Raw genomic sequence first — 57,113 nt, forward strand, 5'->3', positions numbered from 1 at the left:
TGCACTCCGGAGGCAACCATGGAACCTACCGACGTTAGTGAATCAATCCTCATGCAGCACGTGATCTACGGCGAGTTTGGTGAGCGGGAGGTGCTTCAGGTGGCGCAGGCTCCGGTGCCTGAGCCCCGGGAAGGTGAAGTGGTCATCCGAGTGCATGGCGCCGGTTTGAACCCGATTGACTGGAAGACCCGGAAGGGGCTGGGGTTCGCCGCCCGACAGATCGAAAACCGGCTGCCCTGGACGCCGGGGTACGACGTTGCCGGTGAGGTCGTCGCTGTTGCTGAGGGCGTGACCACCCTGGCCCCGGGCGACCGGGTGATGGGTATGGTGGGTTTTCCGGCCGGCGGTGGTGCTTATGCGGAGTACACACTGGCTCGTGCTGACGAGTTGGCCATCGTCCCTGATGAGCTTGATCTGGTGACTGCCGGCGCGGTGCCCCTGGCGGCATTAACGGCCTGGCAGGCTCTGTTTGAGGTGGCCAGGCTGGAATCCGGTCAGAAGATACTGATTCACGCCGGGGCTGGCGGTGTCGGCCATTTTGCGGTTCAGTTTGCGCTGGAGCGTGGCGCCCATGTGGTGGCGACAGCCTCACCGGCCAATCGGGATTTTCTGGCAGAGCTCGGCGTGCACGAAGTGATTGATTACCACACTACCGACGTGGCTGAGGAGTGCTATGGCCTGGATGTGGTGCTGGACTTGGTGGGAGGGGAAGCCGGCAAACGCTCCCTGCATACCCTGTCAGAAACCGGCGTGCTGGTGACCATTCCCACCGTGACCGCCGATGACATTGTCAGCGCCGCCGAGGCCATGGGGCTTTGGGCCCATGGTATGACCGTGAGGCCGGATGTGTTTCACCTGGACGAGATCGCCGAGCTGATTGAGGACGGCGATGTGCGGGTTCACATTGAACAGGCTTTCCCGCTGGATCAGGTGCAGGCCGCCCACGCATTGCTGGAGGGCGGCCACGTCCGTGGCAAGCTTGTGCTCGACTGCCGCTGACGGAGGCGAATAGCGTCAGGCTGGAGCGGCACCGCTTGCCGTTTTGTCGCCCTTCTCACCGGCAGGTTCTTCCCGGTCCCGACGTTCCTTCTGGGGTTGTGGGGGAACCAGGCTGATCAGTACCCAGTCGTCACCGGGCTCGAGGGTTTCCATGTCCTTGACCGGGTGAATATGGTCCCGACTGTCGCGTACGAACAACACCAGGGCCTGGTTCTGATACTGGTTCAGAAACTGCTGGTAGCTGAACTCTTCGCTTAGCTGCGTGGTTTTCACGGTGTAGCCCTGGCTGACCAGGCTCGCCAGCTTGGCATAGCTGACACCATCGAACAGACCCCGGGTTCGCTGCACCTTGCCTGCGGTCTGAAGCCGCGCCCGCTGATCCTGGTCGCCTTCCACCAGACCAAATACCGAATCATCTCCGAACCAGTCCAGAAAGTGGTAGGTGGCCAGACTGTTCATCTGCTTGTATGGCGACAGTATCAGGAGGTTGCCGATTCCGGTCAGGTCCATATGTGTGGCGGCATGTTCCGACACCGGATTGCCGAAATACACCGGCAGGTTTTCCATGCGCGCCTGACGCACGTTCTCCCAGTTGGTGTCGGTCAGCATGGTGGGAATGTCATGCTTTTTCAGGGCCTGGGCCACCAGCCGGGCCACCGGGTTGGCGCCCAGAATCAGGAAGCCGTGCGCGGGCGGTTCCTGAACCCCCAGCAGTTTTGCCACGGGTCGGGCAGTGAGGCTTTGCAGGGTAACGGTGGTGATGATGAGCATAAACACCAGTGGTACCAGTACGCCGGCACTCTCATAGCCGATTCGCTCAAGCTGGAATGCGAACAGCGCTGAGACCGCCGCAGCGACAATGCCACGTGGAGCAATCCAGCTCAGGTACAGCTTTTCGCGCCAGTTCAGTGTGGTGCCAATGGCCGAGAGGAAAATGCTCGCGGGGCGTGCAATCAGCATGAGGATGGCCAGCACAGCAACCAGGCCCCAGCCCAGTTCGGCGATGGCAGCAAACTCTACACGGGCGGCCAGAATGATAAACAGGGCCGAAATGAGCAAGACACTGAGGGATTCCTTGAATTCCAGAATGCTGTCGACCGGAACCTGCTTCATGTTGGCCATCCAGATGCCCATCACGGTCACGGTGAGCAGCCCCGATTCGTGGGCCAGTTCATTGGAAATGGCAAAGACACCGAGCATGAAGGTGAGTGTGCCGGCGTTATGCAGGTACTGGGGAATCCAGTGCTTTCTGAGGACCAAGCCGTTCAGGTAGCCGGCGGCGGCACCGATGGCAAAGCCAACCAGCAGAGTCTTGCCGAAAATGTAGAGGGAGTGGCTGAAAACATTGCCCTGGCCCCAGGAAACGATGCCCTCGAACACCAGAACGGCCAGCAGCGCGCCTACCGGGTCAATGATGATGCCTTCCCAGGTGAGGATGTTCGCCAGCTTGGAGGTGGGGCGCACCGCCCGGAGCAGGGGCGCAATCACGGTAGGCCCGGTGACGACGGAGATAGCACCGAACAACAGGGCGACTTCCCAGGATACCTGGAGAATCCAGCGGGCGGCCAGGGTGCCGATAATGCAGGTGACGATGGTGCCCACAGGAATAAGATTGCGCACCATCTTGCCGTGGCCTTTGATTTCCTCGTAGCGCAGGGTAAGGCTGCCCTCGAACAGGATGATGGCCACTGCCAGGGAGATAACAGGAAACAGCAGGTCGTCAAAAATGGCTTCCGGTTGCAGGAAGCCGGTCACCGGGCCGGCAAGGATGCCACCGGCGAGCAGGAACAGGATCGCTGGCATGCGTACCCGCCATGCCAGCCACTGGCAAACCAGGGAAGAAACGCCGATGCCGGCCAGAATTAACGTGGTGCTTACGGCCATAAAAGGGCCCCGATGAGTGAGTTAGGCGTTGGCCTTGCGGGCAATACGGTTCAGCAGCCGGGACGCTGCGAAAAAGCCGAAACTCGCGGTCACCGGGCTGGCAGCACCAAACCCTGTGGCGCAGTCGAGCCGCACCGGGCCATCGCTTGTCGGTTTTTGTTGACATACCTCGCCATCCGGGGCGGGGTAGGTCAGTTGTTCCAGTGAGTATACAGCTTCTACACCGAAGCGCCGTTTCGGGTTTCGGGAAAAACCGTATTCCCGGCGCAACATATTACGGACCTTGGCCAATAATGGATCCTGTGTGGTTTTTGCCAGGTCGGCCACCTGGATCTGGGTCGGGTCCATCTGGCCTCCCGCGCCACCGGCACAGACGATCGGAATCTTGCGCCGCTGGCAGTGGGCAATCAGCGCCGCTTTTGCCTTCACGCTGTCGATGGCATCCACCACGCCGGTCATATCTTCGGTGATCAGCTCGCCGACATTCTTCACCGTGAGAAAGCCAAAGTGCACCCGAATATCCGCCTGGGGATTGATGGCGCGCAACCGCTCCGCCATGGCATCGGTTTTGGTTCGACCATACTGGCCCTGCAGAGCGTGTAGCTGCCGGTTGGTGTTGGAGACACAGATGTCGTCCATATCAATCAGGGTGATGGTGCCGATACCACTACGCGCCAGAGCTTCTGCCGCCCAGGAACCGACGCCACCGAGACCAACAATGGCGATGTGAGCATGGCGGAAAGCATGCAGGGCCTTGCGGCCGTACAGACGCTCTATGCCGCCGAAGCGAAACACGTACTCAGAATCGGTCTGTTGGTTATCTGGCATAAGAGTTTTGGAAACCGTCTCAAAAAATTAGCAGCGCAGATAATAACCGACTAGGTAATGGCGCGCTAAGAGCAGGCCGAAAAAAACGGCGGGCTCCCGTCAGGAAACCCGCCGCCGTGACGCGCCGCATTGGTGATTGGGCGCGTATTTGTCTCAAGCCGGACTGGTTATGGGGTTACATCAATCAGTACCGCCAGACCCAGCTCATCGCGATCACCACCCGCTTCTACGTAGCCGGTGGTGAATACACCCAGGCTGCCGTCTTCGTTGAAGTAGCCTTCAAAAACGGTTTCTTCACCAGCCTGATCGCTGGGAATTGTCACGGTCGTGCTACCATTAGGGGCGACCGAAATGGTAAAGGCCTGCTCACTGATAGCACCCGTCACTGAAACCAGATCAGAGCCCAGTCCTGTTGGCTTTTCTAGTTCAGATACTGTGCCGGATATGGTGCCTGCACTGTCGCTGGTCATGTTCATATAGGTATTGAAACGGGTGGCCGATAGCACCATGTTATTGGTGCCGCCACCGTCCAGATGCATCGCCATGAACATCAAGCGGTATTTTTTGCCCAAAAGGTCTAGCTGTGTGGAGGGCAGTTTGACCAGCAGCGTTTTATCAAAGCCCGCCTCACTTTGCCCGCAGCCAAGGCTGCCCGCGTTGCAGCCATCGGTCTCGGTGAAGTCAATGAAGCTGCCGCTCTCATTGGCCTGTCCAACAACGCCATCGCCGAAGTCAATACTGCCATCTGCGGCAATGGGGATGGGGGTTGACGTCGTGTCCGCTGAGAAGGGATTGGTTGTGTAAGCGGCAGCGCCGTTGCTGTTAACCATCAGTTCGTGGGAAGTGCCTGCTGCTCCAGTGGCCTCGAACGTGCCAGTGAATTCGACCAGATTGGTTTCTGTCATCAGCTCAAGGTAACCATCTTCCAGCAAAGCGCTTAAATAGACCCGGCCGTAATCACCCTGTACGTCGGCAGGGGTGAGACTGGTGGGCTGGCGAATGAAGATTTCCAGCGTGCGTGCCACCTCATCACCGGAGCGGGCATTCGGGTCGAGAGCATCGTCCTGGCCGTCGTTGTCGGTGTCGGTCAGTTCATAGCGAACCCCGGCCTCGTGGTTCAGGCCGATAAACATACCTTGTCCGGAGACCTGCTGAAAAATGTAGCTCTGACCGGGCCAGCGCCAGCCAAAACCGGAATCGGTGTCGAGATCCTCTTCAAACTCTCCTTCAACGGAGAGCACTCCTGCGGTGGTGTAGCTGCCTTCGAAGCTTTCTGAAAGCTGCTCGCTGTCTACTTCGTAGTAGACCATGGCCTGATCCAGCGCTGTACCGTGAAGGTTGGCGTAGGCGGAATCGCTGGTGGTGAAGTTTACATTTACCGTTCCGGTGTCACCGGCTGTGAAGGTGAAACGGTCAATCCAGGTGTCATGGGCATAGGTGCCGTAGCCATTGCCATCGGTATCGTGAAGGGCGAAGGCGAAGGCGGTGTTGATGTAGCTACCGGCAATCGAAGCCGTCGCTGCGCCTTGTGCGCTGATCGCCACGACATCGTTTTCAATGAAGGTCCCAACCTCGTTCTCAAGCGATGTAAACATGGCATCGAGATTTTGGCCGCTTACCTTGGTCAGGTCGTATTCTTCGACCTTGCCGCTGAGTTTGACCACATCGGTAACGACCAACTGGTCAAGATTGGCGCCGGTCTCAATAAATTTTCGCAGCACGAATTCAGACACCGGGCTGATGTCGACGTCTTTTTCAACAACCTGAGCCCGTAACTGCTGGTTGTTCTGCCCGGTGATACGAACGACAAGGTTGCCTGCCAGGTTTACGCCCTCGGGCAGGGTAAGGGTGTAATCACCCGAAATAGAGGTGCTGGTGGTGGCAAGTATATTGCCGATCTGATTGCCGTCGTCGTCCACACGAATGAGCTCGACGTTTGCTCCCTGAACTGGTTGAAGGCCCGTTATGGCCGCTGCGGCCGGGGAGACCAGGAAGTTCACTGCAACTTCCATGAGACCGGGCTCCTGCCAATGTGCCACGGTTCCGGCGGGGGCGGTCGCTGTGCCGGAAATGGTCTCTCCGGAGGCTGTGTTGCTATCGCTGCTGCTGCCACCACTGCTTCCCCCGCACCCTGCGATGCCCACAACAGAAGAAACGGCGGTCGCCAGTGCGAGTTTCTTGAAACAATTCATATAAAGCTCCTTGATTCAGTTAAATCACCGGATTCGGCGGGTGAATCCGGCTCGGCCCTGAGGCTCCCTGTGAGAGGGTTATTCAGATATAGCAAGGAGGATCTGGCAGCGCCCCACCCATTTGGGGAGTGGGCGAGAATCTTTTGTAGGCAATGTGTAACGGTCTGCGGGTGGAATATTTCAGCAGTTTGCACTAATTTACGTCGTAAACAGCGATACAAGAGCTCTCTGCCGTGACCTCCCCGCACCGTGAAGGTTTTTTTCAGCACGACTATCACGAATTGATTGGACTCATCTACGACGCCGTGACGGCAGAGCAGGGATTCTTTCCGTTTCTAAGGCGATTCATCGACATTTTTCATGGGCACAGCGCTTCGTTTGCCATATACAACACGGCAGAAAATGCCTTGCTGGGCGCCTGGACCGTTAATATCCCTGAGCAAGCGCTGGAGTTTTATTCGGAGCACGTCTCCCACCGGGATGTTCTGGTCGAGCGGGCGATGTCGTTCTATCAACAGGGAAAATGCCAGTTTGTCGCCAGCAACCTTGACCTCGGGCCAGATGTTCAGCGGTTACGCGATGAGACCCGGGCAGAGGAATGGCTGGAGAGTTACGGGGCCAGCGAGGCGGCTGGTGCAGTGGCCTACATGGAGGGGCATTACCTGAACTTCTTCGGAATACAACGGTCCGCAGATCAGCCTGCATTCAGTTATGAAGAACTTCGGGTATTTGATGGTTTTCTGCCTCACCTTCATCGTGCGGTAGATCTCTACACCCGGCTGATGCAGAAGCGCTGTGAGCCAGCGGTTGAACGCCTGGTGCTGGAACGTGTTAATCGAGGCATCATCATTTGTGACGCATCCTTCCGTGTCGTCTTCCAGAATGCCAAGGCGGACGAGATCCTGGGCAGGAATGTCGGCTTGTGGATTAATGACGAGGGTATGCTGGCAGCAAACGGTAGCGAAAGTGCACGCCGTTTTGCCATTCTCCTGTCATTGGCCGTTGAGGCCTCTATCGCACGCCAGGATCTGGATGACCAGGTGCTCAGCCTGGCTCACGGCCGCCAAAGGATTACACTGGTAGTTTCTCCCTTGCTATCCGGCGCTGGTTCCGGGAGCTCTGCCCAGGGGGCGCTGGTTACCTTACATGATTTAAGCTGGAGCCCTGAAATCAAGGAGGACCTGCTGCAGAATCTATTCGAGTTGACCGATGCCGAGGTTGCCGTGGCCAGTGATCTTCTTCACGGCCAGAGTCTGTCAGATATTGCCCATACGTCTGGACGATCCAGAGAGACCGTTAAATACCACCTCAACAGCATCTTCCGGAAAACCCGGACCCGTCGCCAGGGTGAACTCGTGTCGCTGCTGTCGCGGGCCTGCCTGTCGCCATAAAAAAAGCCGCGCATAGCGCGGCTTCAAGAAGGTACCAGCCTCGCAAGGAGGCGGGTTGGACTAGTTCAGAGACACTAATCAACGTGACCATTATCAATTTCTGATCTGTCTTGATGAAGGTCACAAATTGCCATTTGTCGGTCATTTCCGGCCAGGATTTTTGGTCTGACCGGAAGCTCTGCCGCTTAGGCCATCCACTGCTCATCTTCCAGGGCCATCAGGCTGTCTTTGCCGGACTGGATATCCCGTAGCAGCCAGTCCGCCTCAGGCATCAGTTTCTCGAAATAGAAACGGGCGGATACCTGCTTGCTTTCCAGTAGTGGCTTGTTACCTGCGCCTGCTTCGAGCTGCTGGCCAGCCACGGCAGCCATGCGGGACCACAGATAGCCGATGACGGTCAGGGCTGTCAGACGCAGATATGGTGTTGCCGCAGCGCCAGCCTGCTCCGGATCTTTCGGGGCATTCTGGGCCAGCCACAGAGTGGCCTGCTCAAGACCCTTGACGGCGCCTTTCAGTTCTTCCCGGTAGGGCGCATCAGGATTGTCTTTCAGGTAACCCGTCAGCTCGGCAAACAGGGCGCGTACCAGTTGCCCGCCCTTCAGCGACAGTTTGCGGCCCACCAGATCCATCGCCTGGATGCCGTTGGTGCCCTCGTAGATACGGGCGATACGGCCGTCGCGTACCAGTTGTTCCAGCGGCCAGTCCTGGGTGAAGCCGGAGCCACCCAGTACCTGCTGGCCCCAGTTGGCGTTGTTGTAGCCCTCATCGGTCAGGAAGGCTTTGACCACCGGCGTCAGCAGTTGCACCAGATCATCGGCGTTTTCACGCACCTTTTCGTCCGGGTGTGCCACCGAGAGATCCAGTTGGTGGCCGGTAAACAGTGCCAGTGCACGCATGCCCTCGTTCAGCACTTTCTGGCGCATCAGCATGCGGCGTACATCCGGGTGCACAATGATCGGGTCGGCCGGGCCGTCGGGGTTTTTCGGGCCACTCAGGGAGCGGCTTTGCAGACGCTCTTTGGCGAAGGCCAGGCTCTCCTGGTAGGCCATTTCCGCGAGGCCCAGGCCCTGCATGCCCACCATCAGACGGGCTTCGTTCATCATGGTGAACATGGCGCTCATGCCCTTGTTGGGCTCGCCCACCAGCCAGCCCTTGGCGCCTTCAAAGTTCATGACGCAGGTGGCGGAACCCTTGATGCCCATCTTGTGCTCCAGGCCACCACAGAAGGCCGGATTGCGCTCACCGGAGTCTGGCAGGAACTTGGGTACCACAAACAGGGAAATCCCTTTGGTGGTGTCTGGCGCGCCCGGCAACTTGGCCAGCACCAGATGGACAATGTTGTCCACCAGATCGTGCTCACCGCCGGTGATCCAGATTTTGGTGCCCTCAATCGCGTAGCTGCCATCATCATTCGGCGTGGCTTTGGTGCGAATCAGGCCCAGATCGGTGCCACAATGGGGCTCGGTCAGGCACATGGTGCCGGTCCATTCGCCGGAAATCAGTTTTTCCAGATACGTCTGCTTAAGCTCTTCCGAGCCGTGGGCAAAGAGGGCGCTGATGGCACCATGCGTCAGGCCGGGGTACATGCCCAGCGACAGGTTAGTGGAGCACACCATCTCGTCCACCACGAATTTCAGCGTGTGAGGCAGGCCCTGGCCGCCAAACTCCAGTGGCGCGTCCAGCGCGGTCCAGCCACCTTCGACAAACTTCTGGTAGGCCTCTTTGAAGCCGTCTGGAGTCTTGACCAGTTTGGTTTCGGGGTCGTAGCTGCAGCCCTGACGGTCGCCAACCTGGTTGGTGGGCTGAATGACCTCTGCCGCCAGCTTGCCGGCCTCATCAATGACCGCGGAGATCAGGTCCGGTGTGGCATCGGCATACTTTTCCAGCTCGTGCAGCTTGTCTGCACCCAACACATCAAACAACAGAAAGCGAAGATCGTTCGCTGGTGCCTGGTATTGCATGGATACTCTCCTGTTTTGATTTGACGGTCTAAACGACCGCCGGATATCGTCGTTCTGATCTGGAAGCCTTTCTTCATACGGGCGTTTGAATTATTTGGTTTGCTTCAGGATGGCCCGAACGCATTGATTTTTCGTATCAACGACATGGGCTTGATTGATAATCGGGAGATCGGTGAATGACGACCGTTATTGCGGGGGTGTCCGGTGCCATCGGTGCGGCATTGGCCCGACGTTATCTGAGCAGCTATCCGGACCGGAGCCTGATTGGGCTGTGCCGGAAGCCGGAGACGGCGCCGGACGATTTGAAGAATCACTCTGGCGTGAGATTGATGGCCTGGGATGCAGAGGACGAGCAGCGGCTTGATGTCGCCGAGTTCAAGGCTGTGCTGGAAGCTTCTGGTCCGGTTCAAACCGTTATTTATGCCGCAGGCCTGCTGCACGATGGCCAGATCTTTCCGGAGAAACGGTTGGAGGATATCGATGGCCGAAGCATGATGCGGAGCTACCAGGTGAACTGCCTCGGGTTTGTCTCGCTGATGCAGAGGCTGGCTCCGGTGCTGAGGGGAAAGCACTTCAAGCGTATTGCCGCGGTGTCTGCGAAAGTGGGGTCTATTTCGGACAACCAGTTAGGGGGCTGGTACGCCTATCGCGCCTCCAAGGCGGCGATGAATATGGTGGTGAAGAACCTTTCTATTGAATTGTCGAGGCGTTACGCGCCACTGGCATGCGTTTCCCTGCACCCGGGCACCACCTTGTCGTCGCTGAGCCAACCATTTCAGCAGTCGCTGGAGCAGTTAACGGTGCACGAGCCAGAGCAGACGGCAAGCAATCTGTTTTCGGTTCTGGAAAGCCTCGATGCCAGGGATAATGGGCGTTTTATCAGTTGGGATGGCAGTGATCTGCCATGGTAGCGAAGTCATGCTGCGGCGGCGCCGCAGCACACTGTTAACGCAGGAACGGATTGAGCAGACGGGTGAAGGCCCCGGTCAGCTTCAGGGGGGCGCTCAGCACTGACAGAGTAATGCAGTCTTCGCAACCGACGGCCACCGGACGATGTTCGTCCTGTTCGTTCAGAACCACAAAGTCCCACTGATTGAATACGCCCTTCTGGTCGGCAAAAGCCCCTTGCAGCACAATCGTGGTTTCATCGCCACGGTGGGTATGGGCCGGCGCCTTGCCGCCCGCTACCAGTTTTTGCAGGACGACCCGCTCGTTCTGGCCGGGAAACTTGTCGGTAATGTCGAGCACACTCACGTCCGCAAGCTGACGTTTCCAGGGCAGCGCATTGATGTCATCCCCGAGCAGTTTCTGCAGAGGGCTCACCTTTGGCTGGGGAACCACCGGGGATGATACTTGCGGGGAGCTATCGATACGCGCCATCAGTTGCTCAAAGCTCGAATCAGCCACCGTCACCTTTGGCTGGTGATCCATCATGACAGCGCCCAGGCTGTTCAGAGTATCGACCCGGCTGCGGCAGTGGGGGCACTGCTCCAGATGCAGGCGGATGCACAGTGCATGGGGCTCGCTCAGGTTGCCCGCACTGTACTCCATCAGACTCAGGCTGTCGGGATGGTGCCGTGTCATACGTTTTGATCCTGCAAAATCACTTTCAGTTTGTTCAGTGCCAGGCGAACCCGGCTTTTCACGGTGCCGAGAGGAATGTTGAGCTCATCTGCCACCATCTGGTGGGATTTGTGCTCCATATATACCTTCGCGATTACGGTAATCTGCTCTTCCGGGAGCTGGCTCAGCGACTCCCGGATGCGCCGCTCGGACATCAGGCGGTGCAGGGAGGTAACTGGTTCGTCTTCGTTATCACCCGGAATCTGCCAGAGATCCTCGGTTTCCACCGCCATCTCAGCACTGGTCCGCTGCATTTTACGCAGCATATCAATGCGCTGATTCCGGGCAATGGTGAAAATCCAGGTGGAAGCGGCCGCTTTGCGCCAGTCGTAAAGACAGGAACGGCGCCAGATAGAGACGAAGACTTCCTGCACCAGCTCTTCCGCGTGGCTGGCCAGCCCGTTCGAGATTGCGTAGTACTTGATCTGCGGGGCAAAGTGCTCGAACAAAGCATGATAAGCCGCCCGATCCTGATGTTTGCCGACTTTTTCCAACAAAACACCCCAAGGGTCTTTGCGCCCTTCGGTTTTCGTTGGTTGCTGCTCCAGTGTTGTCACCGGGCGCTCCTTGACAGTTATCGTATTTGAGCTGGCTATGGTCATCATTCTATGCACTCGTCACAGATTTGTCAGTGAGAGTGTTTACGCAATGGATTCCCGGGCGGATTCATGGATTCCGAAAAAATTGTCGGGATGGCCAGAAGGCCGGAAGAACTGCGTCACCGGGGTAATTGCCGGTTGCCCCGGCAGGGGCTAGTCTGATCGTTAAAACAACGATCAAAAATTCCAGACCATGAACGCAACGCTCTCCAGTGGCTCTTTGCCCGTTATGCGGGTGCATTACGCTGAAATTCTCTGCCAGTTGGTAGAGGAGCGTGGGGTGCGTCGTTCGGATCTCGTGTCAGTGGCCGGTATTCGAAACAGCCAGCTCAGTCATCCCGACAATTTCATTACGCTCGACCAGTTCACGGCGTTATGCCAGCAGGCACTGACCCGCTGTGGTGATGAATGCCTGGGGCTGGAATACGGCAAACGTCTGAAGTTCACCGCGCACGGAGCCCTGTCCCAGGCTGCCATCAGTTGCGACACCCTGGAGCAGGCGCTGGCGGTGTTGATCAAATATTTCCGGATCCGGTTCGCCTATATGTCGCTGGCGTTCTTCGTCGAGGATGAGGATGCAGTGATTCAGCTGGAAATTCACCACGACACCGAGAAGCTTCATCGGTTTAATATTGAAGTGGTGATGGCCACCCTGATGGACGTGAATTACCTGTTATTCGGCACTCAGTTACTGGATGGCGGGCGGTGCCTGGTGGATTACCCTCGCCCCGAGGATGTTGAGCGCTACCAGTATCTGTTCGGCGGCAAGGTCACGTTCTCGGCGGGAGTAAACCAGTTGCGCTTTCGCAAGTCGTTTCTGGGGTTACCGATGTCACTGTCCAATCCGGTTGCCCGCCGGGTGGCAGAAGCCCAGTGCGAGGAAGAAATGCGCCAGATGGAAGCATCTGCCTCGGTGAGCGATCGGGTCTTGCGTTTGCTGGAGTCTGCCCGGGATGGGCGTTTGCCCGGCCTCGAGGATGTGGCGCAGCAAATGGGGGTGTCGCCACGAACGCTTCGGCGGCAGCTCTCCGCCGAGGGTGGCGGGTTTCATGGTCTTCAGGAGAGTGTGCGACATCAGCGGGCCCGGGAGCTGCTGTTGCGCCATTCGGCGATGAGCATTGACGAGATCGCCGAGCATCTGGGTTACAGCGACCCGTCCAATTTTGGCCGGGCCTTTCGCAAGTGGGAAGGAATGTCGCCCTCGGCCTGGCGCCGGGACAATCAGACCTGATCACGCCTTTTCGTCCGTCCTGACGATTTATCCTTCCTCCAGGTAGGTATAGCCCTCAAGCCCGGAGGACAGCTCGGCCAGCAGCGTTTGCTGCAGCTCTTCAGACAGGCCGCTGTGCCGGAACTTCTGCCGGTAGGCCTCAAGCAGGTTGGCGGGCTCGAAATTCACATAACGCAGTACTTTCGCCACGGTGTCCCCGGTAATGGGTTCCCCCACCTGATATTGCCCCTGTTGGTCCAGTTTCACGTCCACCGAGTGGGTATCGCCAAACAGGTTGTGCATATCGCCAAGGATTTCCTGATAGGCGCCGGTCATGAAGAAGCCCATCAGCAAAGGGGACTCCGGGTCGTGTTCGGGCAGTGGCAAGGTGGTTTCGATGCCCTGGCCGTCCACGTACTGATCAATCCGGCCGTCCGAATCGCAGGTGATATCCTGGATCACGGCCCGCCGGTTCAGTGACCGGTTAAGCCCGTTGATCGGCATCACCGGAAAGATCTGATCGATGCCCCAGACATCGGGCAGGGACTGGAACAGGGAAAAGTTCACGAACAGTTTCTCCGCAAGCTTCTCGTTCAGCTCGTCGATGATTTCCCGGTGCGCCCGGTTGGCGCTGTCCAGCTCGGCCCGGAGCATCCGGCAGCAGCGCACGTACAGGGTTTCGGCCTGGGCCCGCTCCTGCAGGGACAGCAAACCGTGGGCAAACTGGGCGTGGACATCGGCCATGGCGTGCAGGATGTCGTGATAGATTTCCGCCAGTGAGCGGGGCGAGCCTTCATCCTGAAGACTTTCCAGGTCTCGCCAGAGATCCTGCAGCGGCGCGGGGGCCTCAGTAGCGGGTTCCGTAGGCTCGCGGTTGTCCGGGTATTCGCGGTCAATCACATTGGTGACCAGTACTGAGTGATGCGCGGTGAGTGCCCGGCCGGATTCACTGATCAGGTCCGGGTGCGGGATACCCTGGCGGTCACACTCGGACTGCAGCACATGCACCACATTGTAGGCGTACTCAAATACGCTGTAGTTCATGGAGCAGCTACTGCGGGAACGGGTTCCTTCGTAGTCGACACCCAGGCCGCCGCCGATATCGACAGTACCGATGGGGGCGCCCATAGCGTGCAGTTCCGTGTAGAAACGAGCGCACTCACGCAAGCCGGTCTGGATGTCCCGGATATTCGCAATCTGTGAACCCAGATGGAAATGTAGCAGTTGCAGGGTGCCCAGGGCTCCGGCCTGTTTCAGGGTATCCACCACATCCAGCACCTGGCTGGCAGACAGACCGAACTTGGATTTCTCGCCCCCGGTATTCTGCCAGTTGCCCTTGCCAATAGTCGCCAGCCGGGCTCGCACGCCAATCAGCGGGGAAATGCCCAGCTTTTTTGCTTCTTCCAGAATCAGTGGCAGCTCCGACTGCTTTTCCACCACGATAAACACCCGGTGACCCAGTTTCTGGCCGATCAGTGCCAGGCGGATGTACTCCCGGTCCTTGTAGCCGTTGCAGACAATCACCGAACCGGCCTGCTTTGCCAGCGCCAATACGGCCATCAACTCCGGTTTGCTGCCGGCTTCAAGGCCCACCTGGTTGGCGGAGGCGGCCGGTTCGGCTGACAGCAGTTCTTCCACCACCCGGCGCTGCTGGTTTACCTTGATGGGGTAAACCGCCGTATAGCGGCCCCGGTAGCCCTGCTCCTGAGTGACTTTGTTGAAGGCATTGCAGAGTTTGTTGACCCGATCGTGCAGGATATCGGTAAAGCGAATCAGAACCGGCAGGGGCACACCGGCTTCGGCCAGCGAGCGAGTCAGCGCCGGCAGGTTGATGCGGGCGTCGCTTCTGCCCCGGTCCGGGCAGATTTCAACCTCGCCCTGACCGTTGACTGAAATGTATCCGTCACTCCAGTGAGCGATGTTGTAGACCTTGTGGGCTGGTGATGCAGCGGTTTCAGCCATTGTTGCTATCCTGTCAGGGAACCCGGGGCGGCCGGCAGGCCGGTAACAGGCTGCATTGTAGGAGCTGACCACTGCACCTACAATACGCCCCTTTCAGATGCCCCGGCACATTGCAGCGGCACACAGTGGGAGACAGACATGACCGCATTGAACGAAGGCTGGTTCACCGAGGTATTTCAGGACCAGGGCACCGCTTTTTCCCTTCAGGTAAAGCGCAAGCTCCATGAAGAGCAGACGCCATTTCAGAAACTCGAAATCTATGAAACCGAAACCTTCGGCAACCTGATGGTTCTGGACGGCTGTGTGATGCTGACCACCAGGGACAATTTCCTGTACCACGAAATGATGACCCATCCTGCGCTGTTCACCCACAAGGACCCGAAAAAAGTGGTCATCGTCGGTGGTGGCGACTGCGGCACTCTGAAAGAAGTGCTGAAGCACCCAGGAGTGCAGGAAGCCTGGCAGGTGGAGATCGATGAGCGGGTAACCCGCATGTCTGAGAAGTATTTTCCAGAACTGTGCGAAGCTAATGGCGACCCCCGTGCCAACTTCTTTTTCGGTGATGGCATCCAGTGGATGCGTGATATCGAGCCGAACAGCATTGATGTGCTGATTATCGACAGTACCGACCCGGTGGGTCCTGCGGAAGGCCTGTTCGCGCTGGATTTCTATCGCGATGCCATGTTGGCCCTGAGGGAGGGCGGTATCATCGTTCAGCAGAGCGAATCCCCCCTGCTGCACACCAATACCATCATCAAGGGCATTCACGATGATATGCACAAAGCCGGTTTTGGCCATGTGCAGACATTGCCATTCCCCCAGCCGGTATACCCCACGGGCTGGTGGAGCTGCACCATGGGCAGTAAGGAAAACCCGCTGAAGTATTTCCGCGAGGAAGATGCCAACAACCGCCCCTTTGTCACCCGTTACTACAATGCCGGGGTGCACCACGGTGCCTTGGCCATGCCGCAGTTTATGGTGGATGCGCTGGAAGATGAGGTTCGCCCGGAAGAGGGTTGAACCAGAGCTTAAAGAAAAAGGGCGCCACAAGGGCGCCCTTTTTCGTTCCGATAGGTAGCGGTGTTACTGCTTGCCGCTGACAAACTCCGGATAGGCTTCCATACCGCATTCGGAGAGGTCGACACCTTCGTACTCTTCCTCTTCGGTCACACGGATGCCCATGACAGCCTTCAGGATACCCCAGACGACCAGACTGGCTACGAATACCCAGATGAAGATGGTCAAGGCGCCGATGATCTGGCCGCTGAAGCTGACATCGCCGTTGGTAACCGGTACCAGCAGCAGGCCCAGCAGACCACAGACACCGTGGGCAGAGATGGCGCCGACCGGATCGTCGATGCGCAGCTTGTCCAGAGTGACGATGCTCAGTACCACCAGGATGCCGCCTAGGGCGCCCCAGATAGTGGCTGTCAGCGCGCTCGGGGTGGATGGCTCGGCGGTGATTACCACCAGACCGGCGATCGCACCGTTCAGCAGCATGGTCAGGTCAGCCTTGCCAAACATCAGGCGAGCGGTGATCAGGGCGGCAATAGCGCCACCGGCAGCGGCTGCGTTGGTGTTCAGGAACACCATGGCCACGGAGTTGGCACTGGCTACGTCGCCGAGTTTCAGTACAGAACCACCGTTGAAACCGAACCAGCCCATCCACAGGATGAAGGTACCCAGAGCGGCCAGCGGCATGTTGGCGCCCGGGAAGGCACGGATTTCACCGTTGGGGCCGTATTTGCCTTTACGCGGGCCAAGCAGCAGTACACCAGCCAGGGCCGCAGCGGCACCTGCCATGTGTACGATGCCGGAGCCGGCGAAGTCACTGAAGCCAAGATCACCGAGGTTGTACATACCGAACACATCGGCGCCACCCCAGGTCCACGCGCCTTCCAGCGGGTAGATAAAGCCAGTCATGAAGACCGCGAATACCAGGAACGCCCACAGCTTCATGCGCTCAGCAACCGCGCCGGACACGATGGACATGGCGGTGGCCACGAACACGACCTGGAAGAAGAAGTCAGAGGCCGCTGAGTAGATGGAGCCGCCGGTGAAGCCGTCTTCACGGGTGGCGAAGTCACCCAGTACGCCGTCCACGTCCACATCGGCGATGCCGGAGAGGAAGACGTTACCGCCGTACATGATGGCGTAACCGCACACCAGGTACATGGTGCAGGCCACGGCAAAGAGCGCGACGTTCTTGGTCAGGATTTCGGTGGTGTTTTTAGCACGCACCAGGCCGGACTCGAGCATGGCAAAGCCTGCGGCCATCCACATGACTAATGCGCCACACACGAGAAAATAAAAGGTATCTATTGCATACTGCAGGTGAAAGAGATTGCTTTCCATAGGAAGCCCTCCGCACAAGGCTCTTCAGGTTATAAGTTTTTTGCGTTGGCTAGGTGTCAGTTCTGGATCAGACCGCTTCTTCGCCGGTTTCGCCTGTCCGGATCCGGATAGCCTGTTCCAGTTCAGTCACGAATATTTTGCCGTCGCCGATCTTGCCGGTATTGGCTGCCTTGGTGATGGCTTCGATGACCTGGTCCAGCAGGTTGTCGCCAATGGCGATCTCCACTTTGACCTTGGGCAGGAAATCCACCACGTATTCCGCGCCACGATAGAGCTCTGTGTGGCCTTTCTGCCGACCGAAGCCTTTGACTTCAGTGACGGTTACGCCTTGTACGCCAATCTCGGATAGTGCCTCACGGACATCATCCAATTTGAAAGGCTTGATGATCGCTGTCACAAGTTTCATTGCTTTCTCCTTGGTAAAGCCGTCCCAACAGTGAGGGCCCGTCGGCCGGTTGTTGAGTTCGGGATGCTGCCACCTCGCACATCAATTGTGCGGATTGCGTACGAGGGCTTTAGCATCGGGTATGCCAACGCAAAAAATAGCTTTTAAAACAAACTCTTAATTATTGTCTGTGCCGAAATGGCGCAGCTTGACGCACTGTTGTGGTGCATTGTGCCTACGATTGTCTCAAAACAGCGCAGTCGGGCCATCGGCCGCGGCCATTATAATGCCGACCGGGTACAGTATGGCAGGGGGTAGGGTGTGATACACTCCCGCAAACACCCCGGCGACACGGAAAATAGTCTGATATCGCCGAAAAACCGATACGAGAGGTGATTGATGAAAGGGCCCCAGGAAATTTTTTCTCAGTTGCAGGGTCAGTTTGGCCAGTTTGTTCCCGATATGGCTCGGGCAGCACGGGAAGATTTTGAAACCCAGGCCCGGGCCACGGTGATGTCGGTTCTGTCCCGGCTGGAGCTGGTGACCCGGGAAGAATTTGATGCCCAGCAGGCGGTCCTGATGAAAACCCGTGAAAAGGTTGAGGCCCTGGAAAAACGTGTTGCCGAACTGGAGCAACGCCAGAGTTCCTGATGGTTTGCCCGGGCGGCAGGGTCGCTGCCCGCAACGACTGATTGTTCTGTGCCATGGAAGGTTGTCATGCTCGCTATTGTCCATTCGCGCGCCAGCATTGGCGTGTCTGCTCCCCCGGTTACCGTTGAGGTGCACCTGTCTGGTGGCCTGCCGGCATTATCCATCGTCGGGCTGCCGGAAACCGGAGTGAGGGAAAGCAAGGATCGGGTTCGCAGTGCACTGCTGAATGCCGGTTTCGAATTCCCCGCCCGTAGAATCACCATCAATCTCGCGCCTGCTGACCTGCCCAAAGAAGGTGGCCGTTTTGATTTGCCCATTGCCTTGGGCATCCTGGCAGCCTCCGGCCAGATTCCCCCCGAAAGCCTCGAAAGCCACGAGTTTCTCGGGGAACTGTCCCTGGATGGTGCGCTTCGGCCCCTCAAGGGGATATTGCCCGCGGTACTGGCGGCTCGCGAAGCAGGCCGTTCGCTGTTGCTACCTCAGGACAACGCCGAGGAAGCTGCCCTTGCCAGCCGTGATGATGTGCTTGCCGCGAGCCATCTGCTGACAGTGTGTGAGCATCTGACGGGCCGTGCCAGGCTGGTTCCTGTTCCTCGATCTGAAACGCCGGGAGACGGTTCCGCAGCGGTGTCTGTGGCCGATCTCTCAGAGGTGCGAGGCCAGCAAGTACCCCGTCGGGCGCTGGAGGTGGCCGCAGCTGGCGGTCACAATCTGCTGTTTTTCGGCCCGCCAGGAACCGGTAAAAGTATGCTGGCGAGCCGGTTACCGGGCATTCTGCCAGGTTTGCCAGATGAGGCAGCCATGGAGGTGGCCAGCGTGCATTCCGTTGCTGGCCAGCCGCTAAAGCCAGGTGGCTGGAGTCAGCCACCATTCAGGGCGCCTCATCACACGGCGTCTGCAGTGGCGCTGGTGGGCGGTGGCAGCAGTCCTCGCCCGGGTGAGATCTCTCTGGCGCACCGGGGGGTGTTGTTTCTGGATGAACTGCCGGAGTTTGAACGGCGGGTCCTGGAAGTGCTGCGGGAACCTATGGAAACTGGCGAAATCTCCATCAGCCGGGCGGCGCGGCAGGTCACCTTCCCAGCGCGATTTCAGGTCGTGGCCGCCATGAACCCATGCCCATGTGGTTACAGTGGTCACCCCAATATCGAGTGCCAGTGCACGCCGGCACAGGTGATGCGTTATCGGGCAAAGATCTCGGGGCCGTTGCTGGATCGGTTCGATCTGCATGTGGAGGTTCCAGTGCAGTCCGGAGAGGTCTTGCTCGGTTCCGGGGCGTCCGGTGAGAGTAGCGCCAGTGTCAGGGCCAGGGTTCTGGCTGCCAGGGCCCGGCAGGAGGCTCGTGGGATGCTCAACTCGGGCCTCTCGGGAGCGTTGCTGGATCAGGCTTGCCGGCTGGATGCGGCCAGTGAGCGGTTGTTGACCCGGGCCATGGAGCGACTGGGGTTGTCGGCCCGGGCGCTCCATCGAATATTACGACTGGCCCGCACCCTGGCGGATCTGGAGGGTGCTGAACACCTGAGCCAGTCGCACCTGATGGAGGCGCTGGGTTACCGCCAACTCGACCGTCAGACTGGCCAGGGGTCGGTTGTCTCCGCCTGAAGCTACTGACTCTGGTAAACTGTGTGCCAGATTTATTCCACGAGATCCGCTTTGAAGCTTGAGGACACAGAATGACTGACCAGAACGAGACTCAGGATACGAATCCGGTCACCACACGCCGCGGTGTTCGCAGCTTTGTACTGCGCCAGGGGCGGATGACCGAAGGTCAGAAGAAGGCCTTCGATCGCAACTGGGCCAAGTACGGACTGAGCCGTGACAATGGCATGATCGACCCCCGTGAGGTGTTTGGCCGCGATAACATGCTCAACCTGGAGATCGGTTTCGGGATGGGCAAATCTCTTGCCGATATGGCCGAAGCGGCACCCGAGCAGGATTTTATCGGGGTGGAAGTACACCTGCCGGGCGTCGGCGCTTTGTTGAAAGAAGTGGAATCGCGTGGTCTCGAGAACGTGCGGGTTTACAGCATTGATGCCAATGATGTGATTGACCTGTGTCTGCCAGATGCCTGCCTGGATCGGGTGATGGTGTTCTTCCCGGACCCGTGGCACAAGAAAAAGCATCACAAGCGCCGCTTGATCCAGCCGGAATTTGTTCAGCGCATCCGCCATAAGCTGCGGGTGGGCGGTATTCTGCACCTGGCCACAGACTGGGAGAACTACGCTGAGCACATGCTGGAAGTGATGAGTGCGTCAGAGGGCTTTGCCAATACCCAGGAGCAAGGTGGTTATTCGCCCAAGCCTGATGACCGCCCGATCACCAAGTTCGAGAAGCGTGGCGAAAATCTTGGCCACGGAGTATGGGATTTGTTGTTTTATCGCACCAACTGAGTTCAGTGGGAGTGAGTCAGGGGCCTGCGGCGGGAAGCACGGATGACCACCAGGCCCGCCATGCCAAGTATCAGGCCGGTGAATTTCACCAGCGCCAGAATGGTGGCGGTCAGGCTCAGGGAGTCTGAAGGCGGATTGAAGTTATTGAGCAGAACAATGTTTTCCGCTACATCGCTGATGCCTGCGATGACAAACAGGGCGCGCACCCAGCGGGCGACCATCCGTTCCCGGATACCCGGTCTGTCCCGGGTGAAGTGGCGGGTTAATTGAAGCAGCGCGGCCAGATAGACCACGATGAACACAAAGTCGAGCCACAGTGATAGCCGTGCCATGGCGAGATTGCCGTCACGCCAGCTGCGCAGAATGGCGTGAGTCTGCTCGGCGGTACCGGCCAGCTGTAAACTGACAATCCCCTGAGGCGCGGCGGACGTATGCAGTGGCTGGTTCAACGCCACCAGAACCAGCCACAGTGCCAGTGCAGCCACCAGGGAAACCTTCATGGGCAGCTTCATCGGGCGCATGGGAATAAGCGGTGGGCGCTGGGCTGAGTCCATCAGAGAAAGTGCTCCAGCAGGCTGTTCAGGTATCTTTGCCCCTTTGCCGTCGCCTGCAGACGGTCGGGGACGATCAGGTTTTCATTTCGTAACTGCTCAAGTTTTACCGCAATGGACGACAGTGGTAAACCTGTATGCTCACTGTACAGTCTTTCGTCGGTGCCGCTTTTTAGTCTCAACGCATTCATCATGAATTCCAGGGGCCGGTCTTCCGGCTCTATGGCTTCACTGCCAGCGGTGCGGGAGCCGATCCGGTTGAGATATGCGTCGGGCTGCCTGGTCTTCCAGTATCGCAGGATGCGTCCGTCGGCAAGGCTCACCTTGCCATGGCCGCCTGCCCCAAGGGCCAGATAATCCCCGAAGGTCCAGTAATTCAGGTTATGCCGGCTCTGAGCGCCCGGCAGGCTCCAGGCGGAGACTTCATAATCGTCCATCCCCGCCTGGCGCAGCAGATCTCCCCCGCGCTGGTAAATTTCCCAGAGCCGGTCATCGTCCGGCAGGGCGGGTGGTCGGGAGAAAAACTCGGTGTTGGGCTCGATGGTGAGCTGATACCAGGACAGGTGCCGGGGCTGGTAGCTCAACGCTGCCTGTAAATCATCCAGAGCCTGACTCGGTGTCTGGCCGGGCAGGCCATGCATCAAGTCGACATTGAAGTTATCAAAACCGGCCTTGCGGGCGGCTTCAATGGCGCTGTGGGCCGACGCGCTGTCGTGAATCCGGCCCAGGGTTTTCAGTTGCGCCGGATCAAAGCTTTGAACACCGATGGACAGCCGATTGATGCCAGCCTCCCGGAAGCTCTCGAATCGACCAGTCTCCAGCGTGCCGGGATTGGCCTCCAGGGTGATTTCGGCCTCGGGGCTGAATGTTAGCCGTTCCCGGAGCCGCTCGAACAGGCGGTGGTAGAACGCGCCGCTCATCAGGGACGGGGTTCCGCCACCGATGAACACGGTTTCAATGGGGCGTTCCCGTACCAGGCTCAGATCCTGATCGAGGTCTTCCAGAAGGGCGTTCAGGTAGGCGTGTTCGGGAATCTCTCCCTTGACAGCGTGGGAGTTGAAGTCGCAGTACGGGCATTTGCGCACGCACCAGGGCACGTGAATGTACAGACTCAAGGGCGGGCAGACCGCCACGGGCAGGGTGGCGGTCACAGTATTAAAGCTCCGCCCTGAGTTGATCCAGAAGGCTGGCCAGAGCCCGTCCCCGATGGCTGATCCTGCCTTTCTGCCCCCGTGTCAGCTCGGCAGCGCTGCATCCATGCTCCGGTACCAGAAAGACCGGGTCGTAACCGAAGCCGCCTTGCCCGCGCGGCTCGGCGAGAATGCGGCCTGGCCAGCGACCATGGCAGATGATCGGCGTGGGATCGTCAGCATGGCGGAGATAAACCAGAACGCAGTGAAACTGAGCGCTGCGCTCTGCTTCAGGCGTGTCTTTCAACGCCGCCAGCAACGCCTCGACATTATCATTGTCGGTTGCCTCTTCGCCGGCAAAGCGGGCGGAGCGAACGCCCGGGCGGCCGTCCAGGGCATCCACGGCCAGGCCACTGTCGTCGGCCAGCGCAGGCAGGCCAGTGACTCTCGCTGCATGGCGGGCTTTGATAATGGCATTCTCAACGAAGGTAACGGCCGGTTCTTCGGCCTCTGATACCCCAAGCTCACCCTGGGCGACCGGCTGCAAGCCAAGTGGCGCGAGCAGATCAGTCAGTTCGGCGATCTTGCCTTTGTTGTTGCTGGCGATGACGAGTTTGCGGGCCATGGTGTCAGTCGTTGAACAGGGTATGGGAAAAACGGATCGGAAGGTCTTCCTGGTGGCCGCTGGGGCGCGCCGTGACGTTGAACGTCATCAGATCTCCGGATTGATACTGGTACTGGGCAATGAAGTACACGGCATCACCTTCCTGAATGCGGCGGAACGCCAGAAAGTTCACCTGCTGGATATCGTTGGAGACCTGGCCTTCCACCTGCCCACTGACGGGCTGGATCTGGCCGTGCTCGTCTTCGGTCATGATCGAGATGTTAACGATGCCGATGCCCCGGCTGCGTTGCAGATTGTTGGCCTGTGCCACTTCCGGCGCCAGGAAGGTGCTGGGGAGCACGCTCCAGTGCACCTGATATTCTCCGAAATCCTTTTGCCCGGCCTGGCTGGTGATCGATGCCAGCATGAGCCCGAACGCCAGAAACAGTGTCTTGCTTGCAGTCAGAAGGTTCATCATGTGCTCTCCCGTGTGATGCGGTATATGGCGATTTCCCCCAACAGATTGGGCCAGAGCCGCGCCAGCCAGCTGTTCTGATGCTGCCCGTCCACTACCCGGCGGCTTTTGATCTTGATGCCTTTCTGCCGGCACAGCGCTTCAAAATCCTTGAAAGTGCAAAGGCGGATATTGGGGGTGTTATACCATTTATACGGCAGTGCATCGGATTCGGGCATTCGGCCGCTCAGCGCCAGGCCCCAGCGCAGTCGCCAGTGGGCAAAGTTGGGGAAGGTGACGATACCTTCGCGACCCACCCTCAGCATTTCATCAATGACCTTGTCCGGGCGGCGTACCGCCTGCAGGGCCTGGGTCATCAGGACAATATCGAACATGCCATCATCGAAGTTGTCGAGGCCCTGGGTATCCAGGTTCTGCTCGATCACCCGTACGCCGCGGCCCATACAGGTGGTGATGTGGTCCGGGTTGATCTCAAGGCCAAATCCGGTGGCATTGCGCTCCCGTTGCAGGAAATCCAGCAGGGTGCCGTCGCCGCAACCCAGGTCCAGAATGTGGTGGCCCGGGCGCACCCACTGTTGAATAATCTCAAGATCTGCTCTCATGCGCCGACCTCCCGTGCTACCCGGTCCATATACGCAGTAAAGATGTCGGTGTATCTGGGGGTCGGGATCAGGAAGGCATCATGGCCCCAGGGTGCATCAATTTCGGCATAGCTTACGCGCTTTCTGGCGGAAATCATGGCATTGACCATTTCCTCGGAGCGCGCTGGCGAGAATCGCCAGTCGGTGCTGAAGGACAGTACCAGGTATTCACATTGTGCCGGTGCCAGGGCCTTGGACAGATCGCCGCCGAAGTCGTAGGCGGGGTCAAAGTAGTCCAGTGCCCGGGTCATCAACAGATAGGTGTTGGCGTCGAAGGTTTCGGAAAAGCGCTCGCCCTGGTAACGCAGGTAGCTTTCCACCTGGAACTCGGCGTCGAAACCGAACTTGTAGGCTTCCTCACGCAGTTCACGGCCGAATTTTTCGCCCATGGAGGCGTCTGAAAGATAGGTGATGTGGCCAACCATCCGGGCCAGCATCAGGCCGCGCTTCGGCACCAGATTCTCGTCGTAATAGCGGCCTTCGAAAAATTCCCGGTCCGAAGTGATGGCTTGCCGTGCGACTTCGTTGAAGGCGATGTTCTGTGCGGTCAGGCGTGGAGTCGAGGCGATGACCACGGAATGCCGTAGCCGGTCCGGGTAGTCCAGGCTCCACTGCAGGGCCTGCATGCCTCCGAGGGAGCCGCCAACCACAGCGGCCCATTGCTGAATGCCCAGATGATCCGCCAGTCGGGCCTGGCTGGCGACCCAGTCAGCCACGGTAACGACCGGGAAATCCGGACCATAGGGTTTGCCGGTTTCCGGGTTGTTGGAGTTGGGGCCGGTGCTGCCGTGGCAGCCACCGAGATTGTTCAGGCTGACCACGAAAAACCGGTTGGTATCAATGGGCTTGCCGGGGCCGATACAGCTGTCCCACCAGCCCGGCTTGCGGTCATCCAGCGAGTGGTAGCCAGCGGCATGGTGATGGCCGCTGAGTGCGTGGCAGATCAGTACCGCATTGCTGGCATCGGCGTTGAGTTTGCCATAGGTTTCCACCACCAGATCGTAGCTTTCCAGCGTCTGGCCGCAGGCCAGCTCCAACGGCTTGTCGAAGTGGATGGTCTTCGGGCTTACAAGGCCCACGGAATCCGAGGGCAGGGAATCAGGCATGGGTGTGATGAGTTCCTGGTTCGGTCCACTGGTGTCTGGCCACAGGCCTTGGCTGGCACCGGAACTGGCGCCAGCACTGCAGTTTAAAGGCGGGGGGAGGTTGCTGCAACCGGCGTTTAGGGTGCCTGTCTGGCGAGTCGCACCAAAGTAGTGCGGCTCGCCAGTGCCTGGTTACATGGCGCCGGAAATATTGACGACTTTTTGCTGGATCATCGTGGGTGCCGGCTTGCGAATCTGGCGCATCATGGCGTCGGCCAGTTCCAGCTGCTTGCGCAGGTCTGCCGTGGCATGATCCAGACGCTGGCGTTCGGCCCGGCTGTCCCGATCGGTGCGAACCATGTCGCGCAGGCGGCGGATCTGGTGCTCAAGCAGCTGTTTCTGTTCCATGGAGAACTGCATGATTGGCAGCAGGGCTTCGTTTGGCCAGCGCTCTACATCTTTTCGCACCCGGCCATGCAGCGTGCGGGCCTCGCTCACCATCACATTGAAGAAGCGGCTGACCACCGTTGACTGTTCCGACAGCAGATTCTTCGGGTTATTGCGGAAACGCCGGGCTTTCTTGCGCAATTCACGAATGGCAATCACATGCCGGCCGGCCCGTAGCGGAATGGGCTCCAGGTGCCGGGCGCGGGTGTCTTCGTTGTATCTGCGATAGATGGCGCCTACCATTTTCTCCGCGAGCCGCCCTTCGCTCAGCAGGTTAGTGAGGTCGCTCTCCAGGAGTTCGAAAAAGTGTTCCATGGCCCGGTTCATGCCGGCCGTGGTCCAGCTTTTCGACATCATTTTCCGTACCTGGCTGGCGTGCTGCTCAAAGCGATCTTCGCTGACCAGCTTGGTGAGCATGTCACCCTGGGATTCCATCAGCCGACGCGATGAACGCAGAGTGATCAGCTTCTTGTAGTAGAAGTCATAATCCTTCTGGGCCCGTTCCGCGAGCCGGGACAGCGCGGCCTTGTCGAGGGTGGCGCCGGCGCAGGCCTGGCGTTCTTCTTCCAGGGCATCCAGGCGGTACTGCATGGCCGCCTGGCTGTTCTGTAGCATTCCCAGCAAGTCGTTGATCAGGTTCTGGGTAATCAGCTGCTCCTTATGCATCAGGATGCGCTGAATGATCAGCTGCTCCAGCTTACCGATGTTGGAGCGGTCGAACAGGTTGTTGTCTTTGCGAACCCGTGCCAGCAATCCCTGTTTTGCAGAGAGAGGAATAACGTCCTGCTGGCGGATGCCCAGATGGTCCGCGGTGTAGTTGCGAACACGGTCAATGGATTCCTGGGTGTGCTTCTCGCCCTGAAGGTCGTCCCATAGAACGTCGATCTTGTTGAGAACTGCAAACCGGCCGGCCCGGTGGTCGGCGTGCTCGGTATCGATATGCTCTTTCCAGATAGTCATGTCACTGGCTGTGACGCCAGTATCCGCGCTGAGCACAAAGATAACGGCATGGGCCCGGGGCAGCATGCTGATGGTCAGTTCGGGTTCCGAGCCAAGGGCGTTCAGGCCCGGAGTATCAAGAATGCGCAGGCCGCGCTCGAACAGGGGGTGGCGAATGCTGATCTGGGCATTACGCCAGGCCGGTACCAGCACATTGCCGGGATTATTGCGATCGTGTTCCAGCATGGCCTCGTCGAAGCCCAGCTGCCGGGCCTCTTCCGGGCTCACGCTCTTGATCCGGGCAACTTCTGCCAGCACTTCGCGCATGACGTCCGGATTGCGTTCGTCGAGCTCATGCCGAATCCACTGTTCCGGCTTCTTGCGCAGCTGCTGCAGAGACAGATCGCCCGTGCGGGTTTCGATCGGGAGCAAAAGCAGATAGTTCTGGTTGGCGCTGCGATCAAAAAACAGCTCGGTCGGACACATGGTGGTGCGCCCGGCCTGGGATGGCAGCATGCGCTGGCCGTATTCCGAGAAAAACAGGGCGTTGATCAGCTCCGTCTTGCCACGGGAGTATTCACCAACAAAAGCAATGGTCAGCTCATCCTCAATGAGCAGCTCCAGTCCGTGGCGAATACGGGTGCTGACGTCTTCTGAAAACAGGTTGTTATCCTGCAGCCACAGCCGATAGCGGCCAATCTGCCGGATCAGTTCCTTTTTCCAGTTGTGATACGCCTCAACCTGCTGCGACAGAGTTCCCTGCGGGTTCATCGGATAATCCTTCTGCGCGACTTCCGGGTATGTCCTGGGTGAGTCAGTGATGGTGAACACGTGTCGCCAATCGCTCGCCCAGATTAAATGCGTTTAATAATAACCTGTTTTGTTAATGTTTGAGGGTGCGCGAGTCGGCATTTCCGGGAAAGGGCCTGAGTTTGCTATCAAAAAGGCCAGCAATTCAGTGGGTTGAATTGCTGGCCATGGATAGTAACAAATCAGTGTATTGTGTAACGAAATGTATATTCGAGACGCGTGTTACATTCCGAGCCCGATTGAGCCCAGCCCGGCCGCCACTTTCATGTGATCAATGACCACGGTAATCACGTTCAGAATCAGGAACACGATGATTGGCGAAAGATCCAGACCGCCCATGGAGGGCATGATATTACGCACGGGTCGCATCACCGGTTCGGTGATCTGAGCCACCAGTTGAATGGCAGGGTGGCCACTCTGGGGGGCAATCCAGCTGACGACCACCACGGCAATGACCGACCAGAAGTAGATCTTCACGATCAGGCTGAGCACGTTCAGTACGGCCCACACCAGCAGGGTGATCGGGTTGATGGCCGGAATGCCGCCGTTCAGTGCGACCAGAATAAAGAAGAAGGTAATGGCCTGGATGATCACCGCCAATACCAGGGATGCGCCGTCAATGCCGCCCCAGCCCGGAATGAAACGCCGCAGCGGGCGCAGCGGAGGATTGGTCGCCTTGACCACAAATTGTGAAATAGGGTTGTAGAAATCCGCCCGTGCCAGCTGCAACAGAAACCGCAGCAAAACGATGGTCATATAGAAAGTGGACGCAATCAGCAGGATCGTAATGACAATATCTGCCAGCATGAAGCTGAGTCTCCGTTATCGGTTACTGTTTATCGGCCAGTTCTCTGGACATCTCGCGTGAGCGCTCGAAGGCAGCGCTGTAGGCTTTTTTCACCAGATCGCGCAGGCCGCCTTCCTCGAAGGTGTTGATGGCGCGTTCAGTTGTGCCGCCAGGGGACATCACGTTGCGTTTGAGCTGGCCGGGGTCATCCTCGCTGCGCGCGGCCATCTCGGCGGCCCCGGCCATGGTCTGAATGGCGAGGGCGCGAGCCGTTTCGGACTCAATGCCGGCTTCGGTTGCGGCGGACTCGAGTGCTTCCAGCATCAGGAAGAAATAAGCGGGGCCGCTGCCGGAAAGGGCGGTGACACTGTGCAGAAGGTTTTCGTCGTCAACCCACAGTGCCGAGCCGATGCTCTCGAACACTTTCTGTACCGCCTTTCTCTGATCGTCTTTCACCTGGCTGTTGGCGAACAGACCGGCGGCACCTTTGCCCACCAGAGACGGAGTGTTGGGCATCACTCGAACCAGTGGCAGCCCGCCACCGAGCCAGGTGTCCAGCGTGTCGGCCGTCAGCCCCGCCGCGATGGAAACCATCAGTGGGCGGGTGTTCTGAACCACCGGGGCGATATCCCGGCAAACGTCGCCCATCACCTGGGGTTTGACCGCGAGCACCACGATGTCCGCCTGTTGGGCGCAGTAGCGGTTGTCGGTGGTAACACTGACGCCGAAGCGCTTGCGGATCGACTGAAGGTGGCCGTCATCCGGGGCGCTCACCCAGATGTCGCCGGCCTGAAATCCGCTATCCAGCATACCGCCGATGATGGCGCTGGCCATGTTACCGGCGCCGATGAATGAGATGGTGGGTGATCTGCTCAAGGTTCACTCCCGGTCTTGATCGTTTGAATCGTTGGTTCGGATGATAGCAGGAACCGCAGCGTTCAGCTCTGGCTGTGTTTGGCCGGGCGGGCGCCAAACAGGGCTGTACCTACGCGAACCCAGGTGGCACCTTCGGCAATGGCCATTTCAAGATCATCGGACATGCCCATGGAGAGGGTATCCAGCGCGCCGGCTTCAGGGTGATCCTGCCGCAGTTTGGACAGGGTGGAGGCCAGCTTCCGGAAGCTCAGCCGCAGCTCGGCCTCGGGTTGGTCCGGGTCCGGAATCGCCATTAATCCCCTCAGGCGCAGATTGGGCAGTTCGCCAATGGCCTCAACCAGCTCATCAAGCTCGTCCAACGTGCAGCCGGACTTGCTGTCCTCATTATTGATGTTCACCTGCAGGCAGATGTTGAGCGCTGGCAGGGTCTCTGGCCGTTGTTCGCTGAGCCTGCGGGCGATTTTTAATCGGTCAACGCTGTGAACCCAGGCAAAGGCTTCGGCAATCTGGCGGGTTTTGTTGGACTGGATCGGGCCAATAAAGTGCCACTCGATGCCCTCAGTGCCGGAGAGTGCCTGCATTTTATCCAGGGCTTCCTGCAGGTAGTTCTCGCCAAACGCGACCTGGCCGGCTTCAAAAGCGGCCTTCAGATCCTCCGCTGGCCGGGTCTTGCTTACCGCCAGAAGGCGCACGCTGCCGGGCTCCCGGCCAGCCTGCAATGTTGCTTTTTGTATGCGTCGGGTTACGCTCCCGATGTTGTCTGCTATGCTGCTCATAATGTGAGTTTGCCGCTTCTGGACTAAAAGAAAAAGCCCTCCGAGGAATCCTATGGATATTACTGAACTGCTTGCCTTTTCGGCCAAACAGGGTGCGTCGGATTTGCACCTGTCTGCCGGTTTGCCCCCAATGATTCGTGTCGACGGCGATGTGCGCCGGATCAACCTGCCCCCGATGGAGCACAAAGAAGTGCACGGGTTGATCTACGACATCATGAACGACAAGCAGCGTAAGGATTACGAAGAATTCCTGGAAACCGACTTCTCGTTCGAAGTGCCCGGCGTGGCCCGCTTCCGGGTTAACGCCTTCAACCAGAATCGTGGTGCTGGCGCGGTATTCCGTACCATCCCCTCGAAAGTTCTGACCATGGAAGATCTGGGCATGGGCCAGGTTTTCAAGGACATTTCTTCCGTGCCTCGTGGTCTGGTGTTGGTGACCGGGCCCACCGGTTCCGGTAAGTCCACCACCCTGGCGGCGATGATGGATTACATCAACGATACCCGCTACGAGCACATCCTCACCATTGAGGACCCGATCGAATTCGTGCACGAATCCAAGAAGTGTCTGGTGAACCAGCGGGAAGTGCACCGGGATACCCTGGGTTTTAACGAGGCGCTGCGTTCGGCCCTGCGGGAAGACCCCGACATCATTCTGGTGGGTGAGCTCCGGGATCTGGAAACCATTCGTCTGGCGCTGACCGCCGCGGAAACCGGTCACCTGGTCTTCGGCACCCTGCACACCACCTCCGCCGCCAAAACCATCGACCGCGTAGTGGATGTATTCCCGGCGGAGGAGAAGTCCATGGTTCGCTCCATGCTGTCGGAATCACTGCAGGCGGTTATCTCCCAGACCCTGATGAAGAAAATGGGCGGCGGCCGTATTGCCGCCCACGAAATCATGATCGGCACCGCCGCCATCCGGAACCTGATCCGGGAAGACAAGATCGCCCAGATGTACTCGGCCATCCAGACTGGTGGTTCCCTGGGTATGCAGACGCTGGACCAGTGCCTGGAGCGCTTGTTGCAGAAAGGTCTGATCTCCCGCGAGGCTGCGCGGGCCAAGGCGAAGATGCCTGATAACTTCTGATACTGAAAACTGGGTAGAAAAATGGAATTCGAGAAACTGTTACGGCTGATGGTAGAAAAGGGTGGTTCAGACCTGTTTATCACGGCAGGGGTGCCCCCCAGCATGAAGGTGAACGGTAAGGTGTTGCCCGTTACCAAGAATGCCCTGACGCCAGAACAGACGCGGGAGTTCGTCTACGGCGCGATGAACGACAAGCAGCGCGCCGAGTTCGAGGAAACCCACGAATGCAACTTTGCCATCAGTGCCCGGGGCATTGGCCGCTTCCGGGTTTCGGCCTTCTTCCAGCGCAACCTTTGCGGCATGGTGCTTCGCCGGATTGAGGTGAAAATCCCCCAGATTGACGATCTGTCGTTGCCGGAGATCATCAAGGATCTGGCCATGACCAAGCGTGGCCTGATCATGTTTGTGGGTGCAACCGGTACCGGTAAGTCCACCTCCCTGGCGGCCATGCTTGGCCATCGCAACCGTAACAGTCGCGGCCATATCATCTCCATCGAAGACCCGATCGAATTCGTGCATCAACACCAGGGCTGTATCGTGACCCAGCGGGAAGTGGGTATTGATACCGAAAGCTTTGAGGTGGCTCTGAAGAACACTCTGCGGCAGGCGCCGGATGTCATTCTGATTGGTGAGGTGCGGACACGCCAGACCATGGAATACTCGGTTCAGTTCGCCGAAACCGGCCACCTGTGTCTGGCCACCCTGCACGCCAACAACGCTAACCAGGCGCTGGACCGGATTATCCAGTTCTTTCCGCCGGAGCAGCACAACCAGATCTGGATGGATCTGTCTCTGAACCTGAAGGCCATCGTCGCCCAGCAACTGGTTCCCACGCCGGACGGCAAGGGGCGTAAGGCGGTTATCGAGGTATTGATCAACACCCCGCTGGTGGCAGACCTGATCCGCAAGGGCGAAGTGCACAAACTCAAAGAGCTGATGGCAAAATCGAACGAGTCTGGCATGCAGACCTTCGATCAGGCTCTGTACAAGCTGTATGCTGAGGGTTCCATCACCTACGAAGATGCCCTTGCGCACGCAGATTCCGCCAACGATCTGCGCCTGATGATCAAGCTGGGTGCTGACGCCCAGGGTGCAGACAAGCTGTCTTCCTCCGTCGACAAACTCACCATTCAGGACGACTGACGTCCTCGTCTGCCGCCCCCGTTCACCAGGGGCGGCATCTAATACCAAAGTTGTAATTGGTTAGCGGCGCGAACCAGTAGCTTTGGCATTTGAGGCAGTTGCCATGTGCTGCGTATACTCCGCGCGATTCTAAAAAAGGAGACACCATGCACAAGAATACCAACGCACTCGTAAAAGCGATCCGTTTGGCGACGCTGGCAGCCGTAGCAGCACCAGCCAGTGTTCTGGCCGGCGGTTTTTCCCTGAACGAGCAGAGCGCCAGCCAGATGGGCGTGGCCAATGCCGGCGCTGCCGCCAACCCCGAGAACGCCACCACGGTTCTGTTCAACCCGGCCGGTATGAGCCAGCTTTCCGGCACCAATATTTCGTTTGGTGCGGCGGTGTTGGATATTGATGCTGAGGCAAAGCGCGCTGAAGCGCGTCGCAATGTCCCCGGTGTTGAGGTTATGGCCGACGGCGAGCTCGGCGGCGATATTGCGGATCCTGCTGTCCTTCCAAACTTTTACATGACCCATGAGGTTAACGACAGCATCGACGTGGGCTTTGGTATTCATGCTCCTTATGGCCTGGCGGCAGACTATGAGGATGATTTCGTCGGACGGTTTTTTGCTGACAAGACCGAGCTGACCGCGATTGCTTTCACTCCGTCGCTCTCGGTGAACAACGGCAAAGGCCTTTCAATGGGCATTGGTCTCAACGTTATTTATGCCGAAGGACGTCTGACTCGTTCTCAGGACCTCGCCGGGCAAGTGTATCCGCAAGCTCTGCAAGCGGCGCTGGGTCAGGGCCTACCGATGGCTCAGGCTGACCAGTTCGCCCGCCAGACCGTGGCAGGGATGGACGATCCATATGCGGACATTGAAGGGGACGATATTGGTGTTACCTTCCGTGTGGGTTTTCTCTACGAACTCGATGACAGAACACAGTTTGGTCTGAGTGCCCAGACAGGCACAGAGCTCGAACTCAAAGGCGACGCGGAAATCAGCGGTGTGCCGGTTCCCGGGCAGCCCGGTGTGACGACAACGCTGAGCGAAAAGGTAGAGGTACCGCTGGCGATTCCGGAGGCCATTACGGTTGGTGCTCGCCATCGTCTGACCGATGACATTACGCTGCTGGCTGGTGCCACTTATGCACGGTGGAGTCGCTTCGAGGAGCTTGACATCGTCAGCCGTGAATCCGGTGGTGCGGTAACCAATGCACCCCAGGAAGGAGCTATCCTCAGCCACATCACCGAAGAGTGGAAGAACACCTGGCAGTTCAATGTGGGTGGCATCTGGCAGGCAACCCCGGAATGGGCACTGAAAGCTGGCTATGCCTGGGATGAGTCTCCGGTGGATGATTACCTGACCGCCAGGATTCCATCCAGTGATCGTCACTGGTTGACCCTGGGTGCGCAGTGGAAGGATGTCCAGAGCGGGTGGACTGTGGATGTTGCAGTAGGTACCTTGCTGTTCACGGACGATCCTTCGTTCACCGAGCGCAACTACCAGCACGCAAACCCGGATCAGGTCGCGAATCTGCCGGGAACCAATATCGAAGACCCGAGCTATTACAAGGCCAAGTATGAACTCAGCGCCTGGAGCGCCGCATTCGAAGTCAGCAAAGCCTTCTGATTCTCGAATAGCCCTCTGAGGCTGATTCCTTCCGGAATCAGCCCACCACCTGGCCCCGGTAGATCACCTTTTTCTGCCGGGGGCAGTCAGTTCCCGGCATTTCCGCCGCAGCTTTTTTGGCACCTTCCTCCGCTATGGGTTGTCCGCGGTACATCCGTGGCGCAATTTCCTCTTCGATATTGGCGGTATTCAGCTCCGGCACTCTCTGCTTAAGCGCTTCCCAGGTATGAACCAGATGCTTTGAACGGGTTTTACGGGCGTACTCGGCCAGGTGTTGCTCCAGGCCATCTTCGTTAAGGTGCAGTTTTACGCCGAATTCAGACTGGATAAGCCGGCGGCACTGATGCACGAGTTTCAGAAGACTGGGGTCGAACAGCCAGTTGCGTTCGCTGGTTGCGGAATTCATCGCTTGGACCTCGCATTGGTGTCACTGCATGGGGCGAAGGGCCCCGAGACATCGGAGGACAATGCAGAATTCGTGCCTCTGTGCCGATAGCCGTCTTTGCTGGTGTCTGCGAGAGTGTGAGCGGAGAGTCTGCCCTGTTTCTGTGCCCGGAGGCGGGATGTTGTTCAGAAACAGGGCGTTATCCGAAGTTGCGGAGTATTTAGTGAGCCTGGTCCCAGTTGTCACCCACACCGGCTTCCACCAGCAGTGGCACATCCAGGCTGGCGGCGGCGGACATGCGCTTGACCAGGCCATCTTTGACTTTGTCTACGGCTTCTTCGCGAACTTCGATGATCAGTTCGTCGTGGACCTGCATGGTCATGCAGGCATCGCTCGCGTGTTCGCTGCGCAGCCAGTTGTCTACCTCGATCATGGCCCGCTTGATGATATCGGCGGCCGTGCCCTGCATGGGCGCATTGATGGCGGTGCGCTCGGCAGCCTGCTGCAGCTGCTTGTTACGTGCGTTGATCTCCGGCAGGTACAGGCGGCGGCCGTAGAGCGTTTCCACGTAGCCGTCGTCATGGGCCTGTTTGCGGATGTTGTCCATGTATTTGAGTACGCCGGGGTAACGCTCGAAATACCGGTCGATGTATTCCTGGGCGGTTTTTCGGTCCACTTCCAGCTGGCGCGAAAGTCCGAATGCCGACATGCCGTAGATCAGCCCGAAGTTGATCGCCTTGGCACTCCGACGCTGGTCGCCGGTTACCTCATCCACCGCCACGCCGAAAACTTCGGCTGCGGTGGCCTTATGAATGTCTTCGCCGTGTTCGAACGCGGTCAGTAGGCCTCTATCGCCAGACAGGTGAGCCATGATGCGAAGCTCAATCTGGGAGTAGTCAGCGGCCAGCAGCTTGTAGCCTTTCGGGGCAATAAATGCCTGGCGTATGCGTCGGCCTTCCTGGGTCCGAATCGGAATGTTCTGCAGGTTGGGTTCCGATGAAGACAAACGTCCTGTCGCTGTCACTGCCTGATGATAGGACGTGTGCACTCGCCCGGTGCGGTGGTGGATAAGCTCGGGCAGGGTGTCAGTATAAGTGGACTTCAGCTTGCTCAGGCTGCGGTGCTCGACAATCAGCCGGGGCAGTTCGTGCTCGTGGGCCAGCTCCTGCAGAACCGGCTCGGCCGTCGATGGCGCGCCCTTTGGTGTCTTCTTGATGACCCGCAGGCCAAGTTTGTCGTAAAGGATGGCCTGCAATTGTTTGGTGGAGCCCAGGTTGAAAGCTTCGCCGGCAACCTCGTGCGCTTCCTTCTCCAGTTCAGCCATGCGCTCTGCAAGTTCCTGGCTGTGCTGGCGTAGCGTGCTGGCACTGATCAGGGTGCCCCGCTGTTCCATCCGGGACAGCACCGGCACCAGCGGCAGGTCGATTTCCCGGTAGACGGATTCCAGCTTGCCGGTGTCTTTCAGCCTCGGGGCGAGAGTCTGGTGCAGGCGCAGGGTGATGTCAGCGTCTTCGGCGGCATAGGGCCCCGCGCTTTCCAGATCGATTTGGTTGAACGTCAGTTGCTTGGCGCCTTTGCCCGCAATCGATTCGTAGGTGATGGTTTCTTCATCAAGATAGGTTCGGGCCAGGCTGTCCATGTCGTGGCGGGTGCCGACCGAATTCAGTACGTAGGACTCCACCATGGTGTCCTCGGCGATGCCCTCCAGCTGTATATCATGGTTGGCCAGCACGTTTTTGTCGTACTTGAGGTTCTGCCCGACCTTTTTGTGTTTCGGGTCTTCGAGCAACGGCTTCAGCTGTTCCAGCACAGAGTCGCGGTCCAGTTGCTCCGGCGCGCCCATATAATCATGGCCCAGTGGCACGTAAGCGGCCTTTCCCGGCTCAACAGCAAACGAAACGCCGACAATTTCGGCATCCATGTAGCGGAGGCTGGTGGTTTCGGTGTCGAAGGCGAACAGATCGGAATCTTTGAGTTTCTTCAGCCACTGGTCCAGGTCCGCCTGCTCGGTAATGACCTGATACTGCTTTTCCACCGAAGGTTTCGGCTGTGGTTGGCTGCTCTGGGAGCCTTCGTCTGATGAGGAGCCGTTTTCCAGTTCCGCGATCCACGTGCGGAATTCGTACTCTTTGAAGAGCTCCAACAGACTGGCGTCGTCCTGCTGGCGTTCCTGAAGATCCTCCAGCCCGAATTCGAGTTCCACATCGGTCCGGATGGTGGCCAGCTCCCGGCTCAGGGGCAGGGTGTCGGTTGCTTCCCTCAGGTATTCGCCGATTTTGCCTTTGATCTCGTCGGAATGCTCAATGAGGTTGTCGAGGTTGTCGTAGCTCTGTAGCCATTTGACGGCGGTTTTCGGGCCGCATTTGTTTACACCGGGAATGTTGTCGACTTTGTCACCCACCAGGGCGAGGTAATCGATGATCTGCTCCGGGGTAACACCAAACTTTTCAACGACCCCGTCCCGGTCCATGGCGGTTTCGGTCATGGTGTTGATGAGGGTAACGTGGTCGCTGACCAGTTGAGCCATGTCTTTATCGCCGGTAGACACGACCACATCGATGCCCTTGCTGGTGGCTTCATGGGCCAGGGTGCCGATGACATCGTCGGCCTCGACGCCGGGCACGATCAACAGTGGTAAGCCCATCGCCCTGACAATCTCGTGAATGGGTTCAATTTGTACCGCCAGATCATCCGGCATGGGGGGGCGATTGGCTTTGTATTCCTCATACATGTCGTGCCGGAAAGTCTTACCCTTGGCATCAAATACCACCACGGTTTTTGAGCCCGGAAAGTCCTGTTCAATCCGCCGCAACATGCTGATTACGCCTTTGATGGCGCCAGTCGGGTGATTCTTGCTGGTAGTCAGTGGCGGCAGGGCATGGTAGGCACGGAACAGGTAAGACGATCCGTCCACCAGAACCACGGGAGGGTTGGTTTGTTCAGTCATATCAAAACAGGTCCGGATTCTGATTGAAGCGTGGATTGGCTTGTGCAACTCTAGCCAGAAAGATGAACCAAAGGGTACCACGAAAATGAAACGATTCGCCTGTTCCGCCCTGCTGTGGGGCTGCTTCTCCGCGCCGTTGCTGGCCCAGGATGAAGGGGCTCTGGATGCCACCCCGGTGGTTACCCCTCAGGAACCTGTGGTTATTTCCGATTACCAGCCGCCGGAGGGTGGTGCGGAGATTGTTATTCGCCCCGGCGAGAAAGAAGTGTTTTATGAGTATCGGGTGAATGGCCAGCTAATGGAGATTAAAGTGGTGCCTGAAATTGGCCCGGAATACTACCTGGTGCCGGCCGACGGCGGTGGCTGGGTTCAGGATACCGAGTCCGACCTGCTTGTGCCCAGCTGGGTGATCTTCCGCTGGTAACCCGTCCTTCCGGTCAGATCAGGTTGACCTCAACCGGATCTGATCGCCTGCTTTCCAGGCCATCCACATCAATGGTTGTGATCGAGAACTCGTAGGCGCCGGGCTGCATCTCCGACAGGGTGTATCGGTTTTTGCTGCCATCGTTCAGCGGAATGACGCTGAAGCTCTCCTGATGTTTCAGTCGGTAATAGATGCGGTAACCGGCAATCTGACCAGGCGTCAGTGCTGAGCCGTCTTCACGGGTGAGCGGTGGATTCCAGACCAGGGTTTTCGGGATGTCGGCGCCAGGTGGCTGTGGCGTTTCCTGGTCGTCCGGCTGGCTTTGGCCGAGCGTGGCAAGCAGGTCGCCCTGCGCCTGTTTGAGGCGGCTGTCTGCCACCTCCGAAGCGCGTTTCGAATCCAGTTTACTGGCTCGCGTGTCTTCCTGGCAGCCGGCCAGAACTATGGCAAACAGGCAAAGGAGTGTGGCCGCGGTTCGTGACAGCGGACTGGGATAAAGCGTTCTCTTCATAACTACTCGCATACGGGGCGCTGCAGGTGCGCCTTCTGGTATTCGTTCGTATGGAGCCTGAATACAACCGGGAGACGGGCTTCGTTAAAACAGTGTGCGATTATGCCAGCGAGTATTCTGTGATCAAGTGAATAATCGGTAAAAACCCCTATCTGTGTTTAGTATGAACATTCTAATTTTTAGCCGTACTTTGGTAGGTGAAAGTTACCAAAGGCTCTGCAAAACGCGGTGCCGAAACGACTCGGAAAACAGGGAGAACCACCATGGGTAAACTGAAATCCTATCAGGAACAGCTGCAAGACATCGTTGAGAAAGGCATCAACGCGGCTGAAGAGCAGCAGAAGAAGCTGGCGTCCAAGCCGTTTGATTATGCAGAAAAGCTGGAAGCGGAAGCGCGTGAGTACAGCGTAAAGACCCTGCGCAAGCGTTACAACGGCTACTCCGAGAACCTGTTCGAGCAGCTGCGTTCGCTGAACTCCCGCTTTGGCAATTTCGCCGCTGAGCTGGTTGCGAAGCTGGAAAAAGAAGCTGCCGAAGGTGCGGACGCCGTTTCTGAAGCAGCCGACGATGTTTCAGAAGCCTCTCAGGATGCCAAGAAGTCCGTAACGGCCAAGAAGCCGGCTGCGCGCAAGACCACTGCCCGCAAGCCTGCGGCTAAGAAAGCTGCTGCCGCCACTGCTTGATTCGGCAAGTTGGTGAGTCATACGCAAAGGGCGCTCGGTGGAGCGCCCTTTGTCATTAGTGGAGCTTAGTTGTCTTCCGGCTCCAGGGGGAGTGTTCGTGTCTCCCCGGTGATTTCTTCCAGGCGCTTGATGTCTGATTCGTAGGCCTTTTTCATTTCGCTGATATCCTGACGCTGAGCGGAAATCTCCCGCTCGATATCACGAATCTGGGCTTCGAGCCTGCGGATTTTTTCCAGCGTCGTTTCCGGGATGTCCCGGCCGGCGCGCTCCATATCCGCCGCGCGGCTCTGCTCGCTGTCGAGCTGGCTGGAAATTACTGAAATGTTCCCGCGCTTCAGCTGGATAATGCCTTCCAGTTCGCGGATCTTGCGATGCATGGCGCGCACAGCCTGATCCGGATGGCTGAAGCGTTTCAGGAGCAGACGATCCTGCTCCTGCTGGATTTCCAGTTGCTTCTGGCGCTCTTTCTCAGCTTCCCTGGCGGCGATTTCTTCCGCGGTGGGGGCGGGGGCAACGGTTTCGACCACCCGGCCGTTGTTGCTCAGGATATCGTAACCACGTTTGGTCGCTTCCTGGGGAATGGTGTTGCTGATAACCAGCCGTCCGTTTTCATCCGTGTAACGGTACATGGTTGCCTGGGCACCGGCCGCAAACAGCAGTCCGAAGGCCGCAACGCCGGCAACAACAGGAGAAACGGTCAGATGGTGACGCATTCATCAGACTCCGTAGCGGTCCCGGTAGCTGGCCACGTTCTCCGCATGGCCGGCAAATTCCGGATTGGACTTCAGGTAGTCCAGTACCTGTTCAAGACGAATGATGCTGACAACGGGGATGCCGAACTCTTTCTCGACTTCCTGGATGGCGGACAGTTCACCGTTGCCCTTTTCCTGTCGGTCCAGGGCAATCAGCACCCCGGCCGGTTCTGCTCCGGCGGCCCGGATGATGTCGATAGATTCCCGGATGGCCGTGCCTGCGGTAATCACGTCGTCAACAATCAGTACCTTACCTTTTAGTGGGGCGCCAACAATATTGCCACCCTCACCATGATCTTTCTTTTCTTTGCGGTTAAAGGCAAAAGGTTTGCTGTTACCGTCTGTTGCAAGTGCCATGGCGGTTACCGTGGCCAACGGAATGCCCTTATAGGCAGGCCCGAAAATGATGTCATAATCCAGCCCGCTGCGTGCTATCGCAGCGGCATAGGCCTTGCTTAACTCAAGCAGGTCGTTTCCGGTGTTGAACAGTCCGGCATTGAAGAAGTAGGGGCTGGTGCGCCCGGATTTGAGTGTGAATTCTCCAAAACGCAGCACATTCCGCTGGATGGCAAATTCAATGAATTTTTGCTGATAGTCATGCATGGCAAGGCTTCTGGCGGGGTTTGATCTTTAATTAAAGCGTAAAAACGGTATCATACACACAAACCGAATCAGGGAACACGTATGCGGGTAGTATCAATCAGCGTCAATGGTCTTGAGCAGGCTGTTGAAAAGGGTTTTTTTGACTGGCTTGCCGAACAGGACGCTGATGTGGTCTGTGTGCAGGACCACCGCATGCGCGCCTACGAAATTGAAGACAGGAACCTGATTCCGGAAGGCTACGAGGCCTACTTCATTGATGGTGAACTGAATGAACACGGTGGTGTCGGCATCTACACCCGTCATTTCCCGAAGGCCATCATGTATGGCTTTGCCAATGAGCAGGCAGACCGGGAAGGCCGCTTTATCCAGGCCGACTTCGACAAGGTTTCCGTTGCCTGCGTGCTCGCGCCCTGTGCCCTCGGCCGCGAGGAAGAACTGATCGGTGAAGACGACCTGACAGTGCTCGATCACAAAGACGAGTTCATGGAAGCCTTTGGCATCCATATGCAGAAAACCCTGCGCAAACGTCGTCAGTTTATTCTATGCGCGAATCTGCAGACCGCTCACCATGTAACCGACGCCAGCCCGCTTTATCACAAGACCGATTTCTCCGGTTTCCTGCCCCATGAGCGTGCGTGGCTGGATCGTTTGTTTGATGAGATGGGCTGTATTGATGCGTTCCGCGAGATCAACAAGCAGAGCAATCAGTTCACCTGGTGGCCGGAGCAGACCGAAGGCTCCCGTAAGAAAGCGGGTATCCGGGTGGATTATCACCTGCTGACGCCGGGTATTCGCAAGACCATTCGCGATGGCTGGATTGATGACGAGACCCGGTTCTCTGACCATGCTCCGGTGATCATGGATTACGATATCGAGATCGGGTTCTGAGCCTGACTCTTAACCCGGGGGAGGTCGCCGTTGCGAAAAGCCTCCCCCAGAACCGCTACGAGCACATCCATGTGCGCTTCTCTCCGGCCATCCATGGCCTCCGAAATTCTGGGGGAGGCTTTCCGCAACGCCGCCCCAGACTTCTGATTTAGCCTTCCAGGGCTTCTTGCTGGATTTCAAACAACTGGTTAATCGCTTTTCTCGCCAGTCCAAGCATGGCATCCAGCTCCGTTTGCTCGAACGGTGCGCCTTCCGCAGTTCCCTGGATTTCAATGAAGCCGCCTTGATCGGTCATGATCACGTTCATGTCAGTTTCAGCTTCGGAGTCTTCCGGGTAGTCCAGATCGGCTACCGGGGTGCCCTTGTAGACACCGACAGATACTGCGGCCACCATCTGCTTGAGAGGTGATTTCTTCAGGCGTTTCTCTTTTACCAGGTGATTCAGCGCGTCTACCAGGGCCACGCAGCCACCGGTGATCGCAGCAGTGCGGGTGCCGCCGTCGGCCTGGATCACGTCACAGTCGATGGTGATGGTGTGTTCGCCCAGCGCTTCGAGGTCCACTGCGGCGCGCAGGCTGCGGCCGATCAGGCGCTGGATTTCCACGGTGCGGCCACCCTGTTTTCCACGGGCAGCTTCCCGGCCCATGCGGCTGCCGGTGGAGCGGGGCAGCATGCCGTACTCGGCGGTGATCCAGCCTTTGCCTTCGCCGCGCAGGAACGGTGGTACTTTGTTCTCGACAGAGGCAGTACAGATCACCTTGGTGTCGCCGAATTCCACCAGCACCGAGCCTTCGGCGTGGCGCGTGTAGTTCCGGGTGATGCGGACGTCTCTGGGTTGCTCAGGCGTTCTGCCGCTTGGTCGCATAGTGTGTCCTGTTTCTGAGTATGAATGTCCGGCTGGTGCCGGTCGGGCGTTTTGAAAGGGCAACGAGTATAGCACGTAGCAAGCGCCCGGCGGGGGAGGCTGCGTGCCCCTTTGGTCGGGTTCGCCGCTCCGGGTGTTTGCCTGTTAAACTCGATGTTCCTTTGACGAACACTGGAGTCACTATGATCCGCAGCATGACTGCTTTTGCCCGCAAGGACGCCCAGGGTGACTGGGGTACTCTTACTTGTGAGATTCGTACCGTGAATCACCGCTATCTGGAACCTTCGTTCCGATTGCCGGAGGCTTTTCGTGAGCTTGAGAACCGGTTTCGGGAGGAATTGCGCAAGCAGGGCTTGAAGCGGGGCAAGGTCGATATCTCCATGCGCTTGCAGTCGGCCGAGAGTGATGTCCAGGGCTTTGAAATCAGTGATGAGATGGCCCGGGCTGTGAATGAGGCGGCCAATCATATCAACCGTATGCTGGATAACCCGGCCCACATCAATGCGCTCGATATTCTGCGCTGGCCGGGGGTGATGTCTCTGCCCGAAAAAGACTACAGCGCGGCGAAGGAGGCAGCGGCAGATCTGTTTGCCGATACCGTGGCTGAGTTGACGAGTGTGCGCGAACGGGAAGGCGAGCGCTTGAGGCCGTTGTTCGAGGATCGTCTGGCCACCATGGGTAAGCTGGTGGCTGAGGTGCGTGAGAGAATGCCGCAACTGCTGGCCGCCCAGGAGCGGAATCTGAAAGACCGGTTCGAGAAGGCGAAAGTGGAGCTGGATCCGGAGCGTGTGGCCCAGGAAATGGTCATGCTGGCCCAGAAAAGTGATGTGGCGGAGGAGCTGGACCGGCTGGATGCCCACATCAGTGAGGTTACCGACACCCTGAAGAACGACGATGCTATCGGCCGGCGCCTGGATTTTCTGATGCAGGAGCTGAACCGCGAAGCCAACACCCTCAGCAGCAAAAGCATTGATGCGGCGGTTACCCGTATTGCGGTGGATCTCAAGGTGTTGATCGAGCAGATGAGGGAACAGGTACAGAATCTGGAGTGAGGTATAAGCCGGGGCGGTTGGTGCCTCCCCGGCGTTCGTGCGGTTTACTCCGCCGGCTTGATGGCGAGCAGGTCGGTCCGCAAATGCGTCAGCACCTTTTCGGCCGTGTTGCCGATGACCCGGGCGGTCAGGCCGGTTTTGCCAGTGGTGCCGATGACGACCATGTCGGCCTTGATCCGGTTGGCAACACTGGGAATGACCTTTTGAGCAGGGCCAGATTCGATGTGGACCTGTTCCGGCATCAGGTGCCAGGTGTTGCACAGGTGTTCAATCTGCGGTTTCAGGGCCGCTTCCTGTTTTCTGGCGTGGGCCAGAGGGTCGATGATGTCCAGGTCGGCCAGAACCACCGAGGTATGAAGTGCGTGCACCAGGTGCAGCTCTGTTTCCAGAGCCTTCGCCAGATGCCAGGCGCGATCAATGATGCGATTGTTCAGGGCTTTCTTCACGGGTTTGTCGGAGCTCAGGTCCACCGCCGCCAGGATTGGCCGAGCCTTGTTCCATTTGTTCTCCGCCACCAGCATCACCGGTGACGGGCACTCGCGAATCAGGTGCCAGTCGGTTGGGGTATACAGGAAGGTTTCTGAGCGATGGCCCGTCTTTACCACGACACCAACGTTCTCTTTCTGGCACTGGGCAATTACCCACAGGTGAATGTGCTTTTCCCAGACCGTTCGGGCATGGATCTTCAGATCATTGCAATCGGCCAGCGCCAGCATCTGTTCCAGCCATTTCTGGCGATGTTCCATGAGCGCCTGTCGGGCCCGTTGTTGTACCTCCGGATCGCCCGGCAGTGCATCCAGATATTCATGCACAAACGCCACGACCTCCACCGCTGCGCCCGTTGCCCGGGCCAGTGCCACGCCACGGGCGAGGGCGGTTTGGTCTTTATGGTGGTGATCCATGATGATCAGGAGTTTTTCCATGGCGGTATCCGTTTACTGTGGGTGTTTGCGGTCATACTAACAGCTGAGCCCGGGCCGGGATGCGGAGATAAGTCAAACCCCGTATAATTTGCCGCTTTCTGGCCATGCGTGTTGGCCGCAAACTGTTGTTCAGGAGTCTTCAAGCCATGAAGCAGGCCGGTGGGCAGGGTACCCTGTTTGTGATTTCCGCTCCTTCCGGCGCGGGCAAGACCAGCCTCGTGTCGGAAATGCTCCGTCAGGATTCCCAGTTGGGGGTGTCGGTATCCCACACCACTCGCCCGATGCGCGATGGAGAGCAGGATGGCGTGAACTATCACTTCATCAGCCGGGATGAGTTCGAGGCCATGATTGCCCGGGGTGATTTCCTGGAGCATGCGGATGTTTTCGGCAACTACTATGGCACCTCCCAGGTGTGGGTGCGGGAAACCCTCGCTACCGGGCAGGATGTGATCCTGGAGATTGACTGGCAGGGGGCGGAACAGGTGCGCCGGCTGATTCCGGAATGTGTGAGCATTTTCATTGTGCCGCCCTCGGCTGAAATCCTGCGCCAGCGGCTTGTTGGCCGTGGTACTGACGCACCGGAAGTCATTGAACGGCGGCTGTCGGAGGCGGAGGAAGAGTGCCGGCACGCGGTCGAGTTTGATTACCTGGTGGTCAACGATGACTTTGCGGTGGCTTTAGCTGATCTGCTGGCCATTGTCCGCAGTCAGCGGCTGAAAATGGCCACCCAGCAGGTTCGCCACGGTGAGTTGCTGCGGGACTTGTCCGCTCACGGGTGATGGTGGTTTTCACTGTATACAAATTGAGCCGGGGCCAGTAAACTACGCGGTCTGCTAAATCAGTGATTCTTTTTGTTCGGGGAAGATAATGGCACGAGTTACCGTTGAAGATTGTCTGGAAAACGTAGATAACCGATTCCAGCTGGTCATGCTGGCCACCAAACGCGCCCGCCAGATCGCCACCAAGGGTGCCGAGCCGATGGTTGCGGAAGAGAATGATAAGCCGACCGTTATTGCCCTGCGTGAGATTGCAGAAGGCAAGGTGACCCGCGATCTTCTGCTGGAAGAAGACGACGACTGAGTTCGTCCGGTCGCCGGCGATGCGTAAAAATACGTGCCGGTAACTGAGAAGCATTGAAATCTGCCTCCGCAGTTTTATAGTGTAACTATAGAACCTGCCAGGAAGGACAACGGAAGCCCGGATGCACGCATTCGGGCTTTTTTGTCCCCGGTACACTGAGAACGATGGAGGCGCGGTGGTCGCAGCAGAGGCAACGGTAGAAGAACTGGCCAGAGAACTCAGTTCCTACCTCGATACCAATCGCATCAATCAGGTGCGACGGGCTTACTATTACGCCGAACAGGCCCACGAAGGCCAGATGCGTAAAAGCGGCGACCGTTATATTACCCACCCCCTGGCTGTGGCCGGAATTCTTGCCGACCTCCGGCTCGACCATCAGAGCCTGATGGCAGCCATGCTTCACGATGTCATTGAGGATACCGGCATTCCAAAAGATGCGCTGGCGGAACAGTTCGGAGAGGATGTGGCCGAGCTGGTGGATGGTGTCTCCAAACTGACCCAGATTGAGTTCCGCTCCCGGGCGGAGGCCCAGGCGGAAAACTTCCAGAAGATGACCCTGGCCATGGCCAAGGATATCCGGGTGATTCTGGTGAAGCTGGCGGATCGCCTGCACAACATGCGCACCCTCGGCCCCATGCCGTACGAGAAGCGCCTGCGTATCGCCACTGAAACCCTCGATATCTATGCGCCCATTGCTAATCGCCTGGGCATGCATTCGATCTGTACCGAGCTTGAAGATCTGGGGTTTTCCTCGCTCTATCCCATGCGCGCCAAGTACATTTCCAAGGCGGTTGAGAAGCTTCGTGGCAGCCACCGGGAGATCATTGAAGACATCCGGGGAAAACTGCAGGAAAAGCTGGAGGAGCGTGGGCTTCCGGGCCGCATTCTGGGGCGGGAGAAACACCTGAACTCCATTTATAACAAGATGAAGTTCAAGCAGAAATCCTTCCATGAAATCATGGATGTGTATGCGTTCAGGATCATTACGGATACCGAGGATAACTGTTATCGCATACTTGGTGCCGTACACAGTCTCTACAAGCCACTGCCCGGGCGTTTCAAGGATTACATTGCCATGCCCAAGTCGAATGGCTATCAGTCCATTCACACCACCTTGTTCGGCATGCACGTGAACATCGAGATCCAGATCCGGACCGAGGAAATGGAGCACATTGCCAACAATGGTATTGCTGCCCACTGGATGTACAAAAACGAAGCCTCCGGCGTGACCACCATCAATCAATCCCGGGTAGATCGGTGGGTGAAGGGGCTCATGGAAATGCGCGAACGCGCGGATGATTCCATGGAGTTCATTGAACACGTCAAGGTCGATCTGTTCCCGGACGAGATCTATGTGTTTACGCCCAAGGGCCGGATCATGGAGCTGCCAAGCGGGGCCACCCCGGTGGACTTCGCCTATGCAATCCATACCGATATCGGCAATGCCTCTGTGGCGTGTCGGATCAATCGCAATCTGGCATCCCTGAGTCAACCGCTGCAAAGCGGGCAGACGGTGGAAATCATCACCGCGCCTGGCGCCCGCCCGAATCCTGCCTGGCTCAGCTTCGTGGTGACCGGCAAAGCCCGAAGCAGTATCCGGCATGTGCTCAAAACCCGTAAGCGGACCGAGTCCATGGAGCTGGGTCGCACCCTGCTCAAACGTTCGCTCAAGGGTTTTGGTGCCAAACTGTCGGATATCAGTGATGCCCAGAAACAGGCGGTGGTTAATCACAACCAGGTCAACAGCTTTGATGATCTGATCAGCGATATTGGTCTGGGTAACCGTATGGCCTATCTGGTGGCCCGTCAGTTGGTGTCCGGCAATGACGTGATGGAGGCGCCGGCCAACCTGGAAAATGCCCCGGACAGCAAGCAGGGTGCCGTCACCATACGCGGCACCGAAGGGCTCTTGGTACGCTTTGCCAATTGTTGCAAACCCATTCCCGGGGACCCGGTGGTTGGTGTGATGGACTCTGGCAACGGCATGGTAATTCATTCAGATACCTGTTCCCGCCTGCCGGAGGACGATGAAGGCCGTGCCCGGCTGACCCACCTGAAGTGGGCCAAGGACATTACCGATGAATTCTCGGTGGAGCTTCGGGTTGAACTGGAGCGCCAGCGCGGGGTGATTGCCGAAGTAGCGAACGCCGTTGCCATGGCAGACGGAAACATCGAGCGCATCAGTGTGGAAGACCAGAACGCGCGCTTCGGCATCGTCAGCCTCGTGGTGCATGTGAATGGCCGCAAGCATCTGGCGCGGGTGATGCGCAGGGTCCGGAACATTCGTGCAGTGACCCATATCGGCCGGGTTCGGCACTGAGACCTTTGCGTGGTTGACAGTGGCTACGCCCAAAGGTGACGATTGGCGTTTTGGAAAAGAGGAAATTGCAGGTCATGACCAACAAATCTGTTATCCAGACCGAAAACGCCCCTCAGGCGATTGGTACCTACTCTCAGGCTGTTAAAGCCGGGGACACCGTGTATCTGTCTGGCCAGATTCCGCTGGACCCGGAAACCATGGAAGTGGTGGCGGGCGACTTTGCCGCCAAGACCCGTCAGGTGTTCGAGAACCTGAAAGCCGTGTGTGAAGCGGCCGGTGGCGAGCTGAAGGACATCGTCAAACTGAATATCTACATGACGGACCTGGCCAACTTCGCCACTGTCAACGAGATCATGGCCACCTATTTCCAGGAGCCGTATCCGGCACGCGCCGCCGTCGGTGTAGCCGCGCTGCCGAAAGGCGTTCCGGTGGAAATGGAAGCCGTTATGGTGCTCAGCTAAGCGTCAGAGCTTGCTGATCATCTCCCGGTACCCCGCCCGATAGTCGGGGTACCGGAATTCAAAGCCACTCTGAAGCAGTTTTCGATTACTGCAGCGCTTGCTACCGGCCCGCCCGCCTTTACGGGCGCCTTCCACCGGGGCTTTGCACGGCACCTGAGTCCGCACCCAATCAACCACCTCATCCAGCCGAACCGGCTCGCAATCACTGGCGACGTAAAGTGGCTCCAGGTCCTCACCGTTCAGGGCTTTTTGCGCAAGCCATGCCACAGCGTTGGCGGCATCCACTTCGTGTATGCGATTGCTGAAAGGCGCGGGTGGTTGGGGATTCATGCGGCCTTCCAGGACTTCCTCAAGAAAACGCTGACGGCTGGGGCCATAAATGCCACTGAAGCGAACAACGGTGGCTGGATGCCCGCTGTTCAGGGCGGTACGTTCGCCCTGGAGGATTTGTTGACCAGTGAACCGGTCCGGATCGGCAGGGCTGTTCTCATCGACCCAGCTGTCATCATTCTGCGCAAAGACGCTGGTGCTGCTGATGAAGATCAGCCGTTTGAGGGATTGCTCACCGATGACGTTGAGCAGGTTCTTGAGACCAGTGACATAGGCTTGATGATAACCCTCTTCGTCGTAGCTGGATGGCGTCAGGCAATAGACGACGATGTCCAGGTGTTCCGGAAGCTTGCCGGCCATGGATTCCGTGCGGGTCAGATCTGCCCCGATCCCGGTCACTCCCTGAGGGACCCGATCCGGGTTGCGGCGCAGCCCGTATACGTCTCCGGCGCCCAGCAGAACCGTGGCAATGTCACCTCCGAGCTTGCCGCAGCCCGCCACCAGAATTTGTGCCTTTTGCTTGTCATCAGTCATTGCCATAGACAATTTCAATCCTTATCCTTTGGCTGATAAAGTAAGTGAAACTTCGACCTGAGTACGTCAACCGGAGCTCACCATGACCCTCACCGAGTTACGATACGTTGTTACGCTTGCCCGGGAAAGGCATTTTGGCCGTGCCGCAGAGCGCTGTCATGTCAGCCAGCCGACCCTCAGCGTTGCGGTTAAAAAGCTTGAGGATGAGCTCGGTATCCCCTTGTTCGAGCGCAGCAAAAGCAGTATTCGGGTGACCGAAGTTGGCCAGCGTATCATTGAGCAGGCCCAGCGGGTTCTGGACCAGGTGGGCGTGATCAAGGATATGGCGCAGGACGGCAAGAATCAGCTCAATTCGCCATTGAAGGTCGGCGCGATTTATACCATCGGACCCTACCTGTTCCCGCATTTATTACCGGAGCTGCGCAGAGCGGCGCCAGACATGCCCCTGTACATAGAAGAGAACTACACCGCCAGCCTGCGCCAGAAGCTGCGGCACTCAGAGTTGGATGCCATCATCATTGCCCTGCCGTTTGAAGAGCCGGAAGTAGTAACCCTGCCGCTTTACGATGAGCCGTTTGTGGTGCTGCTGCCAGCGGATCATCCGCTGACAGAGAAGGAGCAGGTGACGGCCGAAGAGATGGCGAAAGAGCAATTGTTGCTGCTCGGGCCCGGCCACTGTTTCCGGGATCAGGTGCTGGAGTCATGTCCGCCCCTGGTGGATGCCATCACCAAGCGGGCGGATAACGGCAGACCGGAGCTGGTGACCGAGGGCAGTTCGCTGGAAACCATCCGGCACATGGTGGCCTCCGGACTGGGAATCACGGTACTGCCGCTGTCGGCCGCCACTGCCATCAAATACCAGGAAGATATCCTTGCGGTGCGGCCTTTTGCGGCGCCGGTGCCTTTCCGAACCGTGGCGCTAGCCTGGCGTGTAACCTTCCCGCGGCCCAAAGCCATCGATGTACTGTCACTGGCGGCTAGCCAGTGCCGGGTGATAGAAAAAGCCAAAACCGACACACCGGCGGTTGCTGAAAGCGCCTGAGGGCCGTATGACGTCACTGGAGGACATCCCGGTAACCCAGCTCAAGGGCGTAGGAAGCGCCCTGGCGGAAATACTTGCCAGGCTGGGCATCCACTCCATTCAGGATCTCCTGTTCCATCTTCCCTACCGTTATGAAGACCGCACTCGCGTAGTGCCCATGGGCAGCCTGCGTATCGGCGATATTGCTGTGGTGGAAGGTGAGGTCATGAAGGCCGACCTGGTGATGGGCCGCCGGCGCAGCCTGCAGGTGACGTTGCGGGATGACACCGGGTTTCTGGTGATGCGGTTTTTTCACTTCAATGCCGCCCAGAAAAACCAGCTAGCTGAAGGCACACGAGTGCGCTGTTTCGGCGAGGTGCGCCCAGGCCGGGCCGGCTACGAATTCTACCATCCGGAATACCAGACCAATCCTCCTGCCATGCCGCCGGCCGAACAGGCGACGCTCACGCCGGTGTATCCTCTGACCGAGGGCATTCAACAGCCCAGGGTCAGGGGGCTCTGTCAGCAGGCCCTGAGCTATCTGGATCGCTACCCCATCAAGGACTGGCTGCCCCCGGCACTGCTGGCGGACTACCAGTTGCCCGGCATAACCGAGGCTGTTCGCCTGGTGCATTTGCCTCCGGCCGGTGCCCCGGTGCATCTACTGATAGAGGGAAAGCACCCGGCTCAGCAGCGGCTGGTGATGGAGGAGTTGCTGGCGCATCAGCTTAGCCTGTTGCAGGTCCGGGAGCAGATACAGGCCCGGGAGGCCTTGCCGCTGCTACCAGCGGGAGACCGGGCAGAGCGATTTCTGGAGCAACTGCCGTTCAGTCTGACCGGTGCCCAGCGCCATGTGATGGCCGATATCCGGCAGGATCTGAGCCAGCCGGTGCCGATGCTGCGCCTGGTTCAGGGTGATGTCGGCTCGGGTAAAACCGTGGTTGCTGCCTTATCTGCTCTGCAAACCATCGAAGCCGGCGCCCAGGTTGCCTTGATGGCACCTACCGAGATTCTGGCGGAGCAACACTATCAGAACTTCCGAAATTGGCTGGAGCCATTGGGTGTGGAGTTAGCCTGGTTGTCGGGGAAGGTGAAAGGCAAAGCCCGACAGGCAGCGTTGAGTGCGGTCGCCGAGGGTCGTGCGCAGATTGCCATTGGTACCCATGCCCTGTTTCAGGATGACGTGGTATTCCAGCGCCTGGCGCTGGTGATTGTCGACGAACAGCACCGGTTTGGCGTGCACCAGCGGCTGGCCCTGAGAGAGAAAGGGGTTGGCGGAACGCTGGCACCGCACCAGTTGATCATGACGGCGACGCCCATACCGAGAACCCTGGCCATGAGCGCCTATGCCGACCTCGATACCTCCGTGATTGATGAGCTGCCGCCGGGGCGCAAGCCCATCGAAACGATTGTGCTGCCGGAGAGCCGCCGGGACGACATCATTGAGCGGGTACGCAAGGCCTGCAGGGAAGGTCGGCAGGCCTATTGGGTCTGCACTCTGATTGAGGAATCCGAGGCGCTTCAGTGCCAGGCGGCGGAAGTGACCGCCCAGGAGTTGGTTGAGCGGTTGCCGGATCTGGCCATTGGCCTTGTTCATGGCCGCCTGAAAGCCCAGGAAAAAGCCGCGGTAATGGAGCGCTTCAAAAACGGCGAACTGGATTTGCTGGTGGCCACCACGGTGATCGAGGTCGGCGTGGACGTGCCCAATGCCTCTCTGATTATTATCGAGAACCCGGAGCGGCTCGGGCTGGCGCAGTTGCATCAGTTGCGGGGCCGGGTTGGCCGCGGTGAGCAAGCCAGTTTCTGCGTGCTGATGTATCACCCGCCCCTGTCCAATAATGGCAAGGCCAGGTTACAGGCGCTGCGGGACAGTCAGGATGGCTTCTTTATCGCCGAAAAGGATCTTGAGATTCGGGGGCCTGGAGAAGTGCTGGGTACTCGCCAGACTGGCTTGATGCAGTTTCGCCTGGCCGATTTTGAACGCGACAAGGGTTGGATTGCCCCCATTCGTGACATGGCGCCGAGCCTGATGAAGGAGCCTCGGGTAGTCTCAGCACTTATCAGACGGTGGCTGGGTGAGAAAATTCGTTATGGCGACGTATAGTGTTGGTCATGAATTTCATAACGCCTGTGCTCGTGGCCGATATTGGCCTGTTAATGTCGCGTTAATGACTGCAAAATGCATGAAAACTGATTGATAACCTTTGTCCGGAGAATGCTATGGAACTTCCTGTTGTGGTACAGCAGGCACTTGGTGATAACGCCCCCGGTGTATCGTTCCGGAGCGTAAGCCAGATTGATACCGGCCATTTGCTCCGAATGGTACTGCTCAGCGACGATCAAGGTAATCTGCAGGCCATCTGCCGTCGCAACGATATGCTCGATCTGGAAGCCCTGAACAAGCGTCTGGGGCGGGATCTGAGAATGATGCAGCGGCGCGAGCAGGTTCGGGTCCGCCAGAAAGCCGGGCTTCAGGAGTTGCCGGCGCTGCCATCACTCACCGGTTGGCCGACCGTAGTTGACCGGCGTGTGGATGAACTCGAGGCGGTCGCGCTGGAGTTGGGGGAACAGGACCTGGGCCTGATGATGCCGGGCGAAGATTTCCGCCAGTTGACGGCAAAGGCCGCCCGACACGATTTTGCGGTGGATACCGCGAATATATCCGTCAATCTTGACAATCACGCCGCCGACCGTGACCAGCTGCATTCCGCCATCAAAAAGTTCACCGGCTTGCGTATTCAGCAGCGACTGGAGGATACACTGGAGCTGCCGCCCTTGCCTGAGACTGCTCAGCGCATCATTCATCTGCGGGTAAACCCTAATGCGGTAATGGGGGACCTGGTGGATGTGGTGGAGAGCGATCCGAGCCTGGCAGCCCAGGTCGTGAGTTGGGCGTCATCATCGTTCTACGCCGCTGCAGGGCAGGTGCGTTCCGTCCACGATGCGGTGTCCCGGGTACTGGGTTTTGATCTTGTGATGAACCTGGCCATGGGCCTGGCGCTGGGGCGTGCCCTGAAGCACCCGAAGGATCATCCGGACGGTTATGTGGATTACTGGCAGCAGGCCATCTGGCAGGCTCAGTCTGCGGGCATTCTCGCGAGCATGATGCCTCGAGGGCAGCGACCTCTGTTTGGCCTCGCCTACCTGGCTGGTTTGCTCCATAACTTCGGGCATCTGGTACTGGCTCAGGTGTTCCCGCCGCATTTCAGGCTGGTCTGCCGGTCGCTGGAGGTTAACCCGCACATTGATTCCAGTGTCATTGAGCATTACCTGCTGGGGATCACCCGGGAGCAGATTGCCGCGCAGTTGATGGAAAACTGGGGTATGCCGGACGAGGTGACACTGGCCATTCGTTACCAGAAGAATCCTTCCTATGACGGTCCCCAAAGTGTTTATGTTCGTTTATTGTGGCTGGGACGGCAGTTACTGACGGAACGTGGTGTTGCCTTGGGCGCGGGTGAGCCGGCAACACAGGCTGTTTATGATGAGCTGGGACTGGACAGGGAAATGGTTCAGGAACAGTTTGATGAGCTGGTGCGCCGAAAAGACAGCATTATGGCCATGGCCGGGATGATGAGCCAGGGCGCATAAAAAAGGGCCGGCCATTGAGGCCGGCAAGTTCACCCGCTTGTTGCAGAGTCGTCCAAACTTGTCAGGAGAAAACAACGGGGAGGCTGATCCAGTGTGGTGGGAGCGGCCTCCTGTTTTTAAATTTAGACAAGCTCCGGGAAAAGGAAAGGCGACTGCATGCAGATTACATAAATGAGCATGGTGTCAGTTTTCCTTGAGGCTTAAAGCTATTGATTTGCTTTGACATATTTTTGAGGCGGGCGTCCGGTCAGTAACAAAAAGTTACAAAACCCTGGCGTCAGTCAAAACGATGATGCCGGATTGCGGTAGCGGCCCGACGGATTGCATCGGAATACTCCCTTTCCACCGCAAACCGTTCTTTGTCCATTTCCCGGATGGTCGCGGAGTCGGTATTCTTCCTCGCCCGATGGGTGGGCATATGCTGAATCTTGTCGTGCACCGTCTGGAACACCTGAAAGGGTGGTTTTTCCAGCAGTTCCGGGGCCAGGTAATCCAGCAGACCCTTGAATCTCAGACAGGCCTCGGAATACTCAACCTGGTCTTCCTCTACCGCCATGGCGATAATCCGGATACTTTCAATCATTTCGTCCCGGCGCCGGGCCTGAAACTCCTCGGTTTTCTTCTGGCGCAGCCGCTGTTCGGACAGCAGCCTGGATTGGCGCCAGATATAAACCAGTAACACACCGATAATAACCAGCCCGATGGCAATAAAGACCAATTGCAGCCCTCTGGGCATGGTTACACTCCTGTTTGTTCAAGAGGCCACTATCAGGCCTGTTTCTGTTGAGGTTCGGGTTGCCAGACTCTGACATCAACCGCCTGGCCGTTCAAGACCGAGGTTCCCGAAACCGGATCCACCAGGGCATCATCCAACAGATCGTTGATGCTGACCCCGGCGTGGGACGATGCCACTGATTGGCCGGTGCCTGATCGATGGTGACCCCAACCGTGGGGGATGGACACCACACCCGGCATAATGTCTTCGGTGATTTCCACCGGGATCACCACGTCTCGCCCCTGAACCGAAACCTCGGCATGATTTCCGGGGTTCAACGCTCGTTTGCTGGCGTCGTCCGGGTGGATAAGCAGGGTGCAGCGGCCTTTGCCTTTGACCAGACGCTGGCTGTTGTGCATCCACGAGTTGTTGCTGCGTACATGGCGGCGGCCAATCAATAGCAGGCCGCCAGCGGGCGCAGATTCCAGGGTGGTCTGCATACGCTCCACATCCGCCAGATACCGGCGAGGGGCCATCTGGATCAGGCCGTCGCGGGTGAACAGACGCTCGGGCAATGCCGGCTGCAGAGGGCCGAGGTCGATGCCATTCGGCGCGGCTTTCAGAGCAGACAGCGACAGCCCTTTGGGCAATTCGTCCCAACGACGGTTCAGCGGGCTCAACCGGGCAAGGCCTTTGAGGGGGTTATGCTCTGGCAGGATGTCCATCACCAGTTCGATGGCGGTTTGGGCCAGTGGGCGCACCGGACCAGCATCGGCGCCGTAGGGGCCCGTGCGCAGGAGCAGGTCTAGAATGGGATCCGGCCCGAGTTTTTTAAACGCTCGCCAGCCCATTTCCGAGCGCATGGGTAGGCGCCCGTCTTTGCGTTGTTTTTCCAGACGGTGTGCCAGCTCCAGCAGAATCTGCCAGTCGTGCCGGGCGTCGTCCGCTGCCGGAAACAGGGCCTCGCTGTATTTGGCCACGTTGCGTACGGCGAACTGGCTGAAGATCAGATCGTAATGACTGCGCTCCAGGGCCGCCGTTGGCGGCAGAATGACATCGGCATGGCGGGTGGTTTCGTTCAGGTAGTAATCCACAGACACCATGAAATCGAGCCCCTCCAGGGCTGACTCCAGTCGCTGGCCGTTGGGGCTTGAAAGCACAGGGTTGCCGGCCACGGTCACAAAGGCACGGACCTGACCTTCGCCGGGTGTAAGCATTTCATCGGCCATGGTGCTGGCCGGATACTCTCCCGCAAATTCCGGCAGACCTCGAACCCGGCTGTGCCGCTTGCCAAAATGCCCGCGCTGCCCGGACATGGCGCCCAGTGCCACCAGGTCCACCGCCGGCTGGGTAAACAGTACGCCACCGGGTACATCCAGCTTACCGGTCAGGATATTCAGGCAGTAGGCCAGCCACGTGGTGGTGCCGCCAAACGCCTGGGTGCTGGTCCCCATTCGGGTATACAGGGCGGCCCGTGGGGTTTTGGCCAGCTGTCGCGCCAGCTGCCGGATGGCCTCAGCCTCAACGCCGGTGTGCCTGGTTACCGCTTCCGGTGAGAACGACAAGGCGGCAAGGCGCAGAAGATCCACATCTTTCACCAATCGTTCGGCGGCGCCGGCGTCCACCAGGTTTTCCTCGAACAGCGTGTGCACCATAGCCATCAGCAGGAAGGCATCGGTGCCGGGTCGGATAAAATGGAAGTCGTCGGCCAGGCGGGCGGTTTCAGTGCGCCGGGGATCAATCACCACGAGTTTCCCGCCCCGTTGACGCAGTGCTTTCAGGCGGCCCCGGATGTCCGGTACGGTCATCAGACTACCGTTTGAGGCCATTGGGTTGCCGCCAATACAGATAAACAGATCGGTATGGTCGATGTCCGGAATCGGAAACAGAATCTGGTGACCAAACATCTCCAGGCTGGCCAGCATGTGCGGTAGCTGGTCGTTGGAGGTGGCAGAGAAGCGATTCTGGGTGCCGATTGCCCGCAAAAACGGCATGGTGGTCATCAGGGCGCCGTGATTGTGGACATTGGGATTGCCCAGGTAGACCCCGATACTGTTCCGGCCGTAGGTTTTCCGAATTCCGTGAAGCTTCTCGGCAACCAGATCAAAGGCGTCCTCCCACGAGAGCTCTTCCCAGCCATGGGCAGTTTTGCGTATCGGCTTCTTCAGCCGCTCCGGGTCTTCATGCAGATCCTGAAGTGCGACCGCTTTGGGACAGATGTGGCCCTGGCTCAGAGGATCCTGGTCGTCGCCCTTGATACTGGTGATCTTGCCGTTGTTGACCTCAATGGCAACGCCACACATGGCTTCGCAGAGGTGACAGGTGCGGTAGTGGACGCCGTTTTCCATGCAGGCTCTCCCGGAATTCTTGTTGTTGGGTTTCATATTGCAACCAGATTATCAGGAAAACTACCCGGAATGAAAAACCGATTGTGATTGTGGCCCCAAAAGGCTAACAAAAAAGGCCAGTCCGGAGACTGGCCTGAGGAGGGTAGACCTGAGTAACCCGTGTTTTATTCGTACTGTGCCGGTAGGTCTTTGACCGGGTTGGAGATGAAGTTGAGGTAGGTGCCACCAACCGGAATCTCCAGCGGTAACTTGATGGTTACCAGGCCGATCTGAGAGATTCCCGCCGTGTTGGCTGTCACCAGAAGCTCATCCGCATTGCCAACAAAATTCACATTACGTTGCTCGATTTGCATACGCCCGTCATCAAAGAAGGTGATGTCTCCTTTGAGGTCGAGAGTGAATGGCCGGCCATAGAGATCATGGGTGCCGCCCAGTGGAATGACCATGTCTGGAGCGTCCAGCAGCAGGTCCGCCTTGGTGATGAACACTGGCTGTCCATTTTCGCCTTCAGCGATCACCCCGGGAATGAGTGAGTTGCGTGCGCAGTTGCTACCGGTGCACGAAGGATCATCTTTCGCGTAACGCATCCTGAGAACCTGGGTGTTTGTCACCGTTTCTTCCTGCAGTGGAATAAGGCCTGCCAGCTTGATCTTGGTGAAAACGCTGATGGAGCTGGTTGCGAGCAGTGTTGGATAGAGATCCACAAGAATGCCCTCGATCTCATCACCCTCAACGGTTGGATCCGGATCATAGGTACCGGGGCCTTTTACCTCGGTGTTAAGGGCGTAGGTCTGATAAATGAACTTGCTGCGAGGGCAGGAGACCCCTTCGCCGGCGTCACAACCGACCTGCGCCGGTACATTACCACCTGCAAGAGCGCTGGCTTGAGCTGTTTGATTGCGAACGGCCAGCTTGGTTGCGTTGGCAGAGGGAGCCCATCCCTCCGCATCACTGCCTTCATGGGCAAACGGCTCGAGGCAGTCGTCGGTATTCTCAAATGCCCGGTTACCCTTGCTGCTGTCATAGGGATTGCAGTCAATCAGGAAGTTCGAGTTGGTATCGCGAATGGGAAGGTTCCTCAGCGGTGTGAATACCGTCGAGACCGCTTCTGTGGCCGTAAAATAGATCACCAGCGGATCATTTCCACCATCCGGGTCGTTCAGACCCTCGAGCAGATCCGTTTTCAGAGCCAGGCCATCGGTGTCGCAGATTGCGCTGTAGCTCCCGGGCGAGCAGGCGCCAGAGCTCTCTGAGGATGCCAGGGTATAACGATAGTGAGCACCGGGTTC

The 57,113-nt window shown here is 58.1% G+C and carries 52 protein-coding genes (1 of these 52 running past the window's edge); 22 read left to right on the top strand and 30 right to left on the bottom strand.

The genetic code is table 11. From position 1 onward, the window contains the following. Window positions 1-18 precede the first annotated feature (18 nt). Window positions 19-999 (top strand): NADP-dependent oxidoreductase, encoded by a 981-nt coding sequence (locus tag C7436_RS14520; RefSeq protein ID WP_121208252.1) that lies wholly within the window; start codon window positions 19-21, stop codon window positions 997-999. A gap of 15 nt (window positions 1,000-1,014) precedes the next feature. On the opposite strand, the gene C7436_RS14525 is transcribed toward C7436_RS14520, so the two are convergent. From C7436_RS14525 to C7436_RS14535, 3 genes are all read right to left on the bottom strand, one after another. Continuing rightward, the gene (locus C7436_RS14525) at window positions 1,015-2,883 is read right to left on the bottom strand and encodes a cation:proton antiporter (protein ID WP_011784056.1); all 1,869 of its coding nucleotides are present in this window, start codon (window positions 2,881-2,883) and stop codon (window positions 1,015-1,017) included. 21 nt (window positions 2,884-2,904) lie between these two features. After that, on the bottom strand, window positions 2,905-3,711 hold the full coding sequence (gene tcdA / locus C7436_RS14530) for a tRNA cyclic N6-threonylcarbamoyladenosine(37) synthase TcdA (protein WP_121208253.1): 807 nt from the start codon (window positions 3,709-3,711) through the stop codon (window positions 2,905-2,907). 167 nt (window positions 3,712-3,878) lie between these two features. Then, window positions 3,879-5,903 (bottom strand): hypothetical protein, encoded by a 2,025-nt coding sequence (locus C7436_RS14535; protein WP_121208254.1) that lies wholly within the window; start codon window positions 5,901-5,903, stop codon window positions 3,879-3,881. A 233-nt stretch (window positions 5,904-6,136) separates the two neighbouring features. Here C7436_RS14535 and C7436_RS14540 point away from each other — a divergent pair, with 233 nt between their 5' ends. Next, window positions 6,137-7,294 carry a helix-turn-helix transcriptional regulator gene (locus C7436_RS14540; RefSeq protein WP_121208255.1) on the top strand — a complete coding sequence of 386 codons (1,158 nt, stop codon included), beginning with the start codon at window positions 6,137-6,139 and terminating at the stop codon, window positions 7,292-7,294. Between the two features lie 185 nt (window positions 7,295-7,479). Here the strand turns inward: C7436_RS14540 and C7436_RS14545 are convergent, their stop codons facing one another. Further along, the gene (locus C7436_RS14545; protein WP_121208256.1) at window positions 7,480-9,255 is read right to left on the bottom strand and encodes an acyl-CoA dehydrogenase C-terminal domain-containing protein; all 1,776 of its coding nucleotides are present in this window, start codon (window positions 9,253-9,255) and stop codon (window positions 7,480-7,482) included. Window positions 9,256-9,431: 176 nt separating this feature from the next. On the opposite strand from C7436_RS14545, the gene C7436_RS14550 reads away from it, so the two are divergent. Beyond that, window positions 9,432-10,166 carry an SDR family NAD(P)-dependent oxidoreductase gene (locus tag C7436_RS14550; RefSeq protein WP_121208257.1) on the top strand — a complete coding sequence of 245 codons (735 nt, stop codon included), beginning with the start codon at window positions 9,432-9,434 and terminating at the stop codon, window positions 10,164-10,166. A gap of 34 nt (window positions 10,167-10,200) precedes the next feature. On the opposite strand, the gene C7436_RS14555 is transcribed toward C7436_RS14550, so the two are convergent. After that, window positions 10,201-10,839 (bottom strand): ChrR family anti-sigma-E factor, encoded by a 639-nt coding sequence (locus C7436_RS14555; RefSeq protein ID WP_121208258.1) that lies wholly within the window; start codon window positions 10,837-10,839, stop codon window positions 10,201-10,203. Next, window positions 10,836-11,435 carry a sigma-70 family RNA polymerase sigma factor gene (locus tag C7436_RS14560; RefSeq protein WP_014420382.1) on the bottom strand — a complete coding sequence of 200 codons (600 nt, stop codon included), beginning with the start codon at window positions 11,433-11,435 and terminating at the stop codon, window positions 10,836-10,838. The genes C7436_RS14555 and C7436_RS14560 overlap by 4 nt, the downstream gene beginning before the upstream one ends. A 235-nt stretch (window positions 11,436-11,670) precedes the next feature. Between C7436_RS14560 and C7436_RS14565 the strand changes: the two genes are divergently transcribed. Continuing rightward, window positions 11,671-12,708: an AraC family transcriptional regulator gene (locus C7436_RS14565; protein ID WP_121208259.1), complete on the top strand. Its 1,038-nt coding sequence runs from the start codon at window positions 11,671-11,673 to the stop codon at window positions 12,706-12,708. A 27-nt stretch (window positions 12,709-12,735) separates the two neighbouring features. On the opposite strand, the gene speA is transcribed toward C7436_RS14565, so the two are convergent. After that, window positions 12,736-14,649 carry a biosynthetic arginine decarboxylase gene (gene speA / locus C7436_RS14570; RefSeq protein WP_121208260.1) on the bottom strand — a complete coding sequence of 638 codons (1,914 nt, stop codon included), beginning with the start codon at window positions 14,647-14,649 and terminating at the stop codon, window positions 12,736-12,738. 138 nt (window positions 14,650-14,787) lie between these two features. Between speA and speE the strand changes: the two genes are divergently transcribed. Beyond that, window positions 14,788-15,669 carry a polyamine aminopropyltransferase gene (speE, locus tag C7436_RS14575; protein ID WP_121208261.1) on the top strand — a complete coding sequence of 294 codons (882 nt, stop codon included), beginning with the start codon at window positions 14,788-14,790 and terminating at the stop codon, window positions 15,667-15,669. A 63-nt stretch (window positions 15,670-15,732) separates the two neighbouring features. On the opposite strand, the gene C7436_RS14580 is transcribed toward speE, so the two are convergent. Both C7436_RS14580 and glnK read right to left on the bottom strand, forming a co-directional pair. Further along, entirely contained in the window at window positions 15,733-17,004 is a 1,272-nt protein-coding gene (locus tag C7436_RS14580) for an ammonium transporter (protein WP_011784067.1), read from the bottom strand. A gap of 67 nt (window positions 17,005-17,071) precedes the next feature. Beyond that, a complete protein-coding gene (gene glnK, locus C7436_RS14585; protein WP_011784068.1) occupies window positions 17,072-17,410 on the bottom strand; it encodes a P-II family nitrogen regulator in 339 nt (112 codons plus the stop codon). Window positions 17,411-17,788: 378 nt separating this feature from the next. Here glnK and C7436_RS14590 point away from each other — a divergent pair, with 378 nt between their 5' ends. From C7436_RS14590 to trmB, 3 genes are all read left to right on the top strand, one after another. Further along, window positions 17,789-18,040: an accessory factor UbiK family protein gene (locus tag C7436_RS14590; protein ID WP_011784069.1), complete on the top strand. Its 252-nt coding sequence runs from the start codon at window positions 17,789-17,791 to the stop codon at window positions 18,038-18,040. A 66-nt stretch (window positions 18,041-18,106) separates the two neighbouring features. Then, the gene (locus C7436_RS14595; RefSeq protein ID WP_121208262.1) at window positions 18,107-19,639 is read left to right on the top strand and encodes a YifB family Mg chelatase-like AAA ATPase; all 1,533 of its coding nucleotides are present in this window, start codon (window positions 18,107-18,109) and stop codon (window positions 19,637-19,639) included. A 71-nt stretch (window positions 19,640-19,710) separates the two neighbouring features. Further along, window positions 19,711-20,427, top strand: coding sequence for a tRNA (guanosine(46)-N7)-methyltransferase TrmB (gene trmB, locus C7436_RS14600; protein ID WP_014420388.1), 717 nt, complete (start codon window positions 19,711-19,713; stop codon window positions 20,425-20,427). Between the two features lie 2 nt (window positions 20,428-20,429). On the opposite strand, the gene C7436_RS14605 is transcribed toward trmB, so the two are convergent. The 10 genes from C7436_RS14605 to C7436_RS14650 form a co-directional block, all read right to left on the bottom strand. Next, a complete protein-coding gene (locus C7436_RS14605) occupies window positions 20,430-20,981 on the bottom strand; it encodes a hypothetical protein (RefSeq protein WP_011784072.1) in 552 nt (183 codons plus the stop codon). After that, the gene (hemW, locus tag C7436_RS14610) at window positions 20,981-22,129 is read right to left on the bottom strand and encodes a radical SAM family heme chaperone HemW (protein ID WP_121208263.1); all 1,149 of its coding nucleotides are present in this window, start codon (window positions 22,127-22,129) and stop codon (window positions 20,981-20,983) included. The genes C7436_RS14605 and hemW overlap by 1 nt, the downstream gene beginning before the upstream one ends. A 4-nt stretch (window positions 22,130-22,133) precedes the next feature. Then, window positions 22,134-22,733 carry an RdgB/HAM1 family non-canonical purine NTP pyrophosphatase gene (gene rdgB / locus C7436_RS14615; RefSeq protein ID WP_121208264.1) on the bottom strand — a complete coding sequence of 200 codons (600 nt, stop codon included), beginning with the start codon at window positions 22,731-22,733 and terminating at the stop codon, window positions 22,134-22,136. Between the two features lie 4 nt (window positions 22,734-22,737). Then, entirely contained in the window at window positions 22,738-23,190 is a 453-nt protein-coding gene (locus tag C7436_RS14620; protein WP_121208265.1) for a DUF4426 domain-containing protein, read from the bottom strand. After that, window positions 23,187-23,789, bottom strand: a complete 603-nt coding sequence (gene metW, locus C7436_RS14625) for a methionine biosynthesis protein MetW (protein ID WP_011784076.1) — start codon at window positions 23,787-23,789, stop codon at window positions 23,187-23,189. The genes C7436_RS14620 and metW overlap by 4 nt, the downstream gene beginning before the upstream one ends. Then, window positions 23,786-24,934 carry a homoserine O-succinyltransferase MetX gene (metX, locus tag C7436_RS14630; protein WP_121208266.1) on the bottom strand — a complete coding sequence of 383 codons (1,149 nt, stop codon included), beginning with the start codon at window positions 24,932-24,934 and terminating at the stop codon, window positions 23,786-23,788. Before metX ends, metW begins: the two co-directional genes overlap by 4 nt. Window positions 24,935-25,105: 171 nt before the next feature. Continuing rightward, the gene (locus C7436_RS14635) at window positions 25,106-27,070 is read right to left on the bottom strand and encodes a dynamin family protein (protein ID WP_121208267.1); all 1,965 of its coding nucleotides are present in this window, start codon (window positions 27,068-27,070) and stop codon (window positions 25,106-25,108) included. 261 nt (window positions 27,071-27,331) lie between these two features. Further along, window positions 27,332-27,916, bottom strand: a complete 585-nt coding sequence (locus tag C7436_RS14640; protein WP_121208268.1) for a YggT family protein — start codon at window positions 27,914-27,916, stop codon at window positions 27,332-27,334. A 22-nt stretch (window positions 27,917-27,938) separates the two neighbouring features. Beyond that, window positions 27,939-28,772, bottom strand: coding sequence for a pyrroline-5-carboxylate reductase (gene proC, locus C7436_RS14645; RefSeq protein WP_041654517.1), 834 nt, complete (start codon window positions 28,770-28,772; stop codon window positions 27,939-27,941). 62 nt (window positions 28,773-28,834) lie between these two features. Next, a complete protein-coding gene (locus C7436_RS14650; protein WP_121208269.1) occupies window positions 28,835-29,548 on the bottom strand; it encodes a YggS family pyridoxal phosphate-dependent enzyme in 714 nt (237 codons plus the stop codon). Window positions 29,549-29,600: 52 nt separating this feature from the next. On the opposite strand from C7436_RS14650, the gene C7436_RS14655 reads away from it, so the two are divergent. From C7436_RS14655 to C7436_RS14665, 3 genes are all read left to right on the top strand, one after another. Beyond that, a complete protein-coding gene (locus tag C7436_RS14655; RefSeq protein WP_011784082.1) occupies window positions 29,601-30,635 on the top strand; it encodes a type IV pilus twitching motility protein PilT in 1,035 nt (344 codons plus the stop codon). Window positions 30,636-30,656: 21 nt separating this feature from the next. Then, on the top strand, window positions 30,657-31,778 hold the full coding sequence (locus C7436_RS14660) for a PilT/PilU family type 4a pilus ATPase (RefSeq protein ID WP_011784083.1): 1,122 nt from the start codon (window positions 30,657-30,659) through the stop codon (window positions 31,776-31,778). A gap of 146 nt (window positions 31,779-31,924) precedes the next feature. Beyond that, entirely contained in the window at window positions 31,925-33,391 is a 1,467-nt protein-coding gene (locus C7436_RS14665) for an OmpP1/FadL family transporter (RefSeq protein WP_181861288.1), read from the top strand. Between the two features lie 37 nt (window positions 33,392-33,428). Here C7436_RS14665 and C7436_RS14670 read toward each other — a convergent pair whose 3' ends face one another. Continuing rightward, entirely contained in the window at window positions 33,429-33,797 is a 369-nt protein-coding gene (locus C7436_RS14670; RefSeq protein ID WP_011784085.1) for a hypothetical protein, read from the bottom strand. Between the two features lie 199 nt (window positions 33,798-33,996). After that, window positions 33,997-36,723 (bottom strand): DNA polymerase I, encoded by a 2,727-nt coding sequence (polA, locus tag C7436_RS14675; protein WP_121208270.1) that lies wholly within the window; start codon window positions 36,721-36,723, stop codon window positions 33,997-33,999. 85 nt (window positions 36,724-36,808) lie between these two features. Here polA and C7436_RS14680 point away from each other — a divergent pair, with 85 nt between their 5' ends. Beyond that, window positions 36,809-37,147, top strand: a complete 339-nt coding sequence (locus tag C7436_RS14680; protein WP_011784087.1) for a DUF2782 domain-containing protein — start codon at window positions 36,809-36,811, stop codon at window positions 37,145-37,147. A gap of 13 nt (window positions 37,148-37,160) precedes the next feature. Here the strand turns inward: C7436_RS14680 and C7436_RS14685 are convergent, their stop codons facing one another. Further along, window positions 37,161-37,658, bottom strand: coding sequence for a fibronectin type III domain-containing protein (locus C7436_RS14685; protein ID WP_223268869.1), 498 nt, complete (start codon window positions 37,656-37,658; stop codon window positions 37,161-37,163). Between the two features lie 263 nt (window positions 37,659-37,921). Here C7436_RS14685 and C7436_RS14690 point away from each other — a divergent pair, with 263 nt between their 5' ends. Continuing rightward, a complete protein-coding gene (locus tag C7436_RS14690; protein ID WP_121208272.1) occupies window positions 37,922-38,341 on the top strand; it encodes a hypothetical protein in 420 nt (139 codons plus the stop codon). A gap of 65 nt (window positions 38,342-38,406) precedes the next feature. Here the strand turns inward: C7436_RS14690 and C7436_RS14695 are convergent, their stop codons facing one another. Then, entirely contained in the window at window positions 38,407-39,054 is a 648-nt protein-coding gene (locus tag C7436_RS14695; RefSeq protein WP_121208273.1) for a DUF4124 domain-containing protein, read from the bottom strand. 3 nt (window positions 39,055-39,057) lie between these two features. Continuing rightward, window positions 39,058-39,696 (bottom strand): orotate phosphoribosyltransferase, encoded by a 639-nt coding sequence (gene pyrE / locus C7436_RS14700; protein WP_121208274.1) that lies wholly within the window; start codon window positions 39,694-39,696, stop codon window positions 39,058-39,060. 81 nt (window positions 39,697-39,777) lie between these two features. Here pyrE and C7436_RS14705 point away from each other — a divergent pair, with 81 nt between their 5' ends. After that, window positions 39,778-40,584 carry an exodeoxyribonuclease III gene (locus C7436_RS14705; protein ID WP_011784092.1) on the top strand — a complete coding sequence of 269 codons (807 nt, stop codon included), beginning with the start codon at window positions 39,778-39,780 and terminating at the stop codon, window positions 40,582-40,584. 148 nt (window positions 40,585-40,732) lie between these two features. Here C7436_RS14705 and rph read toward each other — a convergent pair whose 3' ends face one another. After that, complete coding sequence (gene rph / locus C7436_RS14710) at window positions 40,733-41,449, bottom strand: ribonuclease PH (protein ID WP_121208275.1); 717 nt, start codon at window positions 41,447-41,449, stop codon at window positions 40,733-40,735. A 182-nt stretch (window positions 41,450-41,631) separates the two neighbouring features. On the opposite strand from rph, the gene C7436_RS14715 reads away from it, so the two are divergent. Then, window positions 41,632-42,501, top strand: a complete 870-nt coding sequence (locus C7436_RS14715; protein WP_121208276.1) for a YicC/YloC family endoribonuclease — start codon at window positions 41,632-41,634, stop codon at window positions 42,499-42,501. Window positions 42,502-42,545: 44 nt separating this feature from the next. On the opposite strand, the gene C7436_RS14720 is transcribed toward C7436_RS14715, so the two are convergent. Then, window positions 42,546-43,424: a universal stress protein gene (locus C7436_RS14720; RefSeq protein WP_121208277.1), complete on the bottom strand. Its 879-nt coding sequence runs from the start codon at window positions 43,422-43,424 to the stop codon at window positions 42,546-42,548. A 146-nt stretch (window positions 43,425-43,570) separates the two neighbouring features. On the opposite strand from C7436_RS14720, the gene gmk reads away from it, so the two are divergent. The 4 genes from gmk to C7436_RS14740 all read left to right on the top strand — a co-directional run bounded on the left by gmk (window position 43,571) and on the right by C7436_RS14740 (window position 47,285). Then, complete coding sequence (gene gmk, locus C7436_RS14725) at window positions 43,571-44,203, top strand: guanylate kinase (RefSeq protein WP_121208278.1); 633 nt, start codon at window positions 43,571-43,573, stop codon at window positions 44,201-44,203. An 88-nt stretch (window positions 44,204-44,291) separates the two neighbouring features. After that, on the top strand, window positions 44,292-44,504 hold the full coding sequence (gene rpoZ, locus C7436_RS14730) for a DNA-directed RNA polymerase subunit omega (RefSeq protein WP_011784168.1): 213 nt from the start codon (window positions 44,292-44,294) through the stop codon (window positions 44,502-44,504). A gap of 121 nt (window positions 44,505-44,625) precedes the next feature. Beyond that, window positions 44,626-46,824, top strand: a complete 2,199-nt coding sequence (locus tag C7436_RS14735) for a RelA/SpoT family protein (protein WP_121208279.1) — start codon at window positions 44,626-44,628, stop codon at window positions 46,822-46,824. Between the two features lie 74 nt (window positions 46,825-46,898). After that, the gene (locus C7436_RS14740; RefSeq protein ID WP_011784170.1) at window positions 46,899-47,285 is read left to right on the top strand and encodes a RidA family protein; all 387 of its coding nucleotides are present in this window, start codon (window positions 46,899-46,901) and stop codon (window positions 47,283-47,285) included. A 3-nt stretch (window positions 47,286-47,288) separates the two neighbouring features. On the opposite strand, the gene C7436_RS14745 is transcribed toward C7436_RS14740, so the two are convergent. Continuing rightward, window positions 47,289-48,155 (bottom strand): NAD-dependent epimerase/dehydratase family protein, encoded by an 867-nt coding sequence (locus C7436_RS14745; protein WP_121208280.1) that lies wholly within the window; start codon window positions 48,153-48,155, stop codon window positions 47,289-47,291. Between the two features lie 76 nt (window positions 48,156-48,231). Between C7436_RS14745 and C7436_RS14750 the strand changes: the two genes are divergently transcribed. From C7436_RS14750 to C7436_RS14760, 3 genes are all read left to right on the top strand, one after another. Further along, complete coding sequence (locus C7436_RS14750) at window positions 48,232-49,191, top strand: hydrogen peroxide-inducible genes activator (RefSeq protein ID WP_011784172.1); 960 nt, start codon at window positions 48,232-48,234, stop codon at window positions 49,189-49,191. A gap of 7 nt (window positions 49,192-49,198) precedes the next feature. After that, a complete protein-coding gene (gene recG / locus C7436_RS14755) occupies window positions 49,199-51,274 on the top strand; it encodes an ATP-dependent DNA helicase RecG (protein WP_121208281.1) in 2,076 nt (691 codons plus the stop codon). A gap of 116 nt (window positions 51,275-51,390) precedes the next feature. Further along, complete coding sequence (locus C7436_RS14760) at window positions 51,391-52,761, top strand: aminoacyl-tRNA deacylase and HDOD domain-containing protein (RefSeq protein ID WP_121208282.1); 1,371 nt, start codon at window positions 51,391-51,393, stop codon at window positions 52,759-52,761. Window positions 52,762-53,038: 277 nt separating this feature from the next. Here the strand turns inward: C7436_RS14760 and C7436_RS14765 are convergent, their stop codons facing one another. The 3 genes from C7436_RS14765 to C7436_RS14775 form a co-directional block, all read right to left on the bottom strand. Next, window positions 53,039-53,497, bottom strand: coding sequence for a DUF2489 domain-containing protein (locus C7436_RS14765; protein ID WP_121208283.1), 459 nt, complete (start codon window positions 53,495-53,497; stop codon window positions 53,039-53,041). Window positions 53,498-53,529: 32 nt separating this feature from the next. Then, window positions 53,530-55,824: a molybdopterin-dependent oxidoreductase gene (locus C7436_RS14770; protein WP_121208284.1), complete on the bottom strand. Its 2,295-nt coding sequence runs from the start codon at window positions 55,822-55,824 to the stop codon at window positions 53,530-53,532. 164 nt (window positions 55,825-55,988) lie between these two features. Further along, window positions 55,989-57,113, bottom strand: partial view of an Ig-like domain-containing domain gene (locus tag C7436_RS14775; protein WP_121208285.1) — the final stretch only. 2,172 nt of this gene lie beyond the right edge of the window; the window shows 1,125 of its 3,297 coding nt (coding positions 2,173-3,297); the start codon falls outside the window, past its right edge; it ends in the stop codon at window positions 55,989-55,991.

The sequence above is a fragment of the Marinobacter nauticus genome, from assembly GCF_003634635.1.
Lineage (GTDB): Bacteria > Pseudomonadota > Gammaproteobacteria > Pseudomonadales > Oleiphilaceae > Marinobacter > Marinobacter nauticus.

Coding starts and splice junctions, on each gene's coding strand:
- C7436_RS14520 (WP_121208252.1), top strand. CDS start 19: ATGGAACCTACCGACGTTAGTGAATCAATCCTCATGCAGCACGTGATC.
- C7436_RS14525 (WP_011784056.1), bottom strand. CDS start 2,883: ATGGCCGTAAGCACCACGTTAATTCTGGCCGGCATCGGCGTTTCTTCC.
- tcdA (WP_121208253.1), bottom strand. CDS start 3,711: ATGCCAGATAACCAACAGACCGATTCTGAGTACGTGTTTCGCTTCGGC.
- C7436_RS14535 (WP_121208254.1), bottom strand. CDS start 5,903: ATGAATTGTTTCAAGAAACTCGCACTGGCGACCGCCGTTTCTTCTGTT.
- C7436_RS14545 (WP_121208256.1), bottom strand. CDS start 9,255: ATGCAATACCAGGCACCAGCGAACGATCTTCGCTTTCTGTTGTTTGAT.
- C7436_RS14550 (WP_121208257.1), top strand. CDS start 9,432: ATGACGACCGTTATTGCGGGGGTGTCCGGTGCCATCGGTGCGGCATTG.
- C7436_RS14555 (WP_121208258.1), bottom strand. CDS start 10,839: ATGACACGGCACCATCCCGACAGCCTGAGTCTGATGGAGTACAGTGCG.
- C7436_RS14565 (WP_121208259.1), top strand. CDS start 11,671: ATGAACGCAACGCTCTCCAGTGGCTCTTTGCCCGTTATGCGGGTGCAT.
- speA (WP_121208260.1), bottom strand. CDS start 14,649: ATGGCTGAAACCGCTGCATCACCAGCCCACAAGGTCTACAACATCGCT.
- speE (WP_121208261.1), top strand. CDS start 14,788: ATGACCGCATTGAACGAAGGCTGGTTCACCGAGGTATTTCAGGACCAG.
- C7436_RS14580 (WP_011784067.1), bottom strand. CDS start 17,004: ATGGAAAGCAATCTCTTTCACCTGCAGTATGCAATAGATACCTTTTAT.
- glnK (WP_011784068.1), bottom strand. CDS start 17,410: ATGAAACTTGTGACAGCGATCATCAAGCCTTTCAAATTGGATGATGTC.
- C7436_RS14590 (WP_011784069.1), top strand. CDS start 17,789: ATGAAAGGGCCCCAGGAAATTTTTTCTCAGTTGCAGGGTCAGTTTGGC.
- C7436_RS14595 (WP_121208262.1), top strand. CDS start 18,107: ATGCTCGCTATTGTCCATTCGCGCGCCAGCATTGGCGTGTCTGCTCCC.
- trmB (WP_014420388.1), top strand. CDS start 19,711: ATGACTGACCAGAACGAGACTCAGGATACGAATCCGGTCACCACACGC.
- C7436_RS14605 (WP_011784072.1), bottom strand. CDS start 20,981: ATGGACTCAGCCCAGCGCCCACCGCTTATTCCCATGCGCCCGATGAAG.
- rdgB (WP_121208264.1), bottom strand. CDS start 22,733: ATGGCCCGCAAACTCGTCATCGCCAGCAACAACAAAGGCAAGATCGCC.
- C7436_RS14620 (WP_121208265.1), bottom strand. CDS start 23,190: ATGATGAACCTTCTGACTGCAAGCAAGACACTGTTTCTGGCGTTCGGG.
- metW (WP_011784076.1), bottom strand. CDS start 23,789: ATGAGAGCAGATCTTGAGATTATTCAACAGTGGGTGCGCCCGGGCCAC.
- metX (WP_121208266.1), bottom strand. CDS start 24,934: ATGCCTGATTCCCTGCCCTCGGATTCCGTGGGCCTTGTAAGCCCGAAG.
- C7436_RS14635 (WP_121208267.1), bottom strand. CDS start 27,070: ATGAACCCGCAGGGAACTCTGTCGCAGCAGGTTGAGGCGTATCACAAC.
- C7436_RS14640 (WP_121208268.1), bottom strand. CDS start 27,916: ATGCTGGCAGATATTGTCATTACGATCCTGCTGATTGCGTCCACTTTC.
- C7436_RS14650 (WP_121208269.1), bottom strand. CDS start 29,548: ATGAGCAGCATAGCAGACAACATCGGGAGCGTAACCCGACGCATACAA.
- C7436_RS14655 (WP_011784082.1), top strand. CDS start 29,601: ATGGATATTACTGAACTGCTTGCCTTTTCGGCCAAACAGGGTGCGTCG.
- C7436_RS14660 (WP_011784083.1), top strand. CDS start 30,657: ATGGAATTCGAGAAACTGTTACGGCTGATGGTAGAAAAGGGTGGTTCA.
- C7436_RS14665 (WP_181861288.1), top strand. CDS start 31,925: ATGCACAAGAATACCAACGCACTCGTAAAAGCGATCCGTTTGGCGACG.
- C7436_RS14670 (WP_011784085.1), bottom strand. CDS start 33,797: ATGAATTCCGCAACCAGCGAACGCAACTGGCTGTTCGACCCCAGTCTT.
- polA (WP_121208270.1), bottom strand. CDS start 36,723: ATGACTGAACAAACCAACCCTCCCGTGGTTCTGGTGGACGGATCGTCT.
- C7436_RS14680 (WP_011784087.1), top strand. CDS start 36,809: ATGAAACGATTCGCCTGTTCCGCCCTGCTGTGGGGCTGCTTCTCCGCG.
- C7436_RS14685 (WP_223268869.1), bottom strand. CDS start 37,658: ATGAAGAGAACGCTTTATCCCAGTCCGCTGTCACGAACCGCGGCCACA.
- C7436_RS14690 (WP_121208272.1), top strand. CDS start 37,922: ATGGGTAAACTGAAATCCTATCAGGAACAGCTGCAAGACATCGTTGAG.
- C7436_RS14695 (WP_121208273.1), bottom strand. CDS start 39,054: ATGCGTCACCATCTGACCGTTTCTCCTGTTGTTGCCGGCGTTGCGGCC.
- pyrE (WP_121208274.1), bottom strand. CDS start 39,696: ATGCATGACTATCAGCAAAAATTCATTGAATTTGCCATCCAGCGGAAT.
- C7436_RS14705 (WP_011784092.1), top strand. CDS start 39,778: ATGCGGGTAGTATCAATCAGCGTCAATGGTCTTGAGCAGGCTGTTGAA.
- rph (WP_121208275.1), bottom strand. CDS start 41,449: ATGCGACCAAGCGGCAGAACGCCTGAGCAACCCAGAGACGTCCGCATC.
- C7436_RS14715 (WP_121208276.1), top strand. CDS start 41,632: ATGATCCGCAGCATGACTGCTTTTGCCCGCAAGGACGCCCAGGGTGAC.
- C7436_RS14720 (WP_121208277.1), bottom strand. CDS start 43,424: ATGGAAAAACTCCTGATCATCATGGATCACCACCATAAAGACCAAACC.
- gmk (WP_121208278.1), top strand. CDS start 43,571: ATGAAGCAGGCCGGTGGGCAGGGTACCCTGTTTGTGATTTCCGCTCCT.
- rpoZ (WP_011784168.1), top strand. CDS start 44,292: ATGGCACGAGTTACCGTTGAAGATTGTCTGGAAAACGTAGATAACCGA.
- C7436_RS14735 (WP_121208279.1), top strand. CDS start 44,626: ATGCACGCATTCGGGCTTTTTTGTCCCCGGTACACTGAGAACGATGGA.
- C7436_RS14740 (WP_011784170.1), top strand. CDS start 46,899: ATGACCAACAAATCTGTTATCCAGACCGAAAACGCCCCTCAGGCGATT.
- C7436_RS14745 (WP_121208280.1), bottom strand. CDS start 48,155: ATGGCAATGACTGATGACAAGCAAAAGGCACAAATTCTGGTGGCGGGC.
- C7436_RS14750 (WP_011784172.1), top strand. CDS start 48,232: ATGACCCTCACCGAGTTACGATACGTTGTTACGCTTGCCCGGGAAAGG.
- recG (WP_121208281.1), top strand. CDS start 49,199: ATGACGTCACTGGAGGACATCCCGGTAACCCAGCTCAAGGGCGTAGGA.
- C7436_RS14760 (WP_121208282.1), top strand. CDS start 51,391: ATGGAACTTCCTGTTGTGGTACAGCAGGCACTTGGTGATAACGCCCCC.
- C7436_RS14765 (WP_121208283.1), bottom strand. CDS start 53,497: ATGCCCAGAGGGCTGCAATTGGTCTTTATTGCCATCGGGCTGGTTATT.
- C7436_RS14770 (WP_121208284.1), bottom strand. CDS start 55,824: ATGGAAAACGGCGTCCACTACCGCACCTGTCACCTCTGCGAAGCCATG.